This window comes from Pseudomonas xanthosomatis (assembly GCF_019139835.1).
Lineage (GTDB): Bacteria > Pseudomonadota > Gammaproteobacteria > Pseudomonadales > Pseudomonadaceae > Aquipseudomonas > Aquipseudomonas fakonensis.
In genome coordinates, this window is the sequence record NZ_CP077075.1 from 3985269 (window position 1) to 4042653 (window position 57385).

Annotated in this window: 50 protein-coding genes (1 of these 50 running past the window's edge); 17 read left to right on the forward strand and 33 right to left on the reverse strand. The window is 64.0% G+C overall.

From position 1 onward, the window contains the following. Positions 1-728 precede the first annotated feature (728 nt). The gene (locus KSS93_RS17620) at positions 729-1907 is read right to left on the reverse strand and encodes an integrase core domain-containing protein (protein ID WP_217884504.1); all 1179 of its coding nucleotides are present in this window, start codon (positions 1905-1907) and stop codon (positions 729-731) included. A 341-nt stretch (positions 1908-2248) separates the two neighbouring features. On the opposite strand from KSS93_RS17620, the gene KSS93_RS17625 reads away from it, so the two are divergent. Beyond that, positions 2249-2509: a hypothetical protein gene (locus KSS93_RS17625; protein ID WP_217885260.1), complete on the forward strand. Its 261-nt coding sequence runs from the start codon at positions 2249-2251 to the stop codon at positions 2507-2509. 2 nt (positions 2510-2511) lie between these two features. On the opposite strand, the gene KSS93_RS17630 is transcribed toward KSS93_RS17625, so the two are convergent. After that, positions 2512-3324: a substrate-binding periplasmic protein gene (locus tag KSS93_RS17630; RefSeq protein ID WP_217885261.1), complete on the reverse strand. Its 813-nt coding sequence runs from the start codon at positions 3322-3324 to the stop codon at positions 2512-2514. A 216-nt stretch (positions 3325-3540) separates the two neighbouring features. Between KSS93_RS17630 and KSS93_RS17635 the strand changes: the two genes are divergently transcribed. Beyond that, the gene (locus tag KSS93_RS17635) at positions 3541-4425 is read left to right on the forward strand and encodes a DMT family transporter (RefSeq protein ID WP_217885262.1); all 885 of its coding nucleotides are present in this window, start codon (positions 3541-3543) and stop codon (positions 4423-4425) included. 1 nt (position 4426) lies between these two features. On the opposite strand, the gene KSS93_RS17640 is transcribed toward KSS93_RS17635, so the two are convergent. Next, positions 4427-5335, reverse strand: coding sequence for an NHL repeat-containing protein (locus KSS93_RS17640; protein WP_217885263.1), 909 nt, complete (start codon positions 5333-5335; stop codon positions 4427-4429). A gap of 218 nt (positions 5336-5553) precedes the next feature. Here KSS93_RS17640 and KSS93_RS17645 point away from each other — a divergent pair, with 218 nt between their 5' ends. From KSS93_RS17645 to KSS93_RS17655, 3 genes are all read left to right on the forward strand, one after another. Further along, positions 5554-6534, forward strand: a complete 981-nt coding sequence (locus KSS93_RS17645; RefSeq protein ID WP_217885264.1) for an aliphatic sulfonate ABC transporter substrate-binding protein — start codon at positions 5554-5556, stop codon at positions 6532-6534. 13 nt (positions 6535-6547) lie between these two features. After that, positions 6548-7912 carry an LLM class flavin-dependent oxidoreductase gene (locus KSS93_RS17650; RefSeq protein WP_217885265.1) on the forward strand — a complete coding sequence of 455 codons (1365 nt, stop codon included), beginning with the start codon at positions 6548-6550 and terminating at the stop codon, positions 7910-7912. Positions 7913-8044: 132 nt separating this feature from the next. Next, entirely contained in the window at positions 8045-8881 is an 837-nt protein-coding gene (locus tag KSS93_RS17655) for a bifunctional allantoicase/(S)-ureidoglycine aminohydrolase (protein ID WP_217838981.1), read from the forward strand. Positions 8882-9020: 139 nt separating this feature from the next. Here the strand turns inward: KSS93_RS17655 and KSS93_RS17660 are convergent, their stop codons facing one another. From KSS93_RS17660 to KSS93_RS17680, 5 genes are all read right to left on the reverse strand, one after another. After that, positions 9021-9797, reverse strand: a complete 777-nt coding sequence (locus KSS93_RS17660) for an AraC family transcriptional regulator (protein ID WP_217885266.1) — start codon at positions 9795-9797, stop codon at positions 9021-9023. A gap of 168 nt (positions 9798-9965) precedes the next feature. Next, positions 9966-11474: an MDR family MFS transporter gene (locus KSS93_RS17665; RefSeq protein ID WP_217885267.1), complete on the reverse strand. Its 1509-nt coding sequence runs from the start codon at positions 11472-11474 to the stop codon at positions 9966-9968. Beyond that, positions 11464-12600 carry an HlyD family secretion protein gene (locus KSS93_RS17670; protein ID WP_217885268.1) on the reverse strand — a complete coding sequence of 379 codons (1137 nt, stop codon included), beginning with the start codon at positions 12598-12600 and terminating at the stop codon, positions 11464-11466. Before KSS93_RS17670 ends, KSS93_RS17665 begins: the two co-directional genes overlap by 11 nt. Positions 12601-12851: 251 nt before the next feature. Continuing rightward, a complete protein-coding gene (locus KSS93_RS17675) occupies positions 12852-13724 on the reverse strand; it encodes an alpha/beta fold hydrolase (protein ID WP_217885269.1) in 873 nt (290 codons plus the stop codon). A gap of 15 nt (positions 13725-13739) precedes the next feature. Further along, a complete protein-coding gene (locus KSS93_RS17680; RefSeq protein WP_217885270.1) occupies positions 13740-14360 on the reverse strand; it encodes a LysE family translocator in 621 nt (206 codons plus the stop codon). A 167-nt stretch (positions 14361-14527) separates the two neighbouring features. On the opposite strand from KSS93_RS17680, the gene KSS93_RS17685 reads away from it, so the two are divergent. The 3 genes from KSS93_RS17685 to KSS93_RS17695 all read left to right on the forward strand — a co-directional run bounded on the left by KSS93_RS17685 (position 14528) and on the right by KSS93_RS17695 (position 16116). Then, on the forward strand, positions 14528-15007 hold the full coding sequence (locus KSS93_RS17685) for a GNAT family N-acetyltransferase (RefSeq protein ID WP_217885271.1): 480 nt from the start codon (positions 14528-14530) through the stop codon (positions 15005-15007). A 117-nt stretch (positions 15008-15124) separates the two neighbouring features. Beyond that, positions 15125-15412, forward strand: a complete 288-nt coding sequence (locus KSS93_RS17690) for a hypothetical protein (protein WP_217885272.1) — start codon at positions 15125-15127, stop codon at positions 15410-15412. 89 nt (positions 15413-15501) lie between these two features. Next, positions 15502-16116 carry a Yip1 family protein gene (locus KSS93_RS17695; protein WP_217885273.1) on the forward strand — a complete coding sequence of 205 codons (615 nt, stop codon included), beginning with the start codon at positions 15502-15504 and terminating at the stop codon, positions 16114-16116. 15 nt (positions 16117-16131) lie between these two features. Here KSS93_RS17695 and KSS93_RS17700 read toward each other — a convergent pair whose 3' ends face one another. After that, positions 16132-16383 (reverse strand): DUF1652 domain-containing protein, encoded by a 252-nt coding sequence (locus KSS93_RS17700; protein WP_217885274.1) that lies wholly within the window; start codon positions 16381-16383, stop codon positions 16132-16134. Positions 16384-16647: 264 nt separating this feature from the next. On the opposite strand from KSS93_RS17700, the gene KSS93_RS17705 reads away from it, so the two are divergent. Then, a complete protein-coding gene (locus KSS93_RS17705; protein WP_217885275.1) occupies positions 16648-16878 on the forward strand; it encodes a DUF6555 family protein in 231 nt (76 codons plus the stop codon). A gap of 422 nt (positions 16879-17300) precedes the next feature. On the opposite strand, the gene pvdQ is transcribed toward KSS93_RS17705, so the two are convergent. Further along, positions 17301-19610: a bifunctional acylase PvdQ gene (pvdQ, locus tag KSS93_RS17710; RefSeq protein ID WP_217885276.1), complete on the reverse strand. Its 2310-nt coding sequence runs from the start codon at positions 19608-19610 to the stop codon at positions 17301-17303. A 201-nt stretch (positions 19611-19811) separates the two neighbouring features. Between pvdQ and KSS93_RS17715 the strand changes: the two genes are divergently transcribed. Then, positions 19812-20174 (forward strand): fe2+ zn2+ uptake regulation protein, encoded by a 363-nt coding sequence (locus tag KSS93_RS17715; protein ID WP_217885277.1) that lies wholly within the window; start codon positions 19812-19814, stop codon positions 20172-20174. A gap of 36 nt (positions 20175-20210) precedes the next feature. Here the strand turns inward: KSS93_RS17715 and KSS93_RS17720 are convergent, their stop codons facing one another. Continuing rightward, positions 20211-20399, reverse strand: a complete 189-nt coding sequence (locus KSS93_RS17720) for a hypothetical protein (protein WP_217885278.1) — start codon at positions 20397-20399, stop codon at positions 20211-20213. A gap of 428 nt (positions 20400-20827) precedes the next feature. Here KSS93_RS17720 and KSS93_RS17725 point away from each other — a divergent pair, with 428 nt between their 5' ends. Both KSS93_RS17725 and KSS93_RS17730 read left to right on the forward strand, forming a co-directional pair. After that, entirely contained in the window at positions 20828-21208 is a 381-nt protein-coding gene (locus KSS93_RS17725; RefSeq protein ID WP_217885279.1) for a transcriptional regulator, read from the forward strand. 115 nt (positions 21209-21323) lie between these two features. Next, complete coding sequence (locus tag KSS93_RS17730) at positions 21324-22571, forward strand: IS256 family transposase (protein WP_217884661.1); 1248 nt, start codon at positions 21324-21326, stop codon at positions 22569-22571. Positions 22572-22866: 295 nt separating this feature from the next. On the opposite strand, the gene KSS93_RS17735 is transcribed toward KSS93_RS17730, so the two are convergent. Then, positions 22867-23745, reverse strand: a complete 879-nt coding sequence (locus tag KSS93_RS17735; RefSeq protein WP_217885280.1) for a Dyp-type peroxidase — start codon at positions 23743-23745, stop codon at positions 22867-22869. A gap of 182 nt (positions 23746-23927) precedes the next feature. On the opposite strand from KSS93_RS17735, the gene KSS93_RS17740 reads away from it, so the two are divergent. Continuing rightward, positions 23928-24815, forward strand: coding sequence for a bile acid:sodium symporter family protein (locus tag KSS93_RS17740; RefSeq protein WP_217885281.1), 888 nt, complete (start codon positions 23928-23930; stop codon positions 24813-24815). A 58-nt stretch (positions 24816-24873) separates the two neighbouring features. Here KSS93_RS17740 and KSS93_RS17745 read toward each other — a convergent pair whose 3' ends face one another. Together KSS93_RS17745 and KSS93_RS17750 are read right to left on the reverse strand one after the other, a co-directional pair. Then, complete coding sequence (locus KSS93_RS17745) at positions 24874-26175, reverse strand: cation:dicarboxylate symporter family transporter (protein ID WP_217885282.1); 1302 nt, start codon at positions 26173-26175, stop codon at positions 24874-24876. Positions 26176-26243: 68 nt separating this feature from the next. Next, on the reverse strand, positions 26244-27599 hold the full coding sequence (locus KSS93_RS17750; RefSeq protein ID WP_217885283.1) for a class-II fumarase/aspartase family protein: 1356 nt from the start codon (positions 27597-27599) through the stop codon (positions 26244-26246). A gap of 117 nt (positions 27600-27716) precedes the next feature. On the opposite strand from KSS93_RS17750, the gene KSS93_RS17755 reads away from it, so the two are divergent. From KSS93_RS17755 to KSS93_RS17765, 3 genes are all read left to right on the forward strand, one after another. After that, a complete protein-coding gene (locus tag KSS93_RS17755) occupies positions 27717-28451 on the forward strand; it encodes a GntR family transcriptional regulator (RefSeq protein ID WP_217885284.1) in 735 nt (244 codons plus the stop codon). Positions 28452-28558: 107 nt separating this feature from the next. Further along, positions 28559-29209: a DUF998 domain-containing protein gene (locus KSS93_RS17760; RefSeq protein ID WP_217885285.1), complete on the forward strand. Its 651-nt coding sequence runs from the start codon at positions 28559-28561 to the stop codon at positions 29207-29209. A gap of 74 nt (positions 29210-29283) precedes the next feature. Further along, the gene (locus KSS93_RS17765; protein WP_217838774.1) at positions 29284-29613 is read left to right on the forward strand and encodes a hypothetical protein; all 330 of its coding nucleotides are present in this window, start codon (positions 29284-29286) and stop codon (positions 29611-29613) included. Positions 29614-29711: 98 nt separating this feature from the next. On the opposite strand, the gene KSS93_RS17770 is transcribed toward KSS93_RS17765, so the two are convergent. From KSS93_RS17770 to KSS93_RS17780, 3 genes are all read right to left on the reverse strand, one after another. Beyond that, on the reverse strand, positions 29712-30662 hold the full coding sequence (locus KSS93_RS17770) for a LysR family transcriptional regulator (RefSeq protein ID WP_217885286.1): 951 nt from the start codon (positions 30660-30662) through the stop codon (positions 29712-29714). A 17-nt stretch (positions 30663-30679) separates the two neighbouring features. After that, a complete protein-coding gene (locus KSS93_RS17775; RefSeq protein WP_217885287.1) occupies positions 30680-31654 on the reverse strand; it encodes a quinone oxidoreductase family protein in 975 nt (324 codons plus the stop codon). Between the two features lie 501 nt (positions 31655-32155). Continuing rightward, positions 32156-33370, reverse strand: coding sequence for a YeeE/YedE family protein (locus KSS93_RS17780; protein WP_217885288.1), 1215 nt, complete (start codon positions 33368-33370; stop codon positions 32156-32158). A gap of 197 nt (positions 33371-33567) precedes the next feature. Between KSS93_RS17780 and KSS93_RS17785 the strand changes: the two genes are divergently transcribed. Then, positions 33568-35166, forward strand: coding sequence for a hypothetical protein (locus KSS93_RS17785; RefSeq protein ID WP_217885289.1), 1599 nt, complete (start codon positions 33568-33570; stop codon positions 35164-35166). A gap of 258 nt (positions 35167-35424) precedes the next feature. On the opposite strand, the gene KSS93_RS17790 is transcribed toward KSS93_RS17785, so the two are convergent. The 16 genes from KSS93_RS17790 to tssM all read right to left on the reverse strand — a co-directional run. Then, positions 35425-36177 (reverse strand): methyltransferase domain-containing protein, encoded by a 753-nt coding sequence (locus KSS93_RS17790; RefSeq protein ID WP_217885290.1) that lies wholly within the window; start codon positions 36175-36177, stop codon positions 35425-35427. A 180-nt stretch (positions 36178-36357) separates the two neighbouring features. Beyond that, complete coding sequence (locus KSS93_RS17795) at positions 36358-36915, reverse strand: lysozyme inhibitor LprI family protein (protein ID WP_217885291.1); 558 nt, start codon at positions 36913-36915, stop codon at positions 36358-36360. Between the two features lie 72 nt (positions 36916-36987). Further along, on the reverse strand, positions 36988-38250 hold the full coding sequence (locus KSS93_RS17800; protein ID WP_217885292.1) for a hypothetical protein: 1263 nt from the start codon (positions 38248-38250) through the stop codon (positions 36988-36990). Between the two features lie 356 nt (positions 38251-38606). After that, positions 38607-41048, reverse strand: a complete 2442-nt coding sequence (locus KSS93_RS17805) for a PEP-utilizing enzyme (protein ID WP_225917209.1) — start codon at positions 41046-41048, stop codon at positions 38607-38609. A 12-nt stretch (positions 41049-41060) separates the two neighbouring features. Further along, positions 41061-41516: a cell division protein gene (locus KSS93_RS17810; RefSeq protein WP_217888763.1), complete on the reverse strand. Its 456-nt coding sequence runs from the start codon at positions 41514-41516 to the stop codon at positions 41061-41063. A gap of 242 nt (positions 41517-41758) precedes the next feature. Then, complete coding sequence (locus KSS93_RS17815; protein WP_217885293.1) at positions 41759-42316, reverse strand: hypothetical protein; 558 nt, start codon at positions 42314-42316, stop codon at positions 41759-41761. Next, positions 42277-43029, reverse strand: a complete 753-nt coding sequence (locus KSS93_RS17820; protein ID WP_217885294.1) for a hypothetical protein — start codon at positions 43027-43029, stop codon at positions 42277-42279. Before KSS93_RS17820 ends, KSS93_RS17815 begins: the two co-directional genes overlap by 40 nt. A gap of 41 nt (positions 43030-43070) precedes the next feature. After that, positions 43071-44063 carry a sel1 repeat family protein gene (locus KSS93_RS17825; RefSeq protein ID WP_217885295.1) on the reverse strand — a complete coding sequence of 331 codons (993 nt, stop codon included), beginning with the start codon at positions 44061-44063 and terminating at the stop codon, positions 43071-43073. A 203-nt stretch (positions 44064-44266) separates the two neighbouring features. Beyond that, positions 44267-45121, reverse strand: a complete 855-nt coding sequence (locus tag KSS93_RS17830; protein WP_217885296.1) for a tetratricopeptide repeat protein — start codon at positions 45119-45121, stop codon at positions 44267-44269. A 217-nt stretch (positions 45122-45338) separates the two neighbouring features. Next, positions 45339-45878: a hypothetical protein gene (locus tag KSS93_RS17835; protein WP_217885297.1), complete on the reverse strand. Its 540-nt coding sequence runs from the start codon at positions 45876-45878 to the stop codon at positions 45339-45341. Positions 45879-46400: 522 nt separating this feature from the next. Next, the gene (locus KSS93_RS17840) at positions 46401-47198 is read right to left on the reverse strand and encodes a tetratricopeptide repeat protein (protein ID WP_217885298.1); all 798 of its coding nucleotides are present in this window, start codon (positions 47196-47198) and stop codon (positions 46401-46403) included. A 46-nt stretch (positions 47199-47244) separates the two neighbouring features. Beyond that, the gene (locus KSS93_RS17845) at positions 47245-50151 is read right to left on the reverse strand and encodes an SH3 domain-containing protein (protein ID WP_217885299.1); all 2907 of its coding nucleotides are present in this window, start codon (positions 50149-50151) and stop codon (positions 47245-47247) included. A gap of 37 nt (positions 50152-50188) precedes the next feature. After that, positions 50189-52234 (reverse strand): type VI secretion system Vgr family protein, encoded by a 2046-nt coding sequence (locus KSS93_RS17850; protein WP_217885300.1) that lies wholly within the window; start codon positions 52232-52234, stop codon positions 50189-50191. Then, positions 52215-53246 carry a serine/threonine-protein kinase gene (locus tag KSS93_RS17855; protein WP_217885301.1) on the reverse strand — a complete coding sequence of 344 codons (1032 nt, stop codon included), beginning with the start codon at positions 53244-53246 and terminating at the stop codon, positions 52215-52217. The genes KSS93_RS17850 and KSS93_RS17855 overlap by 20 nt, the downstream gene beginning before the upstream one ends. Then, complete coding sequence (locus KSS93_RS17860) at positions 53243-53974, reverse strand: PP2C family protein-serine/threonine phosphatase (protein WP_404669718.1); 732 nt, start codon at positions 53972-53974, stop codon at positions 53243-53245. The genes KSS93_RS17855 and KSS93_RS17860 overlap by 4 nt, the downstream gene beginning before the upstream one ends. Beyond that, a protein-coding gene (gene tssM, locus KSS93_RS17865) for a type VI secretion system membrane subunit TssM (RefSeq protein WP_217885302.1) crosses the window boundary here: on the reverse strand, positions 53971-57385 show its 3' portion. 98 nt of this gene lie beyond the right edge of the window; 3415 of the gene's 3513 nt are visible here — the last part of the coding sequence; its start codon lies off the right edge, out of view; the stop codon is at positions 53971-53973. The genes KSS93_RS17860 and tssM overlap by 4 nt, the downstream gene beginning before the upstream one ends.

Genomic DNA, 57385 nt, shown 5'->3' on the forward strand with positions numbered 1-57385 from the left:
GGTGATTGCTTTTGGAGATGTATGCGCATTCGTTGACGATGGCGGCTTTTCGTCACCTTTCCGCCCTTACGGCGGGTTACTTTGGTCGCGGCCAAAGTAACCAAAGCCGCCCTGCTCCCATCATCCGGCCCCCTACGCTGCGCTTCGGGGGTTCCCTCGCTCCGGGCTTGCTCCGGAGGTACGCGCCGACGGGCCGTCCCTGGCCCGATCGGCGCTCGACCGGCATCCATGCCGGTCGCCCTCCTACGCAATCCCTACGCTCGGCCTCCTGAAGTCGCGATTTGTGTTGTCTGAACTACCGCGCACTTAGAAGCAAGATCAAGAGCCAGATCAAGAGCTGGGATGTTGGTTTGATTGTTATTGATGTGTTGTTTGTTCTAACGCCATCGCGGGGCAAGCCCGCCCCACGCTAGTTGTGCGCACCAACTTCTGGCGTGGGAGCGGGCTTGCCCCGCGATTAAATCCTGAGGTCCCACGGTGGCAACTAGCGGTTAGCTGCGCCAGCCCAGGCGCCGCCACTAACTTCGCGACTTCAGGAGGCCGAACGCAGGGATTGCGTAGGGGGGCGACCGGCATGGATGCCGGTCGAGCGCCGATCGGGCCAGGGACGGCCCGTCGGCGCGTACCCCCGGAGCAAGCCCGGAGTGAGGGAACCCCGGAGCGAAGCGCAGGGGCCGGATGAATGGAGCGATGTACGGGTCACCCACATGGGTTACACAAAAGTTCGCTCACATAGGTGACAACACCTGAAGTGTTACATAACCATCATCGGCATCTCGCTCATCGATCCTGCCGAGAATGATTGGGCCGAAAATAACATCCCACACCCCATCCCCGACTTGCTCCAGCCCAATGGTCTGATGCTTGAGCACGTAACCTACATAGATCCTCAAACCCCGGCGGTTGACGATGCCACTGCGATCAGCTGGCAGGCTCTCGATATGACTGGGGTAAGTCATTTCAGGTAGTTTTTCCGGGAACGGGCGTGGCGAAGGCTGGTAGCAGGACGCTGGTGTTTTCTGCTTCAGTGCTTCGTGGAGCCGCTCGTAATTGTAGTGTTGCCGGAAGCGGTCGAAGTGCCGTTGTTGAGCCTCCCAAGCCACTGCGGGCGGTGACGGAAGCGTACTTTTGAGTGTTCGGTGCATACGCTCGTGCCGACCATTTTGCTCCGGTCTGCCAGGCGCAATACGTTCAGGAATGATGCCTAGGCGCAGCCACCAGATGGACAGCTGGGAGAGCCCTGCACGCCCTTTACTGGCAAACGGCACGCCGTTATCGGTCCGGATACGTTCAGGTAGCCCGTTTTCACGAAAGACCTCAGTGAACACAGCCTGTGTCTCCAGAAAGTTCGTATTGGCCATGCTGTGGCACGCGAGCAAGAAGCGACTGGCGTGATCCATGATCGTCAACGGATAGCACCAGACCCCAGCTCCTGTCAGAAACTGGCCTTTGTAGTCCGCAGTGAAGAGCTGATTGGGCGACTCCGCCTTTTCAAGCGGCTTGGGATAGACCGCTACGCGCTGACGCAGGCGCCGCGGCTTGATCAGCTCGGCTTTCTTGAGGATGTTGTAGATCGTTGTCTTGGAGGGAGGCGCCTGGTCAGGAAAACGTTCCTGCAATGCGGCCTGGATCTTCTTGGGCCCAGGCTCCGTCTGGCCCTTGCCGCGTAATTCGATAATGGCCTCGCGAACGGCGACGGGTACAACCCAATCTTGCGTCAGCCGGCGACGGCTACGTTCCTCTAGGCCTGCTGGGCCAGCTTTCTCGAAACGCTCGACCCATTTGTAACCGGTCTTTCGACTGATCTCGTAGGCCTCGCAAAGGGCGCTGAAGCTAGGCGCCCCCTGGAGATAGTCAGCGATGAAAAGCACTTTCATGTCCATAGGTTTCAGCTCTCGCCAAGGCATGGTCAGATCCTCGAAAAACCGACCATGCCAGTTAAAAACTGTTACCTATGTGCGTGAACTGATTTGTAACCCATGTGGGTGAGTCATACCGCGAGGATTTTTTGGTGACTTTTTGATCCTTCAAAAAGTTACCCGCCGTAAGGGCGGAAAGGTGAATAAGCGTCACTACAAATAATGAATGCGCATACAACTTTCAAAACAATCAACAATCAATAACCAAACACATGCCACATAAAAAAACCATCTCCAGCAAACCACCACCTACAGCAACCACCCCCAACCATGTACCCTTGACAAGCGAAACGGCTAAACCACCAAACACCCACTCAAGGGGCATTGCAATGAACACCACCCTCCCCCTGACCCTGCTAGCCCTCACCCTGCTCCAGACCGGCTGCTCCTCAACCCCCACCCAACGCTACGCCGCCCAAGGCGCCAACTGCTACGCCAAGGCCCTGCCCAGCACCGAAGGCGGCCTGGCCTTCGGCCCGACCCTGGCCAGCGCCAGCCGCAAGTCTCTGGACAGTTGCATGCGCTACGCCGGGCGCTCCGGCGGCACGCCCAAGACCTGCCAGGTGGTGCTGGCCAAATGTAAAAGCTGACCCTACTGCCCGCCCTGCTGCTGACGCTGCCAGCGCTCCAGGTTCTGCGCCACCAGTTGCTCAGGCAAGGGCCCGGCCGCCAGCTCTTTCATCTTGCGCGCCAACTGCTCACGCAACGCCGGTACATTGCAAGCCGACTTGTGCGACAACGCCAGGAACAACCCCTCACTGGAGATCGGCGGCTCCAGCACCTGCAAACGCTGCTCCCGGCCCAAGGTGCGAGCCAGGGCAAGGCCCGGGTAACGCTCGAAAATCACGTAGTCGTTACGCTTGAGCAGCAACTTCTCGAAGGCCTGGGTGGCACTGGGTACAGCCTCCAGGTCCAGGTGCTCGCGGGCGTAGTCGTCAAACGCCTGGCCATGGCTGTTGTTGACCAAGGTACCGCCCCGGCGCCCCTGCAGGTCGGCCCAGTCGCTATAGCTGAATGCCTCGCCCTGGCGCACCCACACCACGCTGGAGTTGAACAGGAACGGCGGGCTGACGAAATCCATCAACTGCTCCCGCGCCTGGGTGCGAAAGTAGCCCGCCATCATGTCGATGCGCCCACTGTTGACCTCTTCCTGGGCGCGCGACCACGGCCCGACATACACCACATCCACCACCAGCCCCAGCTCATCGGCCACATGCCGGAGCAGGTCGGCATTGGCACCGATCAATTGCTGGGGGTTTTGCGGGTCACGCCACAGGTAGGGAGGGTACTCGGGGTTGCCGGTAGCGGTCAGGTGCTGGCAAGCCTGCTGCGCCGTGGCCAGCGTGGGCAACAACGCGATGACCAGCGCCAACCCCATCGAATGGCACAAACTCCGTGCACTCATCGCGATCCTCGCACTACCGATTGGTTGATGAAAATGACAGCGCTACTATCTGGACAGCCCACGTCCACGAACGCTCACATAAACTGCACAGTCCAAATAGTGTGCACCAGAAATGGCCATTCGCCACGCACTCATTCGGATTGCCCGCATGCCGCTTGATCTGGCTCTCCTTGCAGCGCTAGCCTGCCGCTCCCCCAGCTGGATGGACCCTTGCCGATGCAACCGCGCGACCTTGCCGCCTACCTGTTCCTGGCCGTGGCCTGGGGCTTTTCCTTTTTGGTGGTGCTGAAGGTGGTACACGCCTTTGGCTGGGTCGGCGCGGTCAGCCTGCGCGCGCTGATTGCCGGCGGCACCCTGGCAGTGCTGGCCGCCCTGCTGGGCCGGGCATTGAAGCTGCGGCCGTTGCTGTGGCCGCTGCTGGTGGTGGGCGCCACCACCGTGGCCGGGCAACTGATCGGGCTTTCCTATGCCACCCCGCGCATCGGCACGGCCATGGCGGCAATCTTCGTCGCCAGCATTCCGCTGTTCTCGATGATCATCGGCAGGCTCTGGGGTATCGAAAAAATCAGCCACCAAGGGCTGGCCGGGCTGCTGCTGGGGGTGGTGGGTATCGTCATGCTGGTGGGCTTCCCGGCCCAGGCGGTGACCGAGGACTTCATCCACGGCTGCATCGCCTCGCTGCTGGGCTGCGTGTGCGCAGCGTTCGGCAGCAACTACGCCAGCCTGCGCCTGCGCGGCCAGGACCCGTGGACAGTCACCGGCGGCGCGTTTCTGGCAGGCGGCCTGCTGACCTTGCCGCTGTTGCTGGTGGTGCCGGTGCCGCAGGCGCCCCAGGCCATCGACTGGCTGTACCTGGCCATCAGCGGCGCGGTGATGAGCGCCACCACCTACGTGCTGTATTTCGGCCTGGTGGAGCGCATCGGCGCCACCCGTACCATCAGCGTCGAATTCGTGGTCACCCTGGTGGCGGTGCTGGTTGGCGCGCTGTTTCTGGGCGAGGCGCTGAGCTGGCTGCAGGCCTTGGGCGCCCTGGTGATCATGCTCGGCTGCATGCTGGTGCTGGGCCTGCTGCCCGGCCGGCGCAAACGCCTGCCGAGCTGATTCAGCTACCGGGCTGCGCAGTGGCCCGTTCGACTTGCGCGGTGCGCTGTTCGGCTGGCGGCGTCAGACGCAGCACCCGGTCCCGCCCGCCTTCGGCGAGCAGGTAGCCGCCCTTGCCATCCGGCACGATGGCCTGCGGTGCTTTCAGGTAGCTGAGCACGGTGTGGCGGGTGCCGTCGCCAGTAATGCGCAGCAGCCGCGCACGGTGGGTGGAATCTTCGCTGATCCACAGCCCGCGCTGGTCGCAATACAGGAAGGTGGGGTTGTTCAGCCCTTCGACCACCACTGGGTCCTCACCTTCGGGGTTCAGGGCGCGTACCTTGCCATTGGCCTTTTCGGTGTACAGCAGGCGCCCGTCGGTGCAGCGGGTCAGGCCTTCGGTTTCGGTCAGGCCCGAGCGCAGCACATCCAACTCGCCACTGCGCCAGTCGTAGCGCATCAGCCGGCCATCGCCCTTGCGGTCCTCGATGGCGTACAGGTGGTCGCCATCGTTGTACAGCCCTTGCACGTTGTTGCCCTGAAACAACGCCAATACCTGGCCATTGCGCGAAATGCTGACCGGCGCCCCGCCCACCTCCTGGCTGAACGCCCAGCCGCCAGCCACCGCCACCATGCCATCGGGCTTGGACAGGCCATCGATCAGCACCACCCGGTCCCCCTCGGCGGTGATGCGCACAATGCTGCCGCGCCCATCGCGCAGCTCACGGCTTACCAGCAGGCTGCCATCGGCCTCGGGCAGCAGCGAGGCGGCCTTGGCCAGAGAGTCGTGCAGCACTTGCACGCCCCAGCCGTCGGCGGCCTGTACCGGGTAGTAGGTCTGCCAGGCAAAAAAGCCCAGGGTGCTGGCCACCAAGCCCGCACTGGTGGCCAGGGCCAAACGGATACCACGCTTGCGCAAGGCATTGATCATCGGTTCGGTTCCTGCAAAGTTGCTGCAAAAAGTGGCCGCGATGCTAGCAAGGCGATGTGAAAAAAATGTCGTGGATCCAAATTCCCGGCACACATGCAAACAAAAGGATATAAAAATAACAAAACAATCTAACAATTAAGCATAAAAAAATTGAAAACCTCCCTGCTTCCTCCTTAGGCTCAAAGCACGCCAACTGCCCCCATACAAGGAGCTTCACCGTGCCTGCCCGTGCCTTCTCTCCCCTGCGCCGCCTGCTGCTCGGCGGCTTGCTGGCCGCCGTCGCCAGCGCCCTGCTGCCCTGGTCCAACGCCGTTGCCGACGACGGCAAAACCCTGCGTATCGGTTACCAGAAATTCAACAGCATCAACATCCTCAAAAGCAGCGGAGCCTTGGAAAAAGCACTGGCGCCGCAGGGGGTGAAAGTCAGCTGGCACGAGTTCGCCGCCGGCCCGCAACTGCTCGAGGCCCTGAGCACCGGTGCCATCGACCTGGGCCATGCCGCCGATGCGCCGTCGGTGTTCGCCCAGGCCGCCGGCAAGCCGGTGGTGTACCTCGCCGCCGAACAGCCCTACCCACGCGGCATCGGCCTGGTGGTGCGCGAACAGGACCACATCGCCAAGGTCGAGGACCTCAAGGGCAAGCGCGTGGCCACCGGCCGCGGCTGGAACGCCCAGTACCTGCTGGCCGTGGCCCTGGAGCAGGCCGGCCTGAGCTACCAGGACATCACCCCCGCCTACGTCAACAATGCTGCAGACGCCGTGGCCGCACTGCAGTCGGGCAGCGTACAGGCCGTCACCCTGTGGGACCCGTTCCTTGCCGCCGCCGAGGCCCAGCCGGGCCTTAAGAACCTGCGCGACGGCAGCGGGCTGTCCAACAACCGCACCTTCTACCTGTCCACCAGCGCGTTCGCCGACCAGCACCGCGACCTGCTCAAGACCTTCTTCACCGAGTTGGGCAAGGTCAGCCAGTGGGCCAACGCCAAGCCCGGCGAAGTCGCCGCCTTGCTGGCACCGCAACTGGGTATCAATGCCGGCGTGCTGGAGGTGGCCAGCGAACGGCGCAACTACAACGCCGTGGCCATCACCCCGCAGATCGTCGCCGAACAGCAGAAGCTGGCCGACACCTTCCAGGGCCTGGGCCTGATCCCGCGCAAGCTCGATGTGGCCGAGGCGGTGTACCCCACTGCCGTGCTGCCCTGACAAGGATGTGACGATGCCCCGCCAGATCCGCTTCAACGCCTTCAGCATGAACGCCGCCAGCCACCAGTCCCCGGGCCTGTGGCGCCACCCACGCAACACCAGCGTGCACTTCAACCGCCTGGAGTACTGGGCGGACCTCGCCCGGCTGCTGGAGCGCGGGCTGTTCGATGCGCTGTTCATCGCCGATGTACTGGGCATCTACGACGTCTACCAGGGCGGGCCCGAGGCGGCCCTGCGCGGCGGCGTGCAGGTGCCGGTGAACGACCCGCTGCTGCTGGTACCAGCCATGGCCGGGGTGACCCGCCACCTGGGCTTCGGCGTGACCTTCTCGCTGACCTACGAGCACCCGTACCCCTTCGCCCGGCGCATGTCCACCCTGGACCACCTGAGCGGCGGTCGGGTGGGCTGGAACATCGTCACCGGCTACCTCGACAGCGCCGCACGCAACCTCGGCCAGGTGCGCCAACTGGGCCACGACCAGCGCTACGAGCTGGCCGAGGAGTACCTCGAGGTGCTGTACAAACTGTGGGAGCACAGCTGGGACGACGACGCCGTAGTGCTGGAGCGGCAGACCGGGCGCTATATCGAGCCGTCGCGGGTGCACCCGATCAACCACCAGGGCGAGTACTACCAGGTGCCCGGCATGCACCTGTGCCAGCCCTCGCCGCAACGTACCCCGGTACTGTTCCAGGCCGGCGCATCGGCGCGTGGCCAGCAGTTCGCCGCCCGCCATGCCGAATGCGTGTTCATCAGCGGGCCGACGCCCACGGTGCTGCGCCGCTACGCCGACGGCATTCGCCAGGCCAGTGAAGCCACCGGGCGCGGGCGTGAGCAGGTGCTCATCTATGCCCAGGCGCTGCTGATCGTCGCACCCACCCGCAGCGAGGCCGAGGCACGTTTTGCCGAATACCGCCGCTACGTCGACCTGGACGCAGCCCTGGCGCTGCTGTCGGGCTGGACCGGCATCGACCTTGCCGGGCTGGACCCGGACGCACCGCTGGAATACATCGAGAACGACGCCGGCCGCGCTGCCCTGGCCGCCTTCACCGCCGCCGACCCAAACCGGCGCTGGAGCGTGCGCGAGGCCGCCGAGTTTGTCGGTTTGGGTGGCCGCGGGCCGGTGCTGGTGGGCGCTGCCAGCGAGGTCGCCGACCAGTTGGAGCACTGGCTCGACGAAACCGGTATCGACGGCTTCAACCTGACCTACGCCGTACAACCGGACGACCTGCACAACGTGGTCGAGCTGCTGGTGCCCGAACTGCAACGCCGCGGCCGCTACCCCACTGCCTACCAGGACGGCACCTTGCGCCACAAGCTGTTCGGCCAGGGCGACCGCTTGGATGAAGGCCATGCCGGGCGCCAGGTCAGCATTCAGTAATTGAATACGGAGTATTTCAACATTTAATTTGTGGATGCCACGGGCGCGCTCTTATGCTGTCCGTGCATCCCCTGCACGCACCGGCCGGTGTGGTCCAAGGCATGGGGAGAGAACAACAAGCCGAGACCGTTCATGTCGAAACCATCCTACTTCGCCCCCCACGGTGGGCACCCGGCTCAAACCGAGCTGCTGACTGACCGTGCCATGTTCACCGAAGCCTATGCCGTGATCCCCAAGGGCGTGATGCGTGACATCGTCACCAGCCACCTGCCGTTCTGGGACAAGATGCGCATGTGGGTCATCGCCCGCCCGCTGACCGGCTTTGCCGAAACCTTCTCGCAGTACATCGTCGAAGTTGCCCCTGAAGGCGGCAGCGAGCGCCCTGAGCTGGACCCGAACGCCGAAGCGGTACTGTTCGTGGTCGAAGGCGAAATCGACATCACCGTCGAAGGCAAACACCATACCCTGGTACCGGGTGGCTACGCCTTCCTGGCCCCGGGCGCCGAGTGGAGCCTGCGCAACAACAGCAAGGCCAACGTCACCTTCCATTGGCTGCGCAAGCACTACCAGAAGGTCGAAGGCCTGCCGGTGCCGGAGTCGTTCGTCACCCACCGCGACAACGCCACCGTCATCGAAATGCCGGGCACCGAAGGTGCGTGGAAGACCACCCGCTTCGTCGACATGGCCGACATGCGCCACGACATGCACGTGAACATCGTGACCTTCCAGCCGGGCGGCGTCATCCCGTTCGCCGAGACCCATGTCATGGAACACGGCCTGTACGTACTGGAAGGCAAGGCGGTATACCGCCTGAACCAGGACTGGGTCGAGGTCGAAGCCGGCGACTTCATGTGGCTGCGCGCGTTCTGCCCGCAAGCTTGCTACTCCGGCGGCCCAGGCCCGTTCAGCTACCTGCTGTACAAGGACGTGAACCGTCACGTGCACCTGACGCTCAATCCGCAGCGTTGATGCAGGCGTAAAACCCGGGGCTGCTGCGCAGCCCATCGCGGGCAAGCCCGCTCCCACAGGATGGTGCAATGCCCACGGCAAACACGGCCCCTGTAGGAGCGGGCTTGCCCGCGATGGGCCGCAAAGCGGCCCTTGTTTGTCAGCTCCCGCCCTCAACGCCCCCCGCCCCGGCACTCCCCACCCGCCCGAAGTACACCGAAGGCGAAACCCCCAGCGTGCGCCTGAACATCGCACTGAACGCACTGGGGCTGTCATACCCCTGGTCCAGCGCCACCTCAAGCACCGAGCGCCCTGCCGCCAGCGCATCAAGCCCCGCCAGCAAGCGCATGCGCCGTACCCATTGCACCAGGCTAAGCCCGGTTTCGCGCTGAAACGCCCGGGTCAGGGTGCGCCCGCTGAGCCCGCACAACCCCGCCGCCCGCCCCAGGCTCCAGCTTTCCGCTGGCGCCAGGCGCAAGGTTTCGCAAAGTTCCTGCAACACCGCCGAACGTGGGCTCGGCACATGCAGGGCCAGCACCGGCAACACGCGGATCTCATCGAGGATCAGCGCCATGATGCGCGCCTCATGCCCATCCAGCGGGTACCCCGGGGTGATGTCCATGGCGCGGATGATCAGCTCGCGCAGCAGCGGCGAAATATCGATCACCTGGCACAGCGCCGGCAACCCCGGGCGCGCGGCGGCATCGACGAACAAGGTGCGCATGCGCACCACACCCGACATGCGCAGCTCATGCTCGCAGGCTGCCGGCACCCAGACCCCGCGCCCGGGCGGCACCACCCAGCTGCCCTCCAGGGTATTGACCGTGATCACCCCGCTGATGGCATGGATCAGCTGCGCGCGGTCGTGGCAATGCGGGGCGATGTGTTCGCCGTGGCGGTAGTTCTCGGCGAGCGGGAGGATGATCGGGCGGGTCATTGGCTGGGGTCGGTGACAGGTGGAGGGGCATCATAGCGTGACATTCATTGTGCCGCGTTGGATGGCAACGGCTTTGCCGGTGTTCGCGGCTAAAGCCGCGCCTACAGGGACCGCATCAGCTTCAGGGCATGCAGGAGCCGGCTTGCCGGCGATGAGGGCGGGCCTGCCTCAGCGGCTACGCAGCAGCAACGCCGCCAGCGCACAGCCCAGCAAGGCCACGCACGACAGGTAGAACGCATCGGAATACGCCATCAGGTAGGCCTGTTCACGCACGCTCTGGTCGATCAATGCCAGCGTCTGCATCACCTCAGGCGACTGCGGGTCCACCAGGCCGCCCGGCAAACGCTGCTGCAAGGCGCCATCGAACACGGTCAGCGTCTCGCCCACCCTGACCGAATGAAAACGCTCGCGCTGCGACACCAGTTGCGTCAGCAACGCCGTCCCCAGTGCGCCCCCCAGGTTGCGCAGCATCGAGATCAACGCCGAGGCCGAACCCGCCTGGGCCTTGTCCAGCCCCTTCACCGCCAGCACCGACAGCGCCACCATGATCAACGGCTGGCCGATGCCGCGCACCACGGTAGAGGGAATGATCACGTTGCTGCCGGCATCCACCGTCAGCTGTGAGCCCAACCAGCAGCCCAGGGCCATGATGGCGAAGCCGCTGGCCACCAGCAGCTTGGCGTTGAGCCAGCGCATCAGCCGCGGCAGCAACGGTGCCAGCAGCAGTTGCACCAGGCCGTAGGCAATCAGGCTCTTGCCGATTTCGCTGGCGCTGTAGCCCTGCACCAGCGACAGGTAATTAGGCACCAGAAACACCAGCCCGAAGGTGGCCGCACCGAACACCGCCATGGCCAGGCTGGACACGCCGAAGTTGTAGCTGCCCAGCAGGCGCAGGTTGATGAACGGCCGCGCCCCCCACAGCTGGCGCTGGATGAACAGCGCCAGGCAAATCAGCGCAACCAGGCTGAAGCCGACGATAAAGCGCGAGTCGAACCAGTCCTTGCGCCCGCCCTCCTCCAGCACCACCTGCAACGCCCCCAGGCCCAGTGCCATGGCTGCAATACCCAGCCAGTCGGCCTGGCGCAAGGCGCTGCGGTCGCCCGCCCGGCCCTTGATCGACCAGGCCACCGCCGCCAGCAGGGCCAGGCCCGGCGGCAGTTGCAACAGGAAGATCCAGCGCCACGAATACATGTCGGTAAGCCAGCCGCCAATCGACGGGCCAGCCGCCTGGGCCACGCTGTTGGACAGGCTGAACAGGGCCATACCCAGGGCCAGGCGGCTGGCCGGCAGCTCGGTGATGATCAACTGCATCGACAACGGTATCAGCACCGCCCCCGAGGCGCCCTGCAACACCCGCAGGGCGATCATCGTCTCAAGGTTGGGCGCCAGGGCGCAGCTCACCGAACTTGCCAGAAACACCGCCGAGCCCGCCAGCATCACCCGCCGTAGCGAAAACACCTGCACCAGCCAGGCAGTCAGCGGGATCATGCTGATCTCGGCCACCAGGTAGGCGGTGGAGATCCAGGAACCTTCCTCGAAGCTGGCCCCCAGCGCGCCTTCGATTTCGGGCAGCGCGGCGCTGGTGACATGCACGTTCATGCCGGCCATGAAGCAGCCGAACAGGCCGCCGATCACCGCCACCCAGGCGCGGGTGGAGACCTTTTCTTCAGTGCTCATCGCGCACCTGGCGGGTGTCGACCGTGGCGATCACCGACATGCCCGGCAACAGCCGCGGCGCACCGGCAGGCTCCGGCTCAAGGTGGATGCGCACCGGGAAACGCTGGACGATCTTGGTGAAGTTGCCGGTGGCGTTGTCCGGCGGCAGCAAGGCGAACACCGCACCAGAGCCAGGCGAAACGCTGTCGACGGTACCGCGCCAGTGCTGGCCGAAGGTGTCTACCTCAAGGGTGACCGGCTGGCCCGGGTGCAGGTGCGCGAGCTGGGTTTCCTTGAAGTTGGCCACAACATAAGCCTGCTCGACCGGCACAACCGCCAGCAGCGGCAGCCCCGGTGTCACGTACTGTTGCTGACGGACCTTGCGCTGGCCCACCACACCGTCGAACGGCGCGCGGATTTCGGTATCGGCCAAGGCACTGCGGGCAAGGTCAGCTTCGGCCCGCGCCTGGTCGAGATCGGCCTGGCGCTGCTGCAGTTGCGCTTCGAGCTGCCTGCCCTGCTGCGCCAGCACCGCTTTATGGGCATGCTGGCGAGCCAGTTCGGCGTCGGCGGCGCGCTGCAAGGCGTGGGCCTGGATGCGCGTGGCGCGGGCCTGCTCCATGCGCTGCACGCTGGCCGCCTGCCACTCGGCCAGACGCTGGTAGCGTTGCCAGTCCGCCTCGGCACGCTGCGCCTCGCCACGGCTGCCGCCGCGCTCGGCGTCTGCCCGGGCGATGGCCTGAACCTGCTCGGCCTGCTCGGCGGCGAAGGTACGCAGGCGCAGGCGCTGCACCTCGAGCGCCGCCTCGCTGACCGCAAGACGTGCCTCGGCCTGGCGCAGGCGATCGCGAAAGTCCCGGGCATCCAGGCGCACCAGCAGATCGCCGGCCTTGACCCTGGCGTTGTCGGCCACCGCCACCTCAGCCACATAGCCGCTGACCCGGGCACTGACCGGTGCCCAGTCGGCGCGCACGTAGGCGTCGTCGGTCTGCTCCAGAAAGCGCCCGGCCTGCCACCAGTAGGCGCCGTAGGCCAGCAGCGCTACACCCACTGCACCAGCCAGGCCCAGGCGCAGAATGCGCTGGCGGCGGGCCGCGTGGCGTTGGGCGAGGTCGTGTTGCGGGTCTGGGCTGACCGCCTGGTTCATGCTGGGGCTCCGTCCGATGGGGGTGTGCCAGCGTAAGCAATTTGCAGTTGTCGTTCGCGCGCGAATTGGCAGCCCATCGTCGCAAAATGGACAATCGCTGTTTCTTAGTACCAAACCCACGGGGATTGCATGCCCCTCAGCCCTGTGCCGTCCCTGTAGGAGCCGGCTTGCCGGCGATGAGGCCGCCACAGGCAACCCAAAACAATCGCTCCCACGCCCCAACCTACCAGCGCAACGGGTATCACCGGCGATCAGCCAGCAAGAAACGCCACCACCCGCTCGGCCGCCATCGCCGGGTCTTCCTGCATGAAACAGTGCCCACCCGCCACCTGCTGCGCGCTCACATGGGCATTCAACCCGGCCAGACGCTGCACCGAGCGGGGCACGAAGGGGTACGTCTGTTCGCCGTACAGAATGCAGGTCGGGGTATTGATGCTTGAAAGCTGCTGCCACATGCGCGCCGGGAACGAACTGAAAATCTCCACCTCGCGGCTGGGCCGGCACTTGAGCACCACGCCCTCGCCGCAGTCACCGATGGCGTGCTCCACATAGGCATGCAAGGCCGTCTCGCTCCAGCCCTTGAAAATCCCCCGCCCCTGCAGCGAAGCCAGCGCGGCCATGCGGTCGGGCCAGTGGCTGCGGCGGGTGGCGGCCTTGCGCGCCAGGGCATGCCGACGGTGCAGGCCAACCATGGCGGCCGCCCCCATCACCCCGAGCATGCGCCGGCTGAACAGCACCGGGTCGAGCAGCACTGCGCGCTGGAACAACTGCGGCTCGCGAGCCAGCATCAGCCCGGTCAGCACGCCGCCAAAGCTGTGGCCAACGGCAAAGCACGGCACCTCGCCATACTCGCCACGCCCGCTGGCAAACGCCTCCAGGGCCAGCTCGGCCGAACGGTTCCAACCGCAGAAGGCGCCGCCGTGGTCGCTGTCGCCATGGCCCTGCACATCGCTAAGCCACAGGTCGAAGTGTTCGCTCAGGCGCAGCAGCAGGGGTTGATAGGCCAGGCTGCAAAAGCCGTTGCCGTGCAGAAAGTGCAGCAATGGGCGACCGCTAGGGGGCGATTGCCACCCACGTAGCGTGAAGTTTTCTGCGCACGTGTAGGACCAAGGCGTAAGTTCCATCAGAAATTTCGTACATTAGGAAAACGCCGATTCTACAAAGAGTAACGGATACAGCGAAATCACCAGCAGCACGGCCATCAGGACATTGAACAGCACCACCGCGCGCGGCTTGCGCAGCAGGTTGCGCAAGGCACTGCCGAACATCACCCAGATACCCACGCTGGGTAGGTTGACCAGGGTGAACAGCGCGGCGATGACAACGACGTTGAACACATAACCCTGGGCCGGCGTGTAGGTGGTGATTGCCCCCAGCGCCATGACCCAGGCTTTCGGGTTGACCCACTGGAACGCAGCCGCGCCCCAGAAACTCAGCGGCTTGCGGCCACTGGCGGTATCGCCGGCCATTGGCCCCGAGGTGGCGATCTTCCAGGCCAGGTACAACAGGTACGCCGCACCGCCATAGCGCAGGATGCTGTACAGCGGTGGCCAGGCCTTGAACACCTCTCCCAGCCCCAGGCCCACCGCCAGCACCATCACCCCGAAGCCAATGCTGATGCCCAGGGCGTGGGGCACACTGCGGCGCACACCAAAGTTGACCCCCGAGGCCAGCAGCATGGTGTTGTTGGGGCCGGGGGTGATGGACGAGACAAAGGCAAACAGCACGAAAGCCGTGAGCAGGTCGAGGGAGGCAAGCATGGCAGTGTTTCCAGTTATTACAAAAGTTGTACCGCCACGGTAACCAAGTCCCCGGCAATCGGACCGGTACAGTCATGCTAAATTGCGCACGTACAGCTTACTGATATGGTTGACCCTTGTAGGGCGAATCGCAGATAACAGTCGGCATATTCACAAGGAAGCCCGCCATGAGCCTGATCATCCGCCCTGCCGTGCGCAGCGACGCCACGCAGATTCTCACCTTCATCACCGAACTTGCCGACTACGAACGCGCCCGGCATGAGGTGGTGGCAAGCGTCGCCGACATCGAGCACAGCCTGTTCGACGAGGGCAGCACCGTACACAGCCTGATCTGCGAGCGCGACGGTGTGGCCATCGGTTTTGCCGTGTTTTTCTATAGCTATTCCACCTGGCTGGGGCGCAACGGCATCTACCTCGAAGACCTGTATGTGACGCCGCAGCAGCGCGGCGATGGCGCCGGGCGCAGCCTGCTGCGGCACATCGCCCGCGAAGCCGTGGCCAACGGCTGCGGGCGCCTGGAATGGAGCGTGCTGGACTGGAACGCGCCGGCCATCGGCTTCTACCAGTCGCTGGGCGCCGAGGCCCAGGATGAGTGGGTGCGCTACCGCCTGGACGGCGAGCGCCTGCGTCAGTTCGCCGAGGGCTGAGGCTGCTCGCGCAGAAATGCCGTAGATGAAACCCGATGAAATAATCTGAACACTTGCCTCGGTCAGGCTTCAAACACTTGATGCCCGCCATCATTTCGTCAGGAGCCTGCCGCCCCCATGAAAATGCCCTGCCGCGCCCCCAACGCCTGCCTGCAACTGGACTACGTTCGCGACACTCTTTTTGGTCCCGTCGCCTTGAGTGTTGAATGCCAAGCCCAGCTCGCCGCCCTCAACCTGCAAGGCCGCCCTGCCCTGCGCCTGCACATTTGCCCGCCGCTGCCTGACAAGGTCGAGCGCGCCCATAGCGTGGCCTTTACCTGGGATGGCCGCAGCTACCACGGTGTGGTGCGCGACCAGGGCAAGTGCGGTGACGGCGGGCTGAACCTGCTGGTGGAACTGCAATAAGCCGATCAGCGGCGCCAATCCCGGCTGAACCCCGCAGAACCCGGGCGTCTCCATAACTACAGGGCAGATGAACCCTGGAGGAGAACGTCATGAACAGCCCGTTGCTCAAGCTCTTCACCCACCCGGACGACGCCTGGATCGACATCCGCCGCGCCGAGGAAGACCACCCGCAACAGTATTTGCCGCGCCTGCTGCTGATGGCGCTGGTGCCCGCTGTGTGCCTGTTCATCGGCACCAGCACCTTCGGCTGGAGCCTGGCGGCCGAGGAGCGCGTACGCCTGGGGCTGACCAGCGCTGCGCAACTGGCGGGCCTGTTGTATGCCACCACGGTGGTGGGGGTGATGCTGATGGGGGTGATGATCCGCTGGATGTCACGGGGGTTCGACGTACAACCGAGCCTGAACCAGTGCATCGGCTTTGCCGCCTATTGCGCCACGCCGTGGTTCGTCGCAGGCGTGGTTGGCCTGGTGCCGATGCGCTGGCTGGCGGTGGCGGCGCTGCTAGGGGCGTCGGCTTACGCGAGTGTGCTGCTGTACGGCGGGCTGCAGACTTTTTTGCGGCTGCGCAAGGAGCAGGCGATGCTGTTCGCGACCTGCGTGTGGGGCGTGGGATTGTTACTGATGGTGACCATCCTGGTGGCGATGATCCTGTTCTGGTCCAACGGACTGATGCCGGAATATGTACGCCCGGGCAGCCTGGGCTGACCGGGCGACAATGAATCAGGCAATAGCCTTGAGCGACTTTGCGGGTGCCTGGCGCTGAGCCTTGAGCTGCGCCACCAGCCCCACCAGGTCACGGCAACTGTTCAGGTTTGCCACCGCCACATCAGTCACGGTGAGCACGTCGTCTGCCTGGCCCAGACGGATGGTCAGGTGTTCGCCGTCCGTGCAACTCACCTCGCAGCGATCGGGCAGGCAAGCCTGCTCGATCATCTGCCGCATCTCCAGCATCGAAACGCCTATCAACGACATGGTACGACCTCTCTGGATGGCCCTTGTTGTGTGGTTATCCCCTCGGTGGGCAGTCCGTTCCCCGAGGCACCGGTGTGGTGCAAGATCATCTTGCACCTTAGTGAAAGAACCCGGTGCTGATGCGATTGTTCGATCGGTGACGGAGGTGGGCCGACCAGCGGTGGGAACTTGACCGTTCATCCACCGTCTTCAGCGGTTTTTTGAAACTTTCTTGGGTGCAGGGAGCTCCCAAGTTCAGGAGTGGGCTTCTGACCGAGACGGGTGATGATCGACGCAAAATTGTATGTGATCGAGTATGTGCTGCATGGCGAGCGCAAGTCGTTCATTGTCCGTGCCGAGCGGATGGACAATGCCGAGGCTTGGCACTGGGCCAGTTGTGATGCGGGGGTAGGGAGGATTGGGCGGTATGGGCGTGAGCACATTCGCAAGGTCAGCAGGCCCATGGCGGAACGGTTTGGGATTGGGGAGGTTAGTTGGCGGCAGTCGGGGGGGTGAGGTTTTCGGGTTCGAGTTCGGAGTTCAGGGTGATTGCTTTGGGAGATGTACGCGCATTCGTTGACGATAAGCGCTTTTCGTCACCTTTCCGCCCTTACGGCGGGTTACTTTGGACGGCCAAAGTAACCAAAGCCGCCTGCTCCCATCATCCGGCCCCCTACGCTGCGCTTCGGGGGTTCCCTCGCTCCGGGCTTGCTCCGGAGGTACGCGCCGACGGGCCGTCCCTGGCCCGATCGGCGCTCGACCGGCATCCATGCCGGTCGCCCTCCTACGCAATCCCTGCGCTCGGCCTCCTGAAGTCGCGACTTGTGTTGCCTGGACTATCGCGCGCTTAGGAGCCAGATCAAGAGCCAGATCAAGAGCGGGATGGCTGGATGGCTGGCGGGGTCATTGGTTAGTGGGGGCTGTTGGTGTTTGCGGCATCATTGCTTGCTGGCGATCGCCGCCCCGTCCCGCTCCCGGATCACCACCGCTCGATACTCAGGGTCAGCCTTGATCTGCGCCTCGGTGAACGGAATGGCAGTCAGCTTTCCGGCGGCAAAGGCCTTGGTCTGGTCGGATGCATGGCCGGAGGCCGCCTCGCTGGACAGTGAGAAGGCTAGTACCCCTTCAGCCTTTGGCCCCTGGTCGGTGAACGTCACCACCTGCAGGTAGCTCGAGCCACTGACCACCAGGCGCTTGCCTGGTGCCATTGGCACGCTGATCATCGCGTTGTACACGCCCAGCTCCTGCGCAGCGCCCGGTACCGGCACACCGTTTTTCGCCTGCTGCACCTGCCCCCAGCGCATATCTGCGGCCAGGCCGTCCTTTTTCACCTGCTCGATCGAGGCCAGTGCCGCTTCGCGCAGCAGCTTGCGCACCGCCGCCTGTTCCACTGCCAGACCACGCGGGGTATGCAGCGGGTCGGCCGGATCGAACGCCACCCGCCAGATTTCGGGATGCTGCTGCAGCACGGCGGCCATGTTCTGGAAATGCACCAGGCCAATGCCTGCGTCCAGGCCGGCCTTGCCATTCCAGGTTTTCAGGCTGGCGCACAGCAACTGCAGGTCGGCTTCGACGCCCTGGCACCATTGCAGAAGGTCCGGGCGCAGCAAGGTGGCCAGGTACACCTCGTCGTCGAACACCATACGTTGCAGGTCATCTGCACTGACTTTGCCATTGCCTGCCAGGCGCTGCAGGGCAAAGCGGCTGCGCATGCCCAGCGGCTGCCCGGCACGGCTGACCAGCGGCGAGAAGCCCGTCAGCGGCGCAGCCGGGTTGGCCAGCCAGGCCGAGTCGTTGGAGTGCTGCACGTAATCGGTGCGCTCAAGGCTCGGCAGCAGCCCTACCGGGAAAATGCCCGGCTGGGCTGCCTGCGGGTCGACCTTCCATTGGCAGGCGCTGCGCGAGCCGTCCAGCACCACCATCGGGCCGACCTGCTGCGGGTTGCCACATTGCCCGAGCAGGGCCTCGTCCACATAGGGGACCACCGACTGGTTCAGGTACAGCGCATGGCCAGCCTCATCCACGGCCACGGTGTTGACCCACGGCACGCCCTGCAACCGGGCCACCGAATCCTTCAGCGCCTGCAGGCTGTCGGCACGGTTGATCTGGTACCACTGCTGCAATACCCGGGTGTTGTCCAGGTTGGCATCACGCAGGCTGTAGGCGGCCTGATTATCCCAGTCCAGGCGCCCGGGCCACTGCAACACGGGCCCGAACTTCGACAGGTACAAGGAACGCTCAACGGTTTGCAGAGTGCCACCCTCGCCTTTGACGGCGACGCTGACCTTGTATGGCGCCAATGGCAAGGACTGCCCGTCGAACAAGTAGCGGGTCGGATCTTTCGGGTCCAACTGCAAGCGATAGAGGGTGAAATGGTTGGACTTGTCGACAGTATGGGTCCACGCCAGATGGCGGTTGAAACCGATGTTGACCACCGGCAACCCCGGCAGCGCCGCCCCCATCACATCCAGTTGGCCCGGGATGGTCAGTTGCATCTGGTAAAAGCGCATGCCCCCTATCCACGGGAAATGCGGGTTGGCCAGCAGCAGGCCGCGCCCGCTGGCCGAGCGCTGCGCCCCGACTGCCACCGCGTTGCTGCCACGTGAATGGGCGAATTGCTGCTGACGGGCCAGAGCCTGGCCGTAGTCCACCGCAGGGCGTTGGACGGCCAGCTTGGGTGGGGTTGCGGCGACCACCGCCTCGGCGAACTGGCCGACACCACCTTCGGCCAGCAGGCGCCGGGTCAGCTTGACCAGGTCCAGGCTGGTGATCGGCCTGACCCAATCGCCTTCGCCGCACTCGGCGGGCAAGCCCTGGGCACGGCGCTCGCCCAGCGCGCGGTTGTAGCCGCTGGCATAGCCTTCGAGCAGGTCACGCACGGCAGCAGGTTGCGCCTGCAGGAAGGCGTTGACCGCCGTGGGGTTGTTGAGCCAGGTGAAGAACAGGTCGCTGGCCAGGTTATCGCGCTGATCCGGGGTCTTGCCGACGGCACCAAAATAGCGGGAGCGCTCGCCGCTCACCGTCAGCACTTCGTTGGCCAGCAGGCACAGGTTGTCCTGGGCGTAGGCGTAACCGATGCCGTAGCCCAGGCCACGTTCATCCTTGGCCAGGATGTGTGGCGTACCGAAGCTGGTGCGGCGGATCTGCGCCGACGCGTCGCCGGCGTCACCCGCCTGGCTGGCCAGGCTCGCAGTGGCCAGCGCTGTGGCGAGGCCCAGGCGAAAAACAGCACGTGTTGAAAAGGTCACAGGCACTCCTCGTGCAAATCGGGGGTCATCCCGATCAAACGATTGGCCAGATGAAAATTTTACGCCCCGCCCCCGCCTGCAACGTCTTCAACTGCACGCACCGTTTTTTTTTCAACCAGGGCTGCAGATTTGCCGTTTTCATTCGTCTTATCTAGTGAGGCACCCATGATTTCGGGACAGTCCACGAAAAGGAGCATTCACATGTATCACCCGCAACCCCTGCTGCAGAAACCGCCAAGGCCGGCGGCCACGCCCAGTGAAGAGACCGGGCGCGTGGGCAACGAACAGATCCGCGAGCTGCTGCGCACCTTCGGCCTGCGCACCAGCCTGATCCGCCTGAAAGTCATCGACGCCCTGCATGCGGCCGACCGCAACGGGCGCAGTATCGGTGTGCGCGGCGTGCATGCGCAGCTTGAACAGCTGGATATCCCGCTGTCGTTCCTGAGCGTACGTGAGGTGCTCAAGCGCCTGTGCGCCGAGGGCGTGATCAACCTGGGCAGCGACAAATGCTACAGCCTCAACCCGCAAGCCCGGGCCGTCCTCGAACAGCCCGCTGCACGCTGAGCGCCTGGCCGGCCACTCGCTGCCGGCCCATGCCCGTCAGGGCTTGACCTTGCGCCGCAAGATCCCGTTGATCACCACCACTATCACCGCAATGGCGATGGCGAAGTACTGGAATGTCTGCTCGCTGATGGTGCCCTGCTTCTGCAGGTAGCTCAGGCCGAGCATCATGCCCAGCACCACCAGGATGATCAGGATCGAGTATTTGAGGCGCTGCACGTGTGTCATCAGGGTTTCCTTGCTGCATCTGTGGCTTAGGGCTCTACGGAGCCGGCGCCATGATACCTCGCCACCACCCCCCATGCAGATTTTCCTGCCCCTGGCCTTGCCCGGCCGGTCGCTCTGCGCGCCAGGTTTTGCACAGATAGCGGCCCGACTCCGATAGCCTCAAGGTAGCGCACCCATTCTGCCATCATGGAAGACCTTCTACGGGGCCTTTCCTGGCCCGTGGCGCCTGATGCAAGGCCATTTCCTACAAGGCTTGAAAAAAATCCCTGCGAGCAACAAGCCAGTAAAGCTACAACCCCCGGTCCGTATCGCGCCTAGCGACCCTTTCTGCAGCTGTTCGAAAATCGAACCAAGCCACTGCCTCGGTGGCAGCCAGACGCAAACCGCAGCCAGGTGCGTCTGACCCTCCAGAAAGAAGGAAGCCTCGTATGGAAATGCCTGATCTGAACAACATTGACATCAGCCAGCTGCCACATTCGTTGCAATCGCTGATCGAGTGCATTGGGTTGGAAAACGCTTACCACCTCACCTGCGCGTTCGGCGGTCGCCCCAAGTACATCCCCAAGCACCGCGAGCGCACCAAGCTGGCCGACGTACTGCCAGCGCAGGCGCTGGACGCCCTGATCAAGCGCTACGCCGGGATGGCCCTGGAGGTCCCCAAGGTCGACCACTTTCAGCGCCAGCTGCGTAATCAACAGATCCAGAAAGAGAGCGCCAGCGGGCTATCGCGCAGTTTGCTGGCTGACAAGTATGGGTTGAGCCTGAGGCAGATCGGCAATATCCGTCGCCTGGATTGCCCGGCTCGCTGAGGGTGATGGGGCCAGGTGGATGGCGCGAAGATTGCCTGGGGGCTTTTGATTGACCGGCACTGCGAGGGTGTCAGAAATTTTGTGTTCGGGCATAACATGAGTAAGAGGTGCATGTATGCCAACCAAAAAGAAACCCCTGCGTGACCTGCCCCAAATCCCCAAAGAGCTGCTAGAGCAGTTCGGTGAGGGCCTGATGACTGCCGAAGCTATCGAGGATGCCTCTGCGGCGTTCAAGAAGGCCCTGATCGAACGCGCCCTGAGTGCCGAGCTGGGCCATCACCTGGGTTATCCGCCGGGCGCGCAGCGCCCAGAGGATGAAACCAATCAACGTAACGGCAAGAGTGGCAAGACTGTTTTAACCGGGGACGGCCCATTGCGGCTGGATATCCCCCGTGACCGAGACGGCAGTTTTGCGCCCATTCTGATTCCCAAGCATGAGCGGCGTTACACCGGTTTCGATGACAAGATCATCGCCATGTATGCACGTGGGATGACGGTCAGAGAGATCCGCGCCTTTTTGTCCGAGCAGTACGGGACGGATGTTTCACCCGATTTCATCAGCTCTGTGACCGCCGAGGTCATGGAAGAAATCGGCGCGTGGCAGCAGCGGCCGCTTGAGCCTATGTACCCGGTCATTTTCTTTGATGCATTGCGGGTGAAGATCCGTGAGGAAGGCCTGGTGCGCAACAAGGCCATTTACCTGGCGCTGGGCGTTCTGCCGGACGGGACGCGCGATATCTTGGGCATCTGGATTGAGAACACCGAGGGTGCGAAGTTCTGGATGAAGGTGTTCAACGACCTCAAGACGCGAGGTGTCGACGATGTCCTTATTGCCGTGACCGATGGTCTTAAAGGCATGCCAGAGGCCCTCAGCGCAGTGTTTCCAGAGACGACGCTACAGACGTGCATCGTCCACCTGATCCGCAACAGCCTGGACTTTGCAGCCTGGGACAAGCGGCGGGCACTGGCCAAGGCGCTCAAGCCGATCTACCAGGCCATCAATGCCGAAGCGGCTGAGCAGGCGCTCGATGAGTTTGAAAGTGGGCCTTGGGGCAAGCAATATCCAACGGTCGTTGCGGCCTGGAGACGCGCTTGGGATCGAGTGATCCCCTTCTTTGTCTTCCCGCCGGCCATCCGGAAAGTGATTTACACCACCAATGCCATCGAAAGCATCAATGCCCAGCTGCGCAAGATCATCAAGACCCGGGGTCATTTCCCGAACGATGAAGCAGCCACCAAGCTGATCTGGCTGGGTCTGAGAAACATCACGGCGAACTGGGGCTCAGCGGCGCATGATTGGAAAAGTGCGATGAATCAATTCGCGATTTTGTACGGGGATCGATTCATCAGGCCAACCTGGTGAAAATCAGGGCCTGCTTGACGGCAGGCCGCTACCGGCCCGCACACAAAAAAACTGACACTCCCGGCACTGCGGACTTCAGAAAGCCCCCGTAAGGGCCATCCCTTTCAAGGTGTTTGCGTCAGGGCTGGCAAGGCTCCCCGAGGCTTCGCGCCAGGGCCTCCAGTCCCCGCCACAAGATCCTTGCAGCGCTCGATCTCATAGGCGCTGCAAAGATTGTGGCGAGCACCTGGCAAGCGTAGAGGTGAATACAACTAATGAATGCACGTACCACTTACAAAGCCAGCTAACAACTAACTCACCCCAGCAACAAACGCAGATCAACCCCACCCTCACCCAGAGGCGGACACCAGTAGAACCCCCCGCTCAAAGGCCGGCTAAACCGATACAACCCATCAACCACCCCATCCTCCATCCCGCTCATGCGCCGCAACTGCACCTCGAAGGCATCGAACGAATGGCCAAGGGCAACGAAGGCCAAGCCAGCCCCACGCTCATCAGCCCAGGCCACAGACCTGCGTACCATGAACGCCTCGGGCTCGAAACTCTCCTGCGCCGTACGCTTGACGTGCGCCGACTCCGGTGCATCCTCGAGCTCCTCGTTGTCGCTCAGGCGCCGCCCGATAATGTTGTCCTGCTCAACCTGTGGCAGCGACTTGAAGTAGTTCAGGTCATGCTTCCACAACTGGAACGCAGCAAAACTCGACCCCGCCAGGCCAGCCACGTCACCTGGCACGATGGCCGCCTCGACCGCATCCTCGTCCACCGGGTTCTCGGTGCCGTCCTCATACCCGGTCAGGTCATGCCCGCCGCGGTGCAAAAAGCCGTCGACGCTGTCCACCAGGCGCAGCGCCGGGGCCAGCAGCGCTTGCAAGGCCTGGGCGCGCAGGAACAGCTCGCCGCGCTCCTCGCCACGCAACCACAGCCACAGCGCGTGCTGGGTCGCCGGGTTTTCCACCGCCGCGTCCAGTTGCGGGAAGGCGCGCAAGCCCGGCACCTCGCGCCCCAGGGCCTTGGCCAGCGGCGAACCAATGGCCAGCAGCAAGTTGCTGCCGTCCACCTGCGCAGTCAGCCGGTCAAGCACGCCCGGCAAGTTTTCTTGCGAGTCGATGGCAAAGAACAGGTGGCGGGCGTGGGCCGGCACCGGGGTGGCAAGCAGACCTTGCTGGAACGGCATGACGGGCTAATCCTTCGGCAAAAGCGCGAATGCTACTGCGCCAGGCGCGCCACCGCAACGCAGTACAGGGCCGGTGCCGCGCGGGCTGCGGCAACAAATGGTTACTAAAGCTGGCCCATTGCGATTAGCTATCGTTTCACCGCCACCTAAACTGGCCGAGGTCCTTTGCCCGAGTAGCCGCCATGACCGCCTCACCCCTGCTCACCGCCTTTCTGCCCCTGGCCCTGGGCATCATCATGCTTGGCCTGGGGCTGTCGCTGACCCTGGCCGACTTCGCCCGGGTGGTGAAGTACCCCAAACCTGTAGTGATCGGCCTGGCCTGCCAGATCGTGCTACTGCCGCTGGTGTGCTTCTTGATCGCCAACGGCTTTGGCCTGGAGTCGGCGTTGGCGGTAGGCCTGATGCTGCTGGCCGCATCCCCCGGTGGCACTACCGCCAACCTGTTCAGCCACCTGGCCCATGGCGATGTGGCGCTGAACATTACCCTGACGGCGGTCAACTCGCTGATCGCCATCCTCACCATGCCGCTGCTGGTAAACCTGTCACTGGGCTGGTTCATGGAGTCCGGCCAGGCCATCCCGCTGCAATTTGCCAAGGTGCTGCAGGTGTTCGCCATCGTGCTGCTGCCGGTGGCACTGGGCATGCTGATCCGCCACTGGGCACCGGGCTTTGCCGGGCGCATGGAGAAACCCATGAAAATCGTCGCGGCGCTGTTTCTGGCCTTCACAATCGTGCTGGCCCTGGCCAAGGACTGGCAGACGGTGGTGGAGTACGCACCGATCGTCGGCGGTGCGGCGCTGTTGTTCAACCTGCTGAGCCTGGGGGTGGGCTACTGGGTGCCGCGGCTGCTGAATATCCCAAGGCGCCAGGCGATCGCCATCGGTATGGAGATCGGCATCCACAACGGCACCCTGGCCATCGCCCTGGCGCTGAGCCCGACCCTGCTCAACAACGCCACCATGGCAGTGCCGGCGGCGCTGTACAGCCTGATCATGTTCTTTACCGCCGCCGGGTTTGGCTGGTGGGTGAGCCGGGGGCGGCAGGCAGAAGGTACTGTGGTCCCGGAGTGATCGCGGTCTCACCCAGTGCCGGCAACAGGCCGTGCTGCCGGCGGCTGCAACGCGAAACCTACAAGGCAGCCCCGGGTGCCCGCCCCAGCGCCCGCTCATACTCCTCGCGCGCGGTCTGTTCGGTAAACTCCCCCGCCCACTTGGCCACCACCACCGTCGCCACGCTGTTGCCGATGGTGTTGCAAGCTGCCATGGCCATGGACATGAAGCGGTACACCCCGAACAGCAGCGCCAGGCCTTCGATCGGCAATACGCCGATGGCGGTTACCGTGGCAGCGAACACTACGAAGCTGCCGCCGGACACCGCCGCCGCACCCTTGGAGGTCACCAGCATGATCGCCAGAATGCCCAACTGCTGTTCCCAGCCCAACGGCACGCCGTAGGCGTTGGCGATGAACAGCACGCACATCGACATGTAGATGGAGGTGCCATCCAGGTTGAAGGCGTAGCCAGTGGGCAGCACCAGACCCACACTCTGCTTCGAGCAGCCGAAGCGTTCGAGTTTCTGCAGCAGACGTGGCAGCGCGCTCTCGGACGAGGCCGTGCCCAGCACGATGAAGATCTCGTCCTTGATGTACTTGAGGAAGCGCCAGAAGCTGAAGCCCGACAGCCGGCACACCGCCCCCAGGACAACGAACAGGAAGAAGGCCACCGCGACATAGAACATCAGCACCAGGTTGGCCAGCGACATCAACACTGCCGAGCCATTGCTGCCCACGGCGTAGGCCACCGAACCGAAGGCGCCCAGCGGAGCGAACTTCATGATCAGGTTGATGAACTCGAAGAAGCACTCCGAAACCCGGTTAAGACCATCCTCCACCACCGCCCGGCGCTCGTGCTTGAGTGCCAGCAAGGCAAAGCCGAACAGCACCGCGATTACCAGTACCTGCAGCAGCTGGCCACCGGCGAAAGCGCCGACGAAGTTGTCGGGGAAGATGTTGTAGATAAAGTCCATGGTCGAGGTCGGCGCATGGCCCTTGGCGACTGCGGCACTAGCTGCGGCCGACGCTGCGCTGCTGGCGTGGGCGCCGTGCATACCCGAACCGATGCTGATCAAATTGCCCCACAAAAGGCCCAGCGCCAGGGCCAGGGTGGACAGCAGCTCGAAATACACCAGCGCCCGCCAGCCCACCTTGCCGACCCGCTTGATGTCGCCGGCCGAAGCGATGCCATGCACCACAGTGAAGAACACCAGCGGCGCCACGGCGGTTTTGATCAGTTTGAGGAAGATATCCCCGAGCATCTTGAACTTGGCCGCAAGCTCAGGGGCGATGAAACCGAAGGCGATACCGAGCAGCATCGCCGCGATGACCTGGAAGGTCAGGTCCTTGTACAGCGGCTTTTTAGCAGTGGAGGACATGGCTGTATTCTCATTGTTCTTGTTGGAAAGCATAAGCCGGGGTCAGGCAGGGCCTGACCCCGGATGGATCAGCGGGCGACCGACCCTGCGCGAGCCAGCGCCAGGTCAACCATCTGCGGCGCCAGGCCCAGGTAGTTGGCCGGGTCGCACAGGCGCTCAAGCGTCGCCAGCTCAAGCTCGGCGGTGGCTTCACCCTGGGCCTTGAGCGCCTCGAGCAGGCTGATGCCCTGGTCGTTGGCCATGCGGCAGGCGGCGTAGACCACGTCGTGGGCCACCTGGCGGCCAAGTGCCGGGGCCAGGCCCATCATCACGGCTTCAGCGACGATCAGGCCCTGGGTCATGTCGAGGTTCTTGCGCATGCGCTCGGTGCGCACGTCCAGGCCGGCCAGCATGAAGCAGGCCTGGCCCAGCGAGGCGGCGGTCAGGGCGAAGGCCTCAGGGATGGCGATCCACTCGGCCTGCCAGGGGCCGGTGGAGCGTTCGAAGTCCTGGATCATCGCGTCGAGCATCAGCCCGGCCTGCTGGCGCACGCCCTTGGCAGCGGCGTACATCAGCTCGCAGGAAATCGGGTTGCGCTTCTGCGGCATGGTGCTGCTGGCCCCGCGCCCTTTGACGAACGGCTCGTAGGCCTCACCCAGCTCGCTGGTCATCATCATCATGATGTCCAGCGCCACCTTGCCCAGCGAGGCCGTGACCAGGCCGAGGAAGTTCAAGGTCTCGGCCAAGCCGTCGCGGGCCACGTGCCAGGTCGCCTGCGGCACGCCCAGGCCCAGTTCGTCCATCAGCGCGGCCTGCACTTCCAGGCCCTTGTCGCCCAGCGATGCCAGGGTGCCGGCGGCACCGGCGAACTGCCCCACTTCCACCCGCGGGCGCAGCTCGACCAGGCGCTCGGCGTGGCGGTCGAACATGCTCAGCCAAACCGCGCACTTGTAGCCGAAGGTGATCGGCAGCGCGTGCTGCAGGTGGGTACGGCCGGCCATTGGCGTGTCGCGGTAGCGCTTGGCAAGCTCGGCCAGCAGGCCGCGCACGGTCTGCACGTCACGCTCGACGATGGCCAGGGCGGCGCGTACCTGCAGCATCACGGCGGTGTCCATGATGTCCTGAGTGGTCGCGCCCCAGTGCACGTAGCGGCCCGCTTCGCCACACAGCTTCGACAACTGCTCCACCAGCGGCAGGATCGGGTAGCCGACGATCTCGGTCTCGTGCTGCATCAGGGCAAGGTCCAGCGACTCATAACGCGACAGCGCGGCAATCTGCACGGCAGCCTCGGCCGGGATCACGCCGCAGCGCGCTTCGGCCTTGGCCAGGGCCACTTCGACCTCGATGTAGCGCTCGATCAGCGCCTGGTCGGAGAACACCGCGCGCATTTCGGCGGTGCCGAACATGTCGCGGAACAGAGGGGAATCGAAAACGGTGGTGGACATGGGCAGGGATCCTGAAATGTTGTTATTGAGCGTACATATTTATTATGTCCGTACATAATTCTTGCCCTGCCGCTGATACACTGTCAACCGGAGAAATTGACGGGGCTGACCGAAGGTATGAACGAAGCGCGATACGCCGTGGTGGCCAGGGACCTGATGGAGGCCATCGCCAGCGGCCGCTACCCGGTAGGCAGCCTGCTGCCCACCGAATTCGAGCTGTGCGACCTGTACGAGGTGAGCCGCCACACGGTGCGCGCGGCGATCAACCAGTTGCTCAACCAGGGCATGGTGTCGCGGCGCAAGCGGGTCGGTACCCGGGTCGAGGCCGCAAGCCCCCGGGGCGGCTATTCGCAGTCGCTGGCCACGGTGGCCGACCTCGCCCACCTGGCCGAGACGCAGCAGCGGGAAATCCAGCAGGTACGCCACTTCGTCGCCGACCTGGGCGAGGCTGCGCGCCTGGGGCTGGTGCCGGGGGAGCATTACTTCTGCGTGTCGAGCATCCGTGTCGACCGCCAGCACCACACCGCCCCCTTGTGCTGGACCGACGTGTACGCCCAGCGCGACTACGCCGAGGTGATCGAAATGGCCCGCGAGCACCCCGACCAGCTGATCGCCAGCCTGATCGAGCAGCATTTCGGCCGCGCCATCGCAGTGGTGGACCAGCAGGTGCGCGCGGTGCTGCTGCCGGTGGAACTGGCCCGCGAGCTCAAGGCTGAACCGGGGTCGCCGGGCCTGAAGATCCTGCGCCATTACCGTGACGACGACGGCCAGCTGATGGCAGTATCGGAAACCGTACACCCGGATGATCGCTTCACCCTGGTGACCCAGATGCGCCGGGACAAGGCCGTCTGAACCACACACAACCCCTGTAGGAGCCGGCTTGCCGGCGATGGGGCCGGGCCTGAAAGCGTGATGTTTCGCCCAATCGCCGGCAAGCTCAACCAAGGAAGGTACCCCGCATGAAAGCACTCGACCGCCTGCTGCTCGCCAGCGGCCTGCTGATCCCCCTCTGGCTGCTGGCCGGCGTATGGCTGACCGCCCTGGCCTACCCCGGCTACGACCACCTGCAGCAGGCCATGAGCCAGCTCGGCGCCACCGGCGCCCCCACTCAAGACGTCTCCCCTTGGGTGAACAACTTCCCCCTGGCCCTGCTGTTCGCCCTGTTCGCCTGGGGCCTGGCGCGGCGCTGGCGTGAATCGAAACTGGCCAGACTCAGCGCGCTGCTGGTACTGCTGCATGGTGTCGGCAGCCTGGGCACCGGCCTGTTCGCCTGCGACCTGGGCTGCGCGCCTGCGGTGCCGTCGCTGTCGCAGCAACTGCACAACCTGAGCGGGCTGCTGATGTTCCTGTCGCTGACCCTGGCCTGCGTGCTTTGGGTACGCCTGGGCAAACGCCTGGCACACTCGCCGGGCCTGGCCTGGGGGTCGCTGCTGTGCAGCGTGCTGGCGGTAGTGACCGTGGTGCTGATGGCCCGGGCGGCGCAAAGCGGCGAACTGTTCGGCCTTTACCAGCGCCTGAACTACGGGGTTGCGGTGTTGTGGCTGGCGGCGCTGGCCTGGGTGTCGCGGCGCCCGGCCAGCCGCAACCCGCTGCACCTGGCCGTCGTCTGACGGCAAAGTGGTGGCCCCCAGGCGTTTGAAGTGAGGGCAAACTCCGTTTTCCTTCAGACGCTTAGGACAGCAACATGCGGGTATTTCTAGCAAGCGTAGCCGGCTGCCTGCTGGCCGTTGCCAGCCTCCAGGCCCAAGCCCGGGCCCTGAGCCAGAACGAACGACAAGTGTGCGGCTGGGGCTCGCAGATCGCCGCCGAGGCCCAGCAGGCCAAGCTTTCCGGGGTTACCCTGTACGCCACGCGCAAGAAGCTGCAGGCCCGCAAGTTCGCCAAGCCCTGGATGCGCATGACCGCCTTCGGCATTACCGAGCAGACCTACAACAGCCGCTCGCGGCTGAAGCCGGCGGCGATCAAGCAGACCTATTATGAGCAATGTGCCCAACATGCCGTCGCAAAGCGCTAAATCCTTATAGATCAATACCTTACAAACAACAAATGAAGCGATTTATCCGCAATGAGCAACCGCAAACCGTTCCGGATAAATCGTTATAAATCAGATACCTATCTGGCATACCTAAAGCATTGTCGATCTTGGTTTCGCCATGGGGCACCATCCGCGAAACAGGCCTCCAACCACCCCTTGAACGCGCGCATCGCCGCCGTATTCAAACGTGCCGATGGCCGCACTAGGTAAACCCCCGCCGCCACATCCAGCTGCCAGTCCGGCAACACCCGCACCAGCCGACCCGCCTTCAGGTCCTCAACCATCAACCAATCGCCGCCGACCAAAATCCCCACCCCTCGCCGCGCCGCCTCCAGCAGCGCCTCGTTGTCGTTGCCACGCAGGCTGCCGCTGACCTTGACGCGGGCCTCACGGCCTTGCGCGGTCAGCCGCCATTCGGGGTACGAGCGCAACCCGCTGAAGCCCAGGCAGTTGTGGCTGGCAAGGTCGGCCGGAAGCTCTGGGGTGCCATGCCGGGCCAGGTAACCGGGCGCAGCGCAAAGAATGCGCAGGTGCTCGCACAGCTTGCTGGCCACCAGGCGGTTGTCGGCCAGCTCGCCGATGCGGATGGCGGCATCGAAGCCTTCGCCCACCAGGTCGACGAAACGGTCGGCGTACTCGGCCTCCACCGTTACCTGCGGGTGGGCCAGCACGAAGTCGGCCACCAGCCCGCTGAGCCAGCGCCGGCCCATGGCCGCCGGCAGCGCCAGGCGCAGGCGGCCACGCACATGGGCGGCGCCCTGGGCGGCCTCCTGTTCGGCCTCGTCGATCAGCCGGCTGGCCTGGCGCAAGCGCTCTACCAGCCGCTCGCCCTCGTCAGTGAAGCGCAACTGGCGGGTGGTGCGCTCCACCAGGCGGATGCCCAGGCGTTGCTCCAGGGCACCCAGCCGGCGCGACAGCACTGAAGGGTGGCGTTCCAGCTGGCGCCCGGCAGCGGCGAACGAGCCCTGTTCGTGCAGGGCCAGCAAGGTGGCGAGCTCGTCGGCTCGGCGGCTGTCGAAGGGGTCCATGGCGCGGCTCGTGTGGTTCAGGGGGTAAGAATCAGCGCGCCCTCCGAGCGGCCCTGCTCCAGGTCCTCATGGGCCTGGGCCACTTCGGCCAATGGGTAGCGGCGCCAGATCCGCGCCTGGATGATACCCGCCTGCAACGCGGCCAGCACATCTGCAGCCCTGGCCTGGTACTCCTCGTCGGTGCGTGTGTGGGCGGCCAGCGAGGGGCGGGTCACATACAGCGAGCCCTTGGCATTCAGGGTGCCTACCTCGATGGGCGCGGGCGCACCCGAAGTGGCACCGAACGACACCAGCAGGCCCCGGGGCCGCAGGCTGTCCAGCGATGCCTCAAGCGATACCCGGCCGACGCTGTCGTAAACCACATCGACGCCCTGCCCGCCGGTCAGCTCACGCACCTCGCCAGCCAAAGTGGCAGCGTCGAACACCAGCACATGGTCGCAACCGGCCGCTTGCGCCCGTGCCACGCTCTGAGCGCGCGACACCACGCCGATGACCGTGGCCCCCAGGTGCTTGGCCCAGGGCACCATGAGCTGCCCCAAGGCACCGCCTGCGCCGTAGATCAGCACCCGGGTGCCTGGGCCGACCGGGTAGGTGCTGGTCAGCAGATACTGCGCGGTGATGCCCTTGAACAGTACCGCGGCGGCTTGTTCGTCGCTCACGCCTGCCGGCAGCTTGACCAGGCGTTGCGCCGGGTACAGCCTGCCGCTGGCATACCCGCCCACCGGGCCGGTGGCATAGCCCACCCGGTCGCCGACCTGCACGTTGCTGACCCCGGCCCCCACCGCCGTCACCCGCCCGGCGCCCTCCAGGCCCAGCCCGCCGGGCAACGGCAGCGGGGCACCGCCCTTGCGCTGCAACACATCCAGCGGGTTGACGCCGATGGCCGTCTGCTCGAGCCAGACCTCCCCAGGGCCGGGTTGCTGAACGGGGACATCCTGCAGTTGCAGCACTTCGCTGCCACCGCTTCGTTGCAGCACGATTCGCTTGGCCATGCTCGTTTCCTCGAATAGTTGCAAAGGTGTGCCAGCCTAGGTTGCTGCACAGAATCGAACAATCAGCCCTGCTGCAGATCATTCGTGCACCCGGCGCAGCAAGCAAAACCATCCCGTCGCCCAAGAAAATCTTTGTTGCCTGCCACATGCGTGATACCGACACTCGAGCCACGCCCACCAGACGACAGGCTTGCCCGGCAAGCCTTCTGGCCCAACAGGTAAAGCCATGCACAACAACCAAGCCTGTAGCGCCCCTGCCCCATCCCTGCTGCTGCCCACCGCCCTTAGCGTTTGAGCCTGAGCTCGCTGGTGGTGTTGGGCGGGGTGGGTTGGCGTTGTTGCCCAGGCGTGGGTAAGAGCGGCCCCGGGATCTTGGCATCATGCAAAATCGCCGGGGCTGCTGCGCAGCCCCTTCGCGGCACAAGGCCGCTCCTACAGGGGCGCGCATGGCCTTCAGGCTGCGCTGTACCTGTAGGAGCCGACTTGCCGGCAATTGAGCCCTCAGCAGCCGCTCAAGGCCGGCGCCTTGCGCTCACCGGCAAAGAACAGCGGGCGCAGGCGCACACCGATCAGGTTGCCGGCATAGGCCGCCACCAACCACAACCAGCCATGCACGCTGCCCGAGGCAATGCCGCTGAAGTACGCGCCAATGTTGCAGCCATAGGCCAGGCGCGACCCGTAGCCCAGCAGCAGGCCGCCGATCACCGCCGCGACCAGCGACGGCAGCGGGATTTTCAGGCTCGGCGCAAAGCGCCCGGCCAGCCCGGCGGCCAGCAGCGCGCCCAGCACGATACCGATATCCATCACCGTGGTGATGTCCTGCCACAGCGGCGCAGCCAACGCCCTGGCGTTGGCCGGGGCCTGCCAGAACACCCAGCTGCCCACATCCACGCCCAGGCCGTTCAAGGTCTTGGCGCCCCACAGGGCGAACGCTGAGGTAATGCCCCAAGGCCGCCCGGCCAAAGCCAGGGTGGCGTAGTTCAGCAGCGCCAGGGCGATGGCGCCCCACAGCAACGGCCATGGCCCGCGCAGGAAGCGGCGCAGCCCCTGGTGCTCGCTGCTCACCGGCGCTTCAAGGCCGCCATGGCGGCGTTTTTCCAGCACCACCGTGGCCCAGGCGATCAGCCCGAATACCGCAAGGCTTACCAGCAACGCCGGGGCAAGGCCCCAGGCCTGCACGATGGAGGTGGCCGGGAACGATGGCAGGGCAAACCACCAGTCGGCATGCTGGGTAGCGGTGACCGAACCGATGATGAAGAACAGCAAGGTCACCAGCATGCGCGCATTGCCGCCGCCCACGGTGAACAACGTGCCCGAGGCGCAACCGCCGCCAAGCTGCATGCCGATGCCGAAGATGAACGCGCCGAACACCACCGACACGCCCGCCGGCGCCACCAGCCCGCTGACCGGATTGCCGAACAGGTTGCCGGCCGCCAGGGCCGGGAAGAACAGCAGCACGGCCAGCGCCAGCATGACCATCTGCGCACGCAGCCCGGCGCCGCGGCGCTCGTTGATGAACACCCGCCAGGCAGAGGTAAAGCCAAACGCGGCGTGGTAGAGGGTCAGGCCCAGAGCGGCGCCGACCACAAGCAGCAGCACCTGCTTGAAGCCTGCGTTGAGGTTGAGGAACCAGGCCCCTGCCAGCAGCAGGGCCAGGGCGATCAGCGGCGCGCCAAGGCGGCGCGGCTGGGGTGTGGCGGTAGCGCAAAGACCCATTGGGATACTCGGATAACAGTCAAACGGGGACGCGAGTATACCCCCCCTGCAAGCACTCTGTGGTCCGCCTCGACACTGTCAACGTGCTACCATGCCCGCCGCAAACAGGACGCTCCACCGCCTCGACAAGGAAAGCCGCGCGTGTACACCCCTTCGCCCCGCCCTGCCCGTTCCCTCCGCCAGCCGGGTAACGCCCGATGATCGCCGCCCTGCTGCGCGGCGCCGCGCACTCTGCCCAAAGCTCGCCCTGGCAATGGCTGGCCCGTGCCCTGTGGGGCGGCAGCCTGCCGCTGACCCGCGCCCAGGGCGTGTGGCTGGCGCGGCTGATGCTGCTGCCAACCCTGGCCTGGCTGGTGTTCGCCCTGGCTTACCTGGCACAACTGGCCGACCTGCCCGGTACCCTCGCACCCCATGCGCGCCTGCAACAGGTAGCCGAACATGGCCAGTGGCTGGGCGGCACGGCGCTGACCTTGCTGGTGCTAAGTTGCCTGCTGCGCAAGGGCATGCGCCTGCGCTGGGGCGTCGGGCGCACCTTGCTGTGGGGGCTGATCAGCTGCAGCACCGGCCTGTACCTGGGCTACCACAGCCAGCGCCTGCTGCTGGACAACCTGGTGCACAGCGCAAGCCCCGCCCAGCAGGCCCAGGCCGCCTATGGCATCCCCCTGCTCAACCGCCTGCTCGAGCACGACCTGCAACTGGACGGCCAACGGGCCACGCCTGCGCAACTGGCCGCCCCGGAAGGCAAGCTGCGCCTGGCCGGCCTGGCGCTGCAACTGCCCTACCTGTCACCGCTGCCGGCTATCGACGGCCTGACCCCGCAGGGGTTCTTCGAGCAGCTTGCCGACCAGCAGCGCGGCGGCCTTGCGCGCAACTACGAGCGCTACCGCCAGGCCACCGCCCGCCAGGAAGACAACTACCGCCAGTACCGCCGCGCCAGCCAGTTCTACTTCGGCGCCACCAGCCGCCTGGCGATAATCCAGCGTCAGGGCCAGGCCTGGGACGACTACCTGCGCCTGCTCGGCCAGCGCGGGCGCAACATCAACCCCTGGACCCTGCCGGCCAGCGAGTGGCAATCGGTGCGCCACGTACTGCGTGAACAGATGAACGTGCCGGTGAACGACATGTGGCGCCCCGACGACCGCCCGGGCTTCAACCGTGCGGTGGCCGGCCAGGTGCGCCGCGATGCGCACAACCAGTACGCCGAGATGATCCAGCAGCGTATCGGCGCCGGCTGGATCGAGCCCGGCATGGACCGCCCGATGTTCCTTGGCGTGGACGCCATCCAGGCGCAGTGGCGCCAGGACCTGGACTTGCCCGCCGGCATCACCCTGTACGCCTACCAGACCGAGCAGGCCTTCGACAGCAGTGCCTACCAGCCGGCGCTGCAGCATGATGCAAGGGAGATGATCAAGCGCCGCGTAGCCCACGCCGACGACCTGTCGACCCTTGGCGCCGACAGCTACCGCGACCTGGTCACCCCGGCAGTGAGCCTGCTGCTGGTGCTGTGCGGCGTGGCGCTGCACCTGTTCCGCGCGCTGGCCTACCTGCTGCGCCTGCTGCAACCACAGCCGTTGAGCCTGTACCTGAAGCTGCTGGTGGCCTATGCGCTGCTGTTGGGCAGCTTGCCGCTGCTGGCGGGCAAGGCGCAGGTGGGGGGCTTTGCGGGTGGCGAGCTGCCGGGCTGGACCCTGCCCTGGGCCAGCCGCGCGGTGGACTGGGCGGCGCCGTTGCAGGGGCGGTTGTATCCGCTGGGGAACGGCATTGCCGAGCACTGGCTGGGCCAGCCCACGCGTTGATACCCTGCCAAGATCACTGTAGGGGCCGGCTTGCCGGCGATCACCGGCGCAGCCGGTGCCATGGGTTGCCTGTTCAGACGCCAGCGCCGGCAAGCCGGCGCCTACAGGCACGGCGCAAGCCTGAAGGTCATGAGATCCCTGTAGGAGCGGGCTTGCCCGCGAACACCGGCGCAGCCGTTGCCATGCACCGCGTCGTATCATTCGCGGGTGAACCCGCTCCCACTGTGATCCAGGCCCCCAGCGCCATTTGCGCGGTGCTCAACGCTTGCGCGCTACCACCCCAAAAGCCATATCGCCGATGTAGACCCCCGGCGTTTCACGCCGCTCGGCATCCAGGCGCGCCTGCAACGTCCCGATCCCCACCTGCCGCTCCGTGGCCACACCGTGGGCGATGATCCGCGGCAGGCAGGCGCGGATGATCTCACCCAGGGCGTAGGGCATGTCGGGAGTCTGCAGCAGCGCCTCGGCGCGCAGGTCTTCGACCGCGAGCCCGGCCTCGCTGAAAATGCGCTGCAGGTTGAAACCGATATGCAGGTCGGCGCCTTCGTGGGCAAGCATGCGCTGCAACCACAGCTGGGCCTTGCGGTGCAGCGGGAACGGCACCAGGCTGGCTGGCGTGAGGGTGCTGTCGTGCTCCTGGAACACCATCACCCCGCCCGGTAGCAGCAGCTTGCCCAGGGCGCGCACCGCTTTCACCGCATCCGGTTGGTACATCAGCACTCGGCGCCCGACGATGGCGTCGAACAACCCAAGGCTGGCTGGCAGCGTGTGCAGGTCACAGGCGATGAACTCGGGGTGCGCGGCGCCTTTGGGCATCGGGCGCTCACGGGCCAGAGCCAGTGCGGCTTCGGCCTGATCGATACCCACCACTGCGCCGTCCTGCTCCACCAGCCGGGCCAGCAAGCAACTGACCTCGCCGCTGCCGCAGCCGACATCGAGCACGCGCATGCCGGGGCCGATCTGCGCGTCCTGCAGCAGGCGCGTGGTGAAGTCCGTTTTCGACAGTGGCATGCCGTGCTCCTTCGCCAGGAAGCGCCAGTGTGCCGAGGGTGTGGGGTTGGGCACAAGGGTGGGGTTGGCGGCTATTGGTTGCGTGGGAGCGGGCTTGCCCCGCGATACCGGCGCAGCCGGTGCCATCGAATCGCGGGGCAAGCCCGCTCCCACAGATTGCAGCAAGGCTGCAGTGCCACCTCAGTCCAGCGTCACCTGGAACGCCATGCGCTTCTGGCAATCGTCCGGCGCTTCATCGTGCAGGCGCTGGGCCAGCTTGCAGTTCTGCGCGATGTACTCCACCCGCTCGCCGTTCAGGTGCTCGCCGGTGAAGCGCTCGTCGAACAGCTCCTTGACCTGCGGGTCGACCGACGCCGCGCGGTAGTAGCCGTCCTGGGGCAGCCCGGTGCGGTAGTACACCAGCTCGCCGATACGCGCCGAGGTCAGCTGGGTCAGGCAGCTCAGGCGCACCAGCGGCGCCTCGCGGCCACCCTCCTCGCTGTCCACCCGCGCGGCGCAATACTGGTCGCGGAACGACTGCCAGGCCCGCTGCACCGCCTTGATGCCGCTGCGCTGGTCGGGCAGGTCGCGCTGGGCTGCCCAGAACTGCTCGCCCAGCACGCGGTCGGCCTGCTTGTATTGGGCGTTCATGCAGGCGGTGATGCCGGCGGTGCTGAAGTCATCGGGGTTGCAGGCCAGGGCGCTGCCGGCTGCCAGCAGTGCGGCGCCAGCCAGGGCGATGGCAAGGGGGCGTTTCATGCAATACATCTGGGCAAAGTCCTTTTCGAATGTGTCTGCCAGGTCACGGCGCCCAGCAACGGGGCGCCGGCCTCACTTGAAGGTATCCAGGTAGCCCTTGATCAGGGCGGCGTTCTGGTAGGGGAAGCTGCTCGGCTCATAGTCACCCCTGCCATCCAGGCCGCTGGAACCCGGGGCCAGGCGCACCGCCTGGTTTTCTTCCAGGGTGCCGTTGCCATCGTGCTGGTAGGCATGGATTTCATAGTACGTACCGGCAGTGCCGATGCCTGCGTGGTTGACCTGCCACGACACAAGCACCACCACGTGCGGCTCACCCTTGATGCGGTGGTAGAACAGAGTCTCGACTGTGGGTGGCCCGCCTTCGTTGCTGTAACTGGCCACCAGCGAGCGCATCTGCCCACCGGTGCCTTCGCTATGGTCCACCATCAGCGCCACCGGGTAGCGCTCATCGCCGGTCTGCAACACCGAGAGCCGGCTGGCCTCGAGCACGCCCATGGCGAAGGGCCCCATGGCGACCTCGAAGTTTTCATTGCCCAGCAACCGGCTCAGGTAGCCGGGTTCGTATGGCTGAAATTCCAGCTGCTCATTTTTGTCGGCGACTTCCAGCCAGGCCGGCTGTTGCAGGTTGTCGGCTGCATACACCATATACACATTGCGGCCGACCAAGCCGTAACGGGCCTTGGCCGAATTGATGGTCAGCCGGGGGATTTCGGTTTCAAGCTCAGGCCTGCCCAGGTATTCGCGCCGCACCTCGGCGCCCTCCCATCGGGCTTCGGTCACCCACGACAGCTGCAGCTTTGCGGCAGGCCGCAGCTCGACAGGGTCCACCTCGGCATACCAGCGCACGGTGTATTCGCTGGCCAAGTCGGGGAACTGCTCATCGAGCACCCGCCCCAGCCCGCACACCGCTCTCTGCAAGAAGGCGCCGTTGCGCCCGCTGCGGGTGCTGAGGTACACACAGTCGACCTTCATCACCGACGCTTCAAGATATAGCGTCACCACCGCCCGGTAAGGCACGCCGACTGTAGTGTTCTGGTACTCCAGCGCAGGCTGGCCGTTGAAGCGCAGCAGCGCACCGGTGTTCTGCCCTTGTTGCGTGAAGATGCCGGGCACTTCGATGCGCTGCCCGCCTTCTTTCGCCACGAAGCTCAGCGCGCCGCTGCCGGGCTCTTCACGGTAGGTGCCCTGCCAGTTTTGCAGCTCATTGGCGCCAGCCGGTGCGGTGGCCGCAAGAGCCAACAAAGCGGGCACAGCACTGCGCAAGATTGCGCGTAACCTGCGCTTGATCGTGACACCCTGGGTGACGGCTGTAGCGGCGTTGCGGTTGATCAGCATGTGCTCGACTCGAATCCTTTCTGTCGTACGGCGGGCCATGATAGCACTGTGCCTTTTTGCGGCTATCGGGCAGACCCTTACGGCCCTATCGCCGGCAAGCCGGCTCTCATAGAACAAAATACAACTCATTGATTTAGCAGGGTCTCTGTGGGAAGCGGCCTTGTGTCGCGATGGGCTGCGCAGCAGCCCCGGCAATGTTGCATGAGGCCGAGGCCTTGGGGCCGCTTCGCAGCCCATCGCGACACAAGGCCGCTTCCCACAGGGGCCGTGGCGCATCTGCGAGCTCAGCTCCCTGCGCGACAGCGCAGCCCGAAGGGCTGGGTGATTTCCTGCAGGGGCTGGGTGAAACTCAAGTTTTACGGCTCCACCAGCCGCAGCTCGCCATCGCGGTACAGCACTTCGCGGCCCAGCCATTCGTTGCTCACCTGCGGCAACACCGCCGACGGCTTGCGCAGCTCGCGCAGCAGCGTCGAGCCGTGGGACAGCCGCCCGCCCATGCGCGCGATCACAGCGCGGGCGGCCTGGTACTGGGCGTGGCGACCGGGGTCCAGGGCATCCTCCAAAAGGATGTCCTGGCCAAGAATGCCCTGCACCTGGCCGGGGTAGATCATGAAGCCGCTGGCCTGCTCGGCACCCTCACCCCCGTCCTGCCAGAAGCTGCCGCCGCGGCTGCGCACCTGCGGATGCGGGGCGAACCAATGCTCGCGCTCGGCCAGCGGCATGGCGTGGTGCAGGCGCATGAAGATGCGCATGAGGTTGTCGCGGTACCACTCGCGCACCTGCAAGTAGTAGCCACGCATGCCCGGCAGGCCGAGCCTGTGGGCCAGCCGCACCCTGCCCGGCCAGGTCGGCATCGGCTGTAACGGCAACTCGCCCGCCGGCGGACGCGGCGTGCCGGGGTCGGTTTCCCACGGCAGGCGGTGCGGCTGGTGCTGCACCTGCCCGTAAGCGGTCGGCGGGCGGCCCAGCAGGCTGCCGCCGCTGCTGGCCAGGGCACTGGCGATGCACAGGTTGCCCTGCACCACGAACACATAGAAGCGGCTGAACCAATCCGCCAATTGCTGGCCGTCGGCACCCTCGGCGCGCAGCTGCGCCAGCTCTGCATCGAAGCGTTGCAGCCCGGGCGCCAGGGCCTGCAAATGCGCCCGTGCCTGGTACTGCATGCGCAGCAGCAGCGGCAGCGAACGCAGCAGACGCAATGGCCGCCACGGCAGGTGCGGGGTGGCCCCGCCCACTTCGCCGGCATAGTTGGCCGAGGCCACGCCCCAGTCGGCCAGGCGCGCCAGGAACAGGTCGTTGTTGATGTACGAGGCGCCGCCAAACACTGCCGTGAAGGGTTCGTTGTCCTGCAGCACGCGCCTGTCCCAACGCGCCATCACCGCCGGGATGCTGGCCGCGGCGCGGCGCTGGGCATACTCGACGAAGCGGCTGGGTTGCGGCGGCAGGATCTCGGCGATGTTCGCCGCAGTCAGGTGGCGGCGCCAGCCGTGCTCGCTTATCGGCCGGTACTGCAGCAGCCAAAGCTGCTGGCCATCCCAGGCCCATTCGATATCGCCAGGCACGTAGTGGAACACCTTGAGCACGGCCTGCAGAAAACCCCACAGCAGGGTTGCCGTCAGGCCATGCAGCGGCTCGAAATGGCCGCTCTGCCAGGCCTCGCCCAAACGCGAAAGGGTCGCCCGCTGCGGCGTGGCAGTGCCATCGGCCAAGGCCTCCAGGTGGCCTTCGACCCACTCCAGCTCCACCGCCAGGTGGCGCGCGAAGGCGATACCCGATACCTGCGGGGTGATGAAGCGCTGCACCACCACCTCCTCCACGCCCGCTGCGCGCAGCTCGGCGACACGCCCAGCCACCTGCCCGGCCGGCACCCGCAGGTAGGTGGTGCTCAGGCCGGCATTGGCCGCGTCGGCCTGGTCTTCGCCGTAGCTGGACGAGCGCACCGCCCACAGGGCCTCAGGGGCTGCCTGCAGCAGCTGCGCCAGGCGCGGGTCGCTGGCAGCCTCCAGCGTCAGTGCCTGGGGCACCGCCTGCCCGGCCAACTGCGCCAGGCGCAGGCGCCCGCCTTTGGTGTGGGCGACAAAGCCTGGCTCGCCCGACTCCAGCCAGGCGGCGAAGGCAGCCGGTGCATCTATCCACGGGTAGTGCCCCCAGCCTGGACGCAAGCTGATGCGCAAATCGGCACGGGCGAGAATCGCCGACCACGCGGCGGCCTGGCTGATGCCGAGCATCTGGTCCTGATCGCCCCACACCAGCTCCACCGGGTCGCTCACCCACTCCAGCAGTGGCAGCGCGGTGTCGGCGCGCAGTTGCTGCCAAGACGGCACGAACGCCCGGCAGCGGGCGTAGCCGGCGCCCATGCGCTGGTATTGCGCGGGCGTCCAGCGCTGCGCGGAAAACTTGCGGGCGAACCAGCCCGGGCGGTGGCTCAGCAGCCAGTGGATACCCTTGCGCATCGGCCAGGGCGCCATCAGCGCCGGCAACCGGCGCTGCCACAAAAGGGCACCCACCGGCGCCAGCAGCACACTACGGCTGAAGTGCCCCGGGCGACGCTGCAAGGCGTGCAGCACGATCAACCCGCCGACACCCACGGCCATGATCGCGTGCCCGCGCTCGGTCAGCGCCAGCAACGCCCCGGCGTAGCCTGCCAGGTCTTCGCACGGCGGCTGCGGGTTGTCGCCAAAGCCCGGCAGTTCCAGCGGCTGCACGCGGTAATGCTGGAAGTGCGCCAGGGCATCGTCCCACCAGTCGGCAGCGCTGCCATTGCCGGCGAGCAGGTACAACAGGGGCTGTTCAGCCAAGACAAAATCCTTTTAAACGGTGGAGGCACGCCGGTCATGGCGGTACAGCCAGAACAGCGGCGGCAACAATACCAGCAGTGCCAGGCTGTCGACAGCCAGGTGCGACCACATGCCAGCCTGCAGCGAAATGGCGATGTCCTGCGGCGCCCACAGCAGCAGCCCGGCCATCAGCCAACCCCAGGCGGCGCTGCTGCGGTAGTGGTCGGCCAGGCGGATCAGCGCCAGCATGTACAGCGCGTAGCCTTGCAAGGTGGCGCCGAACAGCGCCATCCACCACACCTGCTGGCTGTGCCCGGCAGTCGGCGCGGCTTGGCCCCAGAATGCCTGCTCCACCGACAACAGGTAGCCGTCGAACAGCGCGGTGCTGCCGGCCCAGCTCAGCAGCAGGCCGCCGAGCAGGTGGGCCAGGGTGATGGTTTGCAGCCAGAGGACCAGGCGGTGGCGGGTGGTGTGGGCGGGCATTGGCAGCGTTCCTTGGCTATCAGGGCAGTTCAGGCCTTATCGGCTGAGGCCCGTTGATTCATGTGAGCAACTGGCAGGGGCCGCCTGTGCCGGCCTCATCGCCGGCAAGCCGGCTCCTACAGGTACGGCGCAAGCCTGAAGGTCATGAGCCCCCTGTGGGAGCGGGTTTACCCGCGAACACCGGCGCAGCCGGTGCCAGGCGCTGGGGGCGACGATGCCAGCAAGGCAAGGCTGCAGCCATTGCCCGATCATTGCACGAAGACCAGCTTCAACGACTGCCCATCAAACGCGTAATAGCGCTCATAAAACCCTTTTCGAAGCACCTTGCCATGTTGATCGAGCTCATCGCCCTGGCCGCGCCCCTGGATGATCAGCAGGCGGCTATCCGGCCGGGTACTGAAGTCAAAGTCCTCGTCGGCTCCAACGGTTGCACCCGTGTAATAGGCATCGGGGAAGCTTGTGACCACTTTGCCGGTTTGCGAATCCATGATCTCGCCACACACCGCCCCGGTGCCGCAGTCCAACGTGTAGGCAACATAATGGCCAGCCAGATTCGGCTTGAACATCGCCATGGCTTTACGCTTGCTCTCCCAGGACGGCATGCCCGGCTCTTCAGCCACGTAGGCATGGTGCTTTACCCCGGCCGGCAGCGCCGCCGGGTAGTCGGCAAACACCGGGGCCGCGTCGGCCCTCACGAACGGTGCAAAGCCAAGGCACAGTGCGAAGAGCATGAAGATTGTTGTGCCGCTGACACGCTGGCCAAAGCTCACTGGCCGCATCCCTTCAAGTCCTTGCACAGCATCCACGCGTCAATCACCTTCCCTTTCGCCGTCACATACTGCATCGAAACCCAGCCACCGCTTGCCCCCGTAACCTTGACCCGGTCACCGGCAATCACATACATGCCGCTGTCCAAGGCTATCGAGGCGCCGGTGTATAGCCGGGCACGCTTTTCACCCACCTCGAAATCCGCGAGCCTGGCATTCAGCCAGTCGTTGTAGAACTTCGACTGCAACGCCTGCAAAACCCCGTTGCGGTGCTTGTAGGGGTAGCTGAACAGCAGCGCATCCTGGTCATCGACCACATCGGCGCCATGGTCGAAGTAGGTACTGCTGCGCTTGTCCAATACCAGGCCTTGCGAACCTCGCCGGTACAGCAGAATCGAGTAGTAATCGGTGCTGTAGATCAGCCCCGGGTAGCTGTTGACGGGCACGGCGTGCATCACCACCAGCAACTCCCCATGGGCATCTTCGGCCCAGAAGGCATCGGCCACCTTGCCAGGCTCAGCCAGGTACGGCAGTTCGTCGATGCGTTGCTCGGTGCCGCTGGCACAGTCCAGCAGGTTGACGGTCAGGCCCAGCTCCGACGAGCCCTCCTCGATTGGCGCCTGGTCGAAATACACATAGCCCCCGGCCATGCCCAGCGCCGGGAATGGTTTGTCCCTCGGGGCCTCGCAGGCATTGGCGAATAGCGGTAACAGGCTCAGGCCGATGCAGGTGGCCAGACGACGCATGTTCATCAATGAAAAACGCTCCTTGAATGCTGATATCGGTCGCTGCATCAGTTGCATGGCACCCCCGCGTCAGTGGCCTGCCGGGCAGCGCCAAGACGTACCAGCGCCTGCTTGCTGGCTGCGTCACCGGCCGCGGCTGCGGCCTGGTAGCAGGCAATGGCGCGCGCCGGCTCAGGCGCCCCGAAGCGGCCTTGCTCGAGGGCCTCAGCCTGCATCTGCAGCGCATCGGCATCGCCCATGCTGGCCGCCTTGGCCAACGCAGCCCGGGCTTTCATCGGTGCCTCGCAAGGCTCCCCCCTCGACGAACTGTCGCCGCCGGCGCAGTAGAAGCTGGCCAAAAACATGCCCGCCGCTGGCAGTTGCTTTGCGGCCACCAGCAGCAACTGCTCGGTTGGCCCGTAGCCCAGGTAGGTGGCCATCTGCGACATGCTCAGGCTCGCAGACTGCAGGTTGATCTGCGGATCACCCGATTGCGCGGCGCACAGGTAGTTCTGAAGCCCCGCATCGAACAGCTCCAGGGTCAATGGATAAGCTTCGAGGCCGGCCAGGGACAGGAAGCCGTCACCGCGCATTTCACAAACCCGCTGTTCGCGGTTCATGCCGGGCTTGTCGGTGACCTTCAGGTCGCGCTCATCGATCGACCAGTCCTCCAGGCGCTCGAGCCTCCAGCACTGCTGCTGGCGAAAGCCGTAGATGCGCATGTTGTTCAGGCCTGCACGCAGGTCCACCACCTCGGCGGTATGCCCTTCAACGTTGACCCGAACGGCATCCGACGCGGCCTGGGCCGGCTGCACAAGCGGAAACGCCAGCTCGGTACTGGCGACGGTATCGGCAACCGGGGCGAAGTCCTCACCGGAAGGTTTCAGTTGCAAGCGCGACACCCTGGCCCGGGTAAACGCCCGTTGCAGCTCAGGGTCTTGGCTATAGGCCTGCCAGAAGGTGGCGAAGTCGGTTGCCGGGCAGGCGGGCTGGTCAGCCAATACCTGGGGGCAAAGCAAGGCGCCGAGCAAGGCTGCGGCGTAGCGGTGGAACTTGATCAATCAGCACTCCATGCCAGTTGAAGGCAATTGGCCTTCGGTGGGGGATTCTCTCAGCTTCGAACAGGTGTTGCACGGGGGGGTTGCGGTGGCGGCAAGGCCGGCGGTGCTGCACTGAGCCGTCGGCTAAAAAACGACAGTTTCTTGCAACCACTTTCGAACTTTTCACACCCAGCCACTGTACTTCATACCCGCATTCTTTTTACTCATTGCAATCGCTCATTCACTCGAATGGGAATTTGAGCAGATTTCCCATCACGCACCATGGCCTGACGATAGTCCCGATAATACCCCTGCGCCTCGCCCTTATTTCCCAGCGCCCATAGGGAGTCAGCAACATTCAACTTCAAAGGCACTCGCTCGGGGGCAAACGACAACAGCTTCTTGTAGAGCAGCATTGCTGTTTCATGCCATCCGCCGCCTGCCATATAAAATGCAAGGTTGTTGTAATCCACTACATTCGCATTGCTCAGCGGGTAGCAACTCGCATACGAATCCATGCCCATATAAGCATAATCATACACATCAGCATTGCGTTGCTTCGGAGAAGCTATCGCGCTCAACCCCTTTACTAATTTGGCTGGCGTCAGGCCAAGAAGAGAAAAATCAGACTCACTATCCCGAGCATATTTCCACTTCTCCCCCACCCAGCTGCCACCACACTCTTGAATGCCACCAGAGTAAGTTACACAACCATCAGAAAGCCTCAAGGCCTCGCAATGGGACAGCTCCGTGTACTCATCTTCGCCTTGCTCATTGGCGACCACCGAGTAATCGGCCCGCTGAATCACTAGCATTTTCCCATCTGGCGACAGCAGCGCTGGACCCGAGAATAGAACACGACCTTCATCTGCAGTATTTTTTCTATCAGGCCATGAATATACACCAAAGGAATTATGCTCACCTCTGTACTCAACATGAGACCAGCCTCTTACCCTCTCATCCCAGCCGGAAAACTTTACACTGCCGCCGGCGCCCTGCAACACCAAGTCCTTTTCATCGCCGAGGCAAGTACCAGTAGCGCCAATCAGAAAAATCAGACAACAAAAACGATTATACACCCAGCGCTCCCTTGGGCTTGTTGTATCAATTTGAAGAGTCCGTCCTATCTGATCTACCCTCGCCCTGCAACACGAGAATTTGACGTTTGCGCTAAAAGCGTACCTCGCCTGCTGTGGTGCGACGGCCCCTACTGACCTGACCGGAGAATCCCCGAATATCTCCAGACGCCTCGAACCGGCACGTTGATCATGCAAAAAGCAGCACACTTCGAGAGCGTCATTTAAACTTTTCAAGGTACCAGCGAATCAGTTCTGCATTCTTATAGACGAAAACGACTGGCTCACCTTCTGAAAAGCCGTCCATCCCACTGGATTCCCTGTCGTACTTAACCACCTCATTTTCAGCTAACGTGCCCTTCGGCGTCGGCTCATAACTGTGGATTTCGTAGTACCTACCATGCGTACCCAATGCCATTAGGCAAACTTTTCTGGATATCAATACAACAACATTTTTCACCCCTTTAACTGGCTGAAAGAGAATCGTCTCGACCTCCGAAATCCCACCGTCCTCTTCATAGACATCAACAACATACCTGTCCTTCTCACCGCCTGACTGACTGGGCCTGTTTAGCACCAATGCAATGCCACCCTTCTCATCGCTAGGAACGACAGATATCTCCGCCCCCTTGATCATAGGAGTGCTAAATGGCCCCTGAATTATTTCGCGCTCATCGGGCAAAACACCGCAGCCCGCAAAAGCCATGGTGCCACGTGCAATAAAATAGCAGCAAAAAATCGCTTTAAGTGACTTTGACATTGAAATACCCCACCAATACCTTAAAGCATTCAGCCCCGTCTAACTGTCACTCAAAAGCATCACAGCGCAGCTCGCCAACCTCTCCATTAGCTACTGGAAGCAAGCACTTCGCTCGCTTTTCAGGTATGGGTTTTAGCGGTGCAAGTCCAAGCACGAACTCAGCTCCATTTTTTGCACCGCGCATCTCGTAGAACTGTACATCGGTAAAATCCGTCCTGAAAGAGCGCCTCTCAGAATCACATATCATTTCCTCCTGCTTGATCGCCCAGCGCCTATCAGGATCAAGCACTTCAAACTGAACACATGGCTGGCCGAAACTCTTGAGTTACCTGACAACCACGCCACTTACTCTAGATGAATCAACTACAGCTATCTGCTCATAAGGCAGCGGCTTGATTGAAGCTTTTGCAGCCTGACAACCATTCAGACTTTGAAAAATGAGCAGCATCCCAATGACCAAGCCACGCACTCACCGCCCCTCTGCTTTTGCTTTTCGAAACCTTGAGTTCCGACTTATCAGGTCTACTGCAGCCTCTCATTTACCCGTGCTGGCACTCGATTTAACTGCCCCTTGATCGCCATGGTCTCGCGGTAATCTCTGTAATATTTCAGCGCCTCAATTTTCTTGCCCAGCGCCCACAGCGAGTCGGCGGCGTTAAGTTTCAAAGGGGCCCTTTCGGGCGCAAACGGCATTAGTTTCTCATACACAGCCATCGCCGCCGCGTGCTCACCACCTTGCGCCATATAAAACCCCAGATCGTTGTAGCTTGCCACATTGGCTTTTGAAACCGGGTAGCATGCAGTATAAGAGTCGACCCCCATCAACAACGAACGTGATATGGCATTGGTACGCGCTTCTGGGGCAAGGCTCTTGGCATAATCAGCCAAAGCACCGGGCGCTCGCAACCAATGGGAAAAATCAATCTCACCCGACACCTCAGAGTGCCATTTACCCTGCTGCCAACTCCCCTCACATTGCTGTATCGAGTCAGAATACACAACGCACCCGGTATCTAGGTCTACAGCGTCACAGTAGGCTTGCTCCGCGTTTTCCTTTTGCCCCTCATCATTAATGACAGTGGCGAATTCCACGCGTTGCAGCATCAGGTACTTCCCTCCCGGTGAAACATCATCTGCGGTCGCGTAAAAAACCCACCCGCCTTCCGCTGAATTATTTCTGCCTGGCAAATCGTACAATTTGAAGTGTGTTGGGCCTCCGGTATAATCGGCTTCAAACCAGCCACTGTGACGCGGCTCCCACGCCGAAAACTTGATGCTGCCTTTCGCGCCTTGGATGGTGGATGTATGCTCTGCTGCCAAGCATACCGTCATTGTCGGAGCAACGATCAGTAACCCCACAAGTAATCTATACACCTAATGCCCCCTTCAGTTTATTGTACCGATCCGTCGAATCTGTCATGCCAGGCCGATGCGCCGAGTAGTATTCCAGAATCTCACGTTCATAGGCAGCGTGTTGCTCACCCCAGCTCGAAAGGCTTTTACTGACATTGGGATGGTTGGCAAAAAAATTATCCAAGGCCGGTTTGATGTGTTTGACCACGTTGTTCGGCCTATTGACATATTCATCTAAGGCCGTCGCCCGCCCTAGCTCACTCAAGAACAACTCACCAATTGTAAAATCATAACCATTTGGGTTTTTTGACATGATCTCCCTAAGCGAATCGACAAAATCCTGTATCTGCAACTGTATATACTGTTTAGTGCCTACCGCGCAGGCCATCACCGCAACAGGCTTGCATTCAATGACCTGAAAATTGTTCGCTGCCGAACAACCAACCCTCAGCGCCGCTGACAGCGCGTCAGTTTCCAGTTTCACACCACCCGCGAAGTCTGGATGCTGGTAGTAGACTTTCGGTTGAGCGCCACTGTCATCCAAGAACCATCCTTCCTGTTCAAAGTACTGCTCATACTCATCCGGATTACGTTCTTTGAACCTCTTGATTTGTGCCGGCAGCTGCCCTTCCCCTTGTGGATTTACCGTTTTCTGCATCGCGCCTGCGCTGATAATCTCACTATCATATGATTGAACAGCATTCACTTTGCCTTCGTTTTCGCACATCGCACTGATAATGCGTTTCTCATATTGAGTCACGCCTGAAGCCAGCACCGCTGCCCATTCAGGCGAATCACCCAGCTTACCTTCCCCCCAATGCACCGGCCCATATTTCCCATTGAATCGCCCGACCTTAACCACTGCGTTGCAATTGCACTTCACAATCTTGATGAAGTTACCAATTAAACCAATCGGATGAAGCTCCGAGCAGGCGCCAGTACTGTTGCCCAGCTGGCTCGCAGCGCCTGCCCACCATGACATCCCTTCAATCCGCTTCTTTTCAGCCAGCCAGTCAGGGTTAGGCACACCTGGGCTCTCTTCCATCAGTTCGTCCAGTGCATCCCACTTCTGCGCCGTATGGAACCATTCACTTTCGTAAGCAACGACCAATTTCGCTATCGACTGGGCAAGCCAAGGCTTCCCAAGCGCACTCTTGATTTCGGCCACCGAGAGATTGCGGTTGCCATCCGCATCAATGAGATCTGTCAACCGCTCCTTGACCGGCCCCTTCGCCGATGTACTGACCTTGCTCAGGTGCTTTTGTTTCTCCTCCGCGCTCAGTTTCTCTTGGCTGTGCAAGTCGGCGGCCTTGTGATCAACGTTACTTACTGTTTCCTCGATGAAATCGAAGCCAATCCATTCCCAGGGGTTGTGCCTGGTCACGATGAGGTCCTGCTCCGCGACCCAACCGGCAACAGGCTCATTCTGTTCTCCCCCCAGCAACCCATCCAGCCGCCACCACCTGGTACCACCGGCCCCTCCTTGTGCTTGGCCGGTTACTTTTATCTTCTTCCCATCAGGCAAGCTGTCCAGCACACCTGCCGGGACAACAACGTCGTACCCGGTCACCACGCCTGCGTCGCTCACCTTAGGCGGATTGGTTGCATTGAACCCGTCCTGGTGCGTCACCACTTTCGTCCCTTTATAGATCTTTACCAAAGACTTGAGATTTGCAGGTAAGGTGCTGGCCTTGCCACGGCATTCAGTGACAAACGCTTTTACGTCTGCACAACTGAACACTTCCAGGTGCAACATGTTTCTAGGCTTGGCTTCATCGTAATTCTGGTAAAGCCCCACATGACCAACCAGCGCACCCGCACTGATTTTCACCGGTTGATCGAGCACAACCACACTGCCGGTCTGCTTGGGTTCGAAACTTGTTTCAAGGTCACGCAACCAGACGTACCCAGGCAATTGCCCCGATGCATCAGGCGTCAGGGCTGGCATAGCAGCCCCGGAAATCACAGCCGCAAGCTTCCGATAGTTGCCGGCCGCCCCCTCATCGCTAAGCGTAACCTGTGTGCCAGCAGTCAACACAGAAAGCACAGCTCCACTTGTGCTGGGGGACTCTCTCACATTCAGGCCCTTGGCTTTATCTGCGGGCACATCCTTGGCCTTATCGGCAACCTGATACTCGTTGCCACCCAGGCTTCGCAGTTCATTCTTGAAGACCCAACCGGTATTTGCAGCAAGACCACCGACAGATGGAGTGACACTGACCAACTTGAGCCACTTGCCATCAGCACTGCTTTCGCCAGCGATAAGCGTCGTCCGCCGCGGTAAGGTTGCCAAAATCTGCGCATGCCCTGGCGTACCCTTCTCACCCGCGCGGACATTCAGGCCTAACACTTTATCTTTGGCGCTCGCCTTGACCTGATAATTACCTTTGACCCAATACGATGGGCGGACCAAGCTTGGTGTCGCGTCGTACCCAGCCTTGTCCAGCATGTGCATGTAAAGGCTGTAGAACACAAGGCTCGGCCCGCCGGCGGGTGCAGGTGCAGGTGCAGGTGCAGGTGCAGGTGCAGGTGCAGGTGCAGGTGCAGGTGCAGGTGCAGGTGCAGGTGGCGATGTTGGGGCCGGTGGCGGCGAAGGGAACTCCAATGTATGCCTGACCAGCACAAACCCGGTGGAAGCTACTGCATTGCCACTTTCGTACTCCGAGATCGGATATCGCTCGTCGATGCGGTAAGCCACCACTTCACCATCAGCGATGCACCTCACCTCGCTCTGCGAACTCACCATCCCGGTAGCGTCATCAAAGTGGACTCCACCGTGCCACAAACCATTGCTGCCCAACGGATAAAAGCCATCAGAAGCCTTAGCCAGCGCAGCATAAAACTGCTGCGGATCGGCACCACCAGAGGTACCGGCTCTGAACGGATACGCCCACTTCTCAACCTTCACTGTTTCACTCATCTGCTACCACCACCTCGAACCCTGAGATCCTTGTCCATCAACCCGAAAAATTGATCATGCGCTTGGGTTTGTTCTTAAGCTTTTCCACCGGTGGGTTGACCAACGCCGTCTCCATCACCGCCCCCGCCTTGTCGGTATCCGCAGCGCCCGGCAACACCGGCGGCTTGATCGCAATGCCGCTACCACTGCCCGGCGAGCCGCCGGCATTGAGCAGAATCTGCGCGCCCACCACGGTCACCCCGCCGGCATCGAGCTTGATGAAGCTGCCGCCGGCATTCACCGTCAGCTCAAGCCCGGCCTCGACCACCACCTTGTCACCAGCCTTGATGTGGATCTCGCTGCCCACATCCACCAGTTGCGAGGTGCCGATTTTCACGTGCTGGTTGTTGCCCACGGTCAGGTGGTCGTCCACCTTGATCTCGGTCTTGCGGTCGCCCACTGTGGTGCGGTGCTCTTCGGACTGGAACTTGCTATAGCTGTTGGCTACCACCAGGTCATGGCGCTCGTTGCCGACGTGGATCTTCTGATCGTTCTGGATGTTCTGGTCCCAGTCGCGCTGGGCGTGCACGAAGATCTGCTCCTGGCCCTTCTTGTCCTCGATGCGCAGTTCGTTGAAACCGCCACCGCCGGGGCTGCTCAGGGTCTTGAAGGTGCTGCGGGTCTTGTGCATCGGCAGCTCGTAAGGCACCGGGTTGACCGCGTGGTACAGGCAGCCGCTGACCAGCGGCTGGTCGGGGTCGCCTTCGAGGAAGGTCACCAGCACCTCCATGCCCACCCGCGGGATGGCCACGCCGCCATAGCGCTCGCCGGCCCAGCTGGACGACACCCGCAGCCAGCAGCTGGTGGTTTCGTCGCCCTTGCCTTCACGGTCCCAGAAGAACTGCACCTTCACCCGGCCGTATTCGTCGCAGTAGATCTCCTCGCCCTTGGGGCCGGTGACAACGGCGCTCTGGCTGCCCAGTACCTGGGGTTTCGGGTGTTTGAGCGGCGGGCGGTAGAACACGTCCCATGGCGTTGCGAAGAAGCGGTTGCGGTAGCCCTGGTGGAAGTCGTCCTTGTCATCGGTGGTGTCGCTGGTCACCGACTCTTCCAGCACCTGCGGCTGCTTGCCCTCGTGGTGCACCTCGGTCAGCAGCCACAGGTCGTTCCACTCCACACGCGGGTGCTCGGACAGCTCCATGAAATGCCCGCTGACCAGCCGGGTCACGTCGCCGCGGCCCTCGGCCAGGCGATAGTCGGCGCGGTGGCGTTCCAGGGCACGCTGGCTCAGTTGCTTGCCGCGGGCGCGGTCGGTGAAGCCGGCCGGGTAGTCGTAGTCTTCCAGGTCCGGTTCATCGATGCTCGGCTGGTCGGGCTTGTAGGCGGCCTCCATCAGCAGGCGCGGCTTCTCGAAGTCGTAGTCACGCCGGCTGACGCGGCTGGTGCGGGTTTCAAAGCGCACGTTGAAACGCTTGATCACCGGCTCGTCGGCGACCATGCCGGTGTCCTGCACGTAGGCAGCCGGCTGGCCAAGCTTGGGGAAGAACGCCTGGTCGTCGCCGAACACCAGCAGGTGGCCTTCGCGGCTGTGCTCGAAGTGGTAGTGCATGCCCTCCTCTTCGCACAGGCGCTGCACGAAGTGCAGGTCGGACTCGTCGTACTGCACGCAGTACTCGCGCACCGGGCACGGGGTGCCGAGGCTGAAGCGGTAGGCATCGCTCTGCAGGCCGTGCTCTTCGAAAATCTTGGCGATGATCTGCGGCGCGGTCAGTTGCTGGAAGATGCGCTGGTTGGTGCGGTGCGCCAGGTACGCCAGGTGCGGCACCAGCACTACGCGGTAGCGGTGCAGGCGCTTGCCCGAATCGCCCTGGGCGACCTGGTACACCTGGGCGTGGATGCCGTTGCCGTCGGGGTCGTAGGCCAGGTAAGCCTGCTTGTGCAGCAGGCTTTCCAGGTCGATGTCGGGGCGCTCGCTGACCAGCTCCAGCTCGAAGCGGTACGGCTGGCTGACGGCCTCGCGGCCGGTGAACGACAGCACCTGGAAGTCGACGTCGCAGTCTTCCAGGGTGAGGCTGAAGTGGGTTTCATTGCTGGGGTTGAACATGAGGGCTCTCCCTGTCCGTAAGGTGTCCTTTGGGGTGGCCGAACCAACGGCGCAATAGCGAAACGCGAGGGGTCGCAAGGGCCTGGTGCAATGCCCGGGCGCCGGGCTGGCGCGCCGCAGGCTCCAGCGCCAGCGCCTGGCGCAGGGCTGGCCATACATTTTTTGGCAGGTTGGCGGGCCGCTCCAGCGGCTGCTCGGCGTGCTGCGCCTGCATGGCCTGGGCGCCGTCGCGGCCGAACGGCTGCTTGCCGCCGGCCAGCTCGTAGATCACACAAGCAGCGGCGAACAGGTCACTGGCAGGCGACAGCGGTGCGCCGTCGAGCAATTCGGGTGCGGCGTAGGCCGGGGTCCAGGCGCTGATGCGTTGGCGGCTGAGCTTGGCCAGGCCTTCGAGCACGCCGTCCATGGCCTGGCCCAGGCCGAAGTCGAACAGCTGCACGCCGTGCTCGCCGAGGATCAGGTTGCTGGGCTTGATATCGCCATGCAGCACGCCGCGCCCGTGGGCGAAGGCCAGCACCTCCAGCAGCCCCAAGGCGATGCCGCGCAGCTCGCCCCAGGCCAGGCCCAGGGGTTGCTCGCACAGCAGGCGGTCCAGGGGCATGCCGCGCAGCAGTTGCATGCTGAAAAACGCCTGCTGGCTGGCAGCGTCCACCTCAAAGCCGTGCACCCGCACCACACCGGGGTGCGGCAGGTGGCGGGTGAGCGCGTACTCGCTGTACAGCAAGGCGGCGCCATCGGGGCACTCGGCCACGTCATCGCGCAGCAGCTTGACCGCCACCATGGGCTCGGGCTCGCCGTGCTGCTCGGCGAGCAGGTCGCGGGCGCGGTAGACCATGCCCATGCCGCCGGCACCGAGCAGGCCTTCGAGCTTGTAGCGCCCGTTCAGCACCGGTGGCAGCACGCCGGGCAGCGGCGCGGCGGTGATCGCCAGTGGCGCTTTGGCGGCCTCGGCGGCCTTGGCGAAGTAGCCCAGGTGGTCGCTGGCGCCGCCCAGCAGCTCGGCGGCGTTCATTGGCGCACCACCACGCCGGTGAGGTTGTCCGAGGCGCGGCCCTGCATCACGTTGTCGAACAGGTACTCCAGGGCCCGCGGCGGCTGGCCCTGGCTCAGCGCCTTGCCCAGGGTTTCGTCGCTCTGGCTCTGGTACAGGCCGTCGCTGCACAGCAAGAAGGTATCGCCAGGCACCACCATGAATTCCAGTACCTCCAACCGTAGGGTTTCGTCACCGCCCAGGGCGCGGGTCAGGGCGTGGGCGCCGGGCTGCTGCCCGGCTTCCTCGGCGCTGTAGCGGCCCTCGTCGATCAGTTGCTGGCGCAGCGAGTGGTCGCGGGTCAGCTGGAACAAGCGCTTGCCGCGCCACAGGTAGCAGCGGCTGTCGCCGGCCCAGATGCACGCGCCGCGGCCTTCGTGCACCAGCAGCGCCACCACGGTGCTGCCCATGATCGGGTCGGCGCGGCCGGTGACCACGGTCAGCGCCTGGCCCAGACGGCGGTTGACCCAGTGCAGGCACTGGCGTACCGCCAGCACCTGCTCGTCAAAGCTGCCGTCCAGAGCCAGGCCGTCGAGGGCCTCGACCACCATCTGGCTGGCCAGGTCACCGGCCTGGTGGCCGCCCATGCCGTCGGCCACCACCCACAGGCCGCGCTCGGGGCGGTCCAGGTAGGCGTCCTCGTTGCGCTCGCGCACCTTGCCCGGGTCGGTACGCCCGGCGCTGCGCCAGCGCCCCGCCACCACGGTCACAGCGCCACCGGCATGCGCAGGTTACGCACCGCGCTCAGGTCGAACGGGTTGGGCGAACGCTGGGTCAGCACCAGGTAGTTGGCGCGCATGCCACCTACATTGGCCTTGATCATCAGCACGTCGCGGCCGCTCTGGTACTCGGTCTGCATCAGGTCGAACAGGCGGAACAACGACCATGGGCCGGTGTTTTTCTCCAGCACCATCGACTTGCCGTTCAGGCCTTCCAGGGCCAGGCTGGTGCGCCCGTCATCGGCCTCGGTGGGCCACTTGAAGGCCATCGGCACGATCGGGCCGTGGCGGTACACCATCTGCTGCTCGCCAAAGCGGAACTCGGCACGGCCCACGGTGGAGTCCAGGGTGTAGGGCTCAAGCTTGAACTGCACCTGCGGCTCGTTGGGGTTGTCGGCAAAGAAACCGCGCTGGATGGTCTGCACGTTGTTCATCTGCTCGAGGAACTCGCGCGACACCGGCAGGCTGCGGCCATCCACGGCGCGCAGGCGGTAGCTGCCCGGCTCGCCGATCACGAACGGCTTGAGGTAGGTGTCGAAGAAGCGGTCGGCGATGCCCTGACCCTTGAAGAACTCGCGGAAATCGTTCAGCGCCACATCGCTGCTGCTGTGGGCGTGGAACGGGTAACGCTCGTCGATGGTCTTGCTGTAGAAGCTGTACAGCTGGGTTTCGTAGCGCTGGTTGACGTACTCGTAGCTGTTGTCCAGCACCAGCATCCAGCTGTCTTCGGCCAGGGTCGAGAACCAGCCACCCACCGGCCGTGGCAGGCGGTTGGCGCTGTTGCGCAGGGTGCTAATGGGGTCGCGCTGGTTACCGGCCATGCGCCCCTTGGCCACTTCGAAGGCGGCCTGCTCGGGCTGGCTGGAACGCGCCAGGCCCAACAGCTGCAGTTGCAGGTCGTTCAGCGCCTGCAGCACCGGGCCCAGGTCGGCGGTCGGGCCGTTGTCGTCATCCAGCAGGCGGTGCAGCGGCTCGAAGCGCCGCTCCAGGGCCTTGCGCGAGGTGTCCGGCAGGCGCTTGGCCAGGGCCTGGCCGGCGGGGCCAGCGGCAGCGGCGGCCACAGCGGCTACCTTGCCCAGCTTGCCACCGGCCTGTTGCGCGGCTTCGGCAGCGGCGCCGGCGGCCTCGGCGGCGTCGGCCACGGCCGGGAAGCGGGTGTTTTCGCGCACTTCGGCCAGCATCTGCAGCAGCGGCGAGTTGGCAGCAGTCAGGCTGGCCAGCTGGTTGGCGCCTTCTTCGGCGTTGGTGAAGGTTTCCAGGCGCACCTGGCCGATGGCTTCGCTCCAGTAGTTGGCGTAGTCGTTGAAGTACAGCTGCTCAAGCTCCACCAGCAGCTTGCGCATGTCCATGCCGCTGAGGCTGCCGCCCTCGCCCAGCACCCAGTTGTCGCGCAGGATATCCTGCACCAGGCCTGCGCCCTGGGCCATGAAGTACTGCTGGTAGCCGCGCTGGGTGTAGAAGCCCGGGATCACGTAGTCGGTGCCGACGAACACCGCGCCCTGGGGGCCGGTGTGCTGGCTCAGGCGGTACTCGGGCAGGCTGCGGGCCTGCTCGCGCAGCACGCGGTACACCACTGCGGCCAGCGACTCGCGGCGCAGCACCTGGCGCGCCTGTTCCACCAGCGGGTCGTTCAGCGGTTGGCTGAAGCTCAGCGCCAGCAGGCGTTCGTAGTGGGTGTTCAGCTGGTTTTGCAGCTGGGTGTTGCCGGGGTAGCGCTGCGACCACTGGGTGGCCATCCATTCCTTGAGCAGCGCGTTGTCGCGGCGGTCCGGCATGTTCAGCATCAGGTAGGCGCGCAGGCTGGCCAGCAGGCGTTCGCGGTTGCCCATGCTGCTGCGAATCTGCCCTTCGAGGGTTTGCGCCACGCGCGGCAGCAGTTGCTCGATCAGCTCGCGGTTGTAGGCTTCGAGCAGCACCGGGTTGGTTTCACCGCCCTGGTACAGGCCGCCGCGTTCGGCGTAGGGCGCATCGCCCGAGTCGGGGAACACCTGGGTGGCGGCGTAGCGGTTGTCGAGGATCGGCAGGATTGCCATGGCGTCGTCGCGGGCGGTCAATGCCGCGCCCTGGCGGCCGTGGCGGTCGGCCAGGTCCTTGAGTTTTTCCAGGTTGCCGTCGTTGGCCGAGAAGCTGCCGGCCCATACCAGGCCGAACAGCCCCATGCAGCCCAGGGCGCCGGCATACAGGGCGCGCTGACCCCAGTTGATGCGGTTGGTCTCGCGCTTGTCCAGGCCGGCCAGGGCGGCCTCGGGGAAGATCACCTTGGTCATCAGGTCGTAGATGAAGCGTGTGCGGCCACTGTGGGTCACCGGCAGCGGCTGGCCCTTGGCGTCCACTGCGCCGGCGGCGTCGGTGTGCGGTGCACTGGTGAAGTAGAAGCCGCGCAGCGTGCTGGCGCGCTGGTAGCGGTTGCCGGTAAAGGCGGCGTCCACCAGCATGCCGAGGTTGGCGCCCACCTGCCCCAGTTGCAGCGGGAAGTCGAGAATCAGGCCGCGGCGGTTGGCGTCACGCTCCTGGTGCATGCGCATGATCACCTGGGCACTCAGGCGCGACAGCAGGTCTTCGAACTCGCGGTTGAGCACGGCCACGTCGGTGCCCTTCTGGCCCTTGCCGAAGCTGGCGCCGAGCACCTGCTCGCTTTCTTCACGCGAGAGCTGGTCGAAGAAGGCATCGAAGCCGACGATCTTGTCGGCCTTGGTCAGCACCAGGTACACCGGCACATCGGCGTGCAGCTGCTGCTGGATCTCCTGCAGGCGGTTGCGCAGGGTGCGCCCCAACGCCACCATCTTTTCCCGATCGCCGCCCAGCAGGGTGGTCACCGGCACGCTGACCAGCACGCCATTGAGCGGGCGGGTGCGGCGGCGCGAACGCAACAGGCCAAGCAGGGTCGCCCAGCCGGCGCCGTCCACTTCCGGGTCGTTCTGGTCGGTGTAGCGGCCGCTGGTGTCCAGCAGCACGCCGTTGTCGGCGAAGTACCAGTCGCAGTAGGCGGTGCTGCTGGTGTCACGGCTGAGCTTGCGCTCGACCTTGTTGATCGGGAATTCCAGCCCGGAAAAGTCCAGCAGGCTGGTCTTGCCGGCCTTTTCGGGGCCGATCACCAGGTACCAGGGCAGGTCGTTGCGCCAGCGCTCGCTGCGGCCACGGTACAGGCTGGAGGTCTTGAGGGTGCGCAGGGCATCCTTGAAGCGCGCACGCAGGGTGCGCTCGGCCTCTTCGATGGCGGCGCGGCGGGCCAGGTCGGCCTGGCCGACTTCGCTCTCCTCGACCTGTTTCTTGCGCACGGTACCGCGCCAGCTGGCGAAGACGATGAACAGGCCCCACAGCAAAAACAGCACGGCGATGGTCAGCAGGCGCGGGCTGGATTCTTCCCAGAACTTGTTGTCGGCAATCGCCAGCAGCGGCCCG

Coding starts and splice junctions, on each gene's coding strand:
- KSS93_RS17620 (WP_217884504.1), bottom strand. CDS start 1,907: ATGCCTTGGCGAGAGCTGAAACCTATGGACATGAAAGTGCTTTTCATC.
- KSS93_RS17625 (WP_217885260.1), top strand. CDS start 2,249: ATGAACACCACCCTCCCCCTGACCCTGCTAGCCCTCACCCTGCTCCAG.
- KSS93_RS17630 (WP_217885261.1), bottom strand. CDS start 3,324: ATGAGTGCACGGAGTTTGTGCCATTCGATGGGGTTGGCGCTGGTCATC.
- KSS93_RS17635 (WP_217885262.1), top strand. CDS start 3,541: ATGCAACCGCGCGACCTTGCCGCCTACCTGTTCCTGGCCGTGGCCTGG.
- KSS93_RS17640 (WP_217885263.1), bottom strand. CDS start 5,335: ATGATCAATGCCTTGCGCAAGCGTGGTATCCGTTTGGCCCTGGCCACC.
- KSS93_RS17650 (WP_217885265.1), top strand. CDS start 6,548: ATGCCCCGCCAGATCCGCTTCAACGCCTTCAGCATGAACGCCGCCAGC.
- KSS93_RS17655 (WP_217838981.1), top strand. CDS start 8,045: ATGTCGAAACCATCCTACTTCGCCCCCCACGGTGGGCACCCGGCTCAA.
- KSS93_RS17660 (WP_217885266.1), bottom strand. CDS start 9,797: ATGACCCGCCCGATCATCCTCCCGCTCGCCGAGAACTACCGCCACGGC.
- KSS93_RS17665 (WP_217885267.1), bottom strand. CDS start 11,474: ATGAGCACTGAAGAAAAGGTCTCCACCCGCGCCTGGGTGGCGGTGATC.
- KSS93_RS17670 (WP_217885268.1), bottom strand. CDS start 12,600: ATGAACCAGGCGGTCAGCCCAGACCCGCAACACGACCTCGCCCAACGC.
- KSS93_RS17675 (WP_217885269.1), bottom strand. CDS start 13,724: ATGGAACTTACGCCTTGGTCCTACACGTGCGCAGAAAACTTCACGCTA.
- KSS93_RS17680 (WP_217885270.1), bottom strand. CDS start 14,360: ATGCTTGCCTCCCTCGACCTGCTCACGGCTTTCGTGCTGTTTGCCTTT.
- KSS93_RS17685 (WP_217885271.1), top strand. CDS start 14,528: ATGAGCCTGATCATCCGCCCTGCCGTGCGCAGCGACGCCACGCAGATT.
- KSS93_RS17690 (WP_217885272.1), top strand. CDS start 15,125: ATGAAAATGCCCTGCCGCGCCCCCAACGCCTGCCTGCAACTGGACTAC.
- KSS93_RS17695 (WP_217885273.1), top strand. CDS start 15,502: ATGAACAGCCCGTTGCTCAAGCTCTTCACCCACCCGGACGACGCCTGG.
- KSS93_RS17700 (WP_217885274.1), bottom strand. CDS start 16,383: ATGTCGTTGATAGGCGTTTCGATGCTGGAGATGCGGCAGATGATCGAG.
- KSS93_RS17705 (WP_217885275.1), top strand. CDS start 16,648: ATGATCGACGCAAAATTGTATGTGATCGAGTATGTGCTGCATGGCGAG.
- KSS93_RS17715 (WP_217885277.1), top strand. CDS start 19,812: ATGTATCACCCGCAACCCCTGCTGCAGAAACCGCCAAGGCCGGCGGCC.
- KSS93_RS17720 (WP_217885278.1), bottom strand. CDS start 20,399: ATGACACACGTGCAGCGCCTCAAATACTCGATCCTGATCATCCTGGTG.
- KSS93_RS17725 (WP_217885279.1), top strand. CDS start 20,828: ATGGAAATGCCTGATCTGAACAACATTGACATCAGCCAGCTGCCACAT.
- KSS93_RS17730 (WP_217884661.1), top strand. CDS start 21,324: ATGCCAACCAAAAAGAAACCCCTGCGTGACCTGCCCCAAATCCCCAAA.
- KSS93_RS17735 (WP_217885280.1), bottom strand. CDS start 23,745: ATGCCGTTCCAGCAAGGTCTGCTTGCCACCCCGGTGCCGGCCCACGCC.
- KSS93_RS17740 (WP_217885281.1), top strand. CDS start 23,928: ATGACCGCCTCACCCCTGCTCACCGCCTTTCTGCCCCTGGCCCTGGGC.
- KSS93_RS17745 (WP_217885282.1), bottom strand. CDS start 26,175: ATGTCCTCCACTGCTAAAAAGCCGCTGTACAAGGACCTGACCTTCCAG.
- KSS93_RS17750 (WP_217885283.1), bottom strand. CDS start 27,599: ATGTCCACCACCGTTTTCGATTCCCCTCTGTTCCGCGACATGTTCGGC.
- KSS93_RS17755 (WP_217885284.1), top strand. CDS start 27,717: ATGAACGAAGCGCGATACGCCGTGGTGGCCAGGGACCTGATGGAGGCC.
- KSS93_RS17760 (WP_217885285.1), top strand. CDS start 28,559: ATGAAAGCACTCGACCGCCTGCTGCTCGCCAGCGGCCTGCTGATCCCC.
- KSS93_RS17765 (WP_217838774.1), top strand. CDS start 29,284: ATGCGGGTATTTCTAGCAAGCGTAGCCGGCTGCCTGCTGGCCGTTGCC.
- KSS93_RS17770 (WP_217885286.1), bottom strand. CDS start 30,662: ATGGACCCCTTCGACAGCCGCCGAGCCGACGAGCTCGCCACCTTGCTG.
- KSS93_RS17775 (WP_217885287.1), bottom strand. CDS start 31,654: ATGGCCAAGCGAATCGTGCTGCAACGAAGCGGTGGCAGCGAAGTGCTG.
- KSS93_RS17780 (WP_217885288.1), bottom strand. CDS start 33,370: ATGGGTCTTTGCGCTACCGCCACACCCCAGCCGCGCCGCCTTGGCGCG.
- KSS93_RS17785 (WP_217885289.1), top strand. CDS start 33,568: ATGATCGCCGCCCTGCTGCGCGGCGCCGCGCACTCTGCCCAAAGCTCG.
- KSS93_RS17790 (WP_217885290.1), bottom strand. CDS start 36,177: ATGCCACTGTCGAAAACGGACTTCACCACGCGCCTGCTGCAGGACGCG.
- KSS93_RS17795 (WP_217885291.1), bottom strand. CDS start 36,915: ATGAAACGCCCCCTTGCCATCGCCCTGGCTGGCGCCGCACTGCTGGCA.
- KSS93_RS17800 (WP_217885292.1), bottom strand. CDS start 38,250: ATGCTGATCAACCGCAACGCCGCTACAGCCGTCACCCAGGGTGTCACG.
- KSS93_RS17820 (WP_217885294.1), bottom strand. CDS start 43,029: ATGAACATGCGTCGTCTGGCCACCTGCATCGGCCTGAGCCTGTTACCG.
- KSS93_RS17835 (WP_217885297.1), bottom strand. CDS start 45,878: ATGTCAAAGTCACTTAAAGCGATTTTTTGCTGCTATTTTATTGCACGT.
- KSS93_RS17845 (WP_217885299.1), bottom strand. CDS start 50,151: ATGAGTGAAACAGTGAAGGTTGAGAAGTGGGCGTATCCGTTCAGAGCC.
- KSS93_RS17850 (WP_217885300.1), bottom strand. CDS start 52,234: ATGTTCAACCCCAGCAATGAAACCCACTTCAGCCTCACCCTGGAAGAC.
- KSS93_RS17855 (WP_217885301.1), bottom strand. CDS start 53,246: ATGAACGCCGCCGAGCTGCTGGGCGGCGCCAGCGACCACCTGGGCTAC.